The sequence below is a fragment of the Oryzomonas rubra genome (genome assembly GCF_008369015.1).
Lineage (GTDB): Bacteria > Desulfobacterota > Desulfuromonadia > Geobacterales > Pseudopelobacteraceae > Oryzomonas > Oryzomonas japonica.
Genome location: NZ_SRSD01000007.1, coordinates 173,015 through 230,685, shown reverse-complemented (window position 1 = coordinate 230,685; position 57,671 = coordinate 173,015). Strand labels below are relative to the sequence as shown.

The window sequence follows — 57,671 nt, the reverse complement described above, 5'->3', positions numbered from 1 at the left end:
GTTCAATGGTGAAGACCATCCCCTCGGCTGCAACTGCGTCGCTGCGGGGGGAGAGCACCGGTTTTTCGTGAATTTCCAGGCCGACGCCATGCCCCAACCCATGACCGAAGTAGTCGCCGTAGCCGCATTCCCGTATGTACTCCCGGGCCACGGCATCCAATTCCTTGCAGGAGATTCCGGGTTTGACCGCGGCGATGGCCATGTCGTGGGCGGTTCTGACGATTTCGTGGATAGTCCGTTGTCGCTCGCCCGGGTCGCCTATCGCCACGGTGACCGTCTCGTCGGAGTAGTAGCCGTCCTTGACGGCACCGAAGTCGATCGTGACCAGTTCGCCAGCTTGGAGCGCCTTCTCGGAGGCGACACCATGGGGCATGGAGCCGCGCACGCCCGAGGCAACGATAAAATCGAACGCCCTGCCGTCCGCTCCGCGCCGGCGCATCTCCATTTCCAATTCCAGGGCAATCTCCACCTCTTTGACCCCCGCTTTCAGGAGAGGCCTGATCGCCAAAAGGGCAGCAGATGAGAGGGCTGCCACATCGGAAAGCCGTTGCAGTTCATCGGCATCCTTGCAGAAGCGAATATCATCAAGGTCAGCTCCGAGAGCCACCAGTTCATGGCCGTCCAGAGCGGCGGAAAGCGTTTTGAAGAACGCTACGCTGGTGTAGGACGCCTCGAAGCCTATTCGAGAAAGACCTTGGTCCTTCACCAGGGTGGCGAGGCTTCCCAGCCTGGAGGCAACTTCCAGGACCTCCGCCCCTCCGACCTCACCGGATGCCTGGGTAGTGTACCGCGAATCGCAGAGAAACCAGCCCGCATCCCGTGTCAGCAGCAAAGCACCTTCCGTCCCTGTGAAACCGCACAGATAGCGGATGTTGTGCAGATTTGTGAACAGAATGCAGTCCAGCGAATAATCTTCGAAGAACCGGGCCAGATGCGAGCGCCTGTTTTTTAGCATAAATGAAACCACCATCACAAACAGTTTTTGAATATCCGGCAACAGTTTTGTCGACAGGGGAACGATGCGAAGAGCCAAGCGGACTAGGATTTTTTACCATAACTAAACAGAGCGCGCAAGCCAAGCAGATAACTGTCGCGGCCAAAGCCGCAAATCTGGCCCACCGCCAGCGCGGCGGTCAGACTCCGCTGGCGGAACTCTTCACGGCGGTGGATGTTGGAAAGATGGACTTCGACAAAAGGAATTCCTACCGCTGCCAGCGCGTCGCGGATGGCAACGCTGGTGTGGGTATAGGCCGCCGGATTGATGACAATACCGTCATACCGTCCCGCGCAATCCTGAATGGCGTCGATCAGGGCACCCTCCGAGTTTGACTGCATAAAGGCCACGGAGCACCCCAGTTCGGCGGCCAGTTGTTCAAGGGAGGTGTTTATCTCGTCCAGGGTTACTGAACCATAGACCTCCGGTTCTCGACGGCCGAGCAGATTGAGGTTGGGACCATGCAGGACAAGGAATTTCATGACTAAGCCAGTTCCCGTGCCAGGTCGTAGCCCTTGAGACGCAGCAGGTAGCGTCCCTTGCCAAAATTGCCGTCCCTGGTCATGATCAGGACCGTAAAGAGGTCCTCGTTCAGGACACGAAGCGCTACCCGTGTCTGGTTGGTGGTTATGGAAACCTCTTCCATGGCGCCGGCCTTGACGAGTTCGGCAGCGCGTTTTATTTCCTTGAGAACCGTCGCATACTCCACCGACAGGGATTGAAGATCGAAGCCGGACTGGGGAACCGTAATCTCGTCAATGGGGATACCGTCATAGGCCATGATCATCGCAGCCAAAGCGCCTTCGACATTATCAACGATATCTTTCAGGGTATCCCTTATCGACATGCTTTGATCCTCCTGATATTTTCAAGCCACCCCTCAAGAGTTTCAAGGGCATTGTCAGCCTCTCCCCGTGGCTGAAGGCCCGTATCGGCAACCGCTGACGCCGCGGGAGGCGGTTCGAACCGCACCTCGCCGGAATCGCCGTATTCTGCCTGTTCGCCATCGTCAGGGACTGCCGGGGCGGCATCGTCCCATGGCTCGGTCTGACTCGCCCCGGCGGCCGAAAGTTCGGCAACGCGTGCCAGTGCGACACGATTCGCAGGGTCGTCGGCAAGGATAGTCTGATAGATGGCGAGCGCCTTGGATATAAATCCCTGCTGCACGTAAAGCTCGGCAAGGGTCGTCGTGGAAAGTGGATCGTGGTGGGCGGCCGCGGCCTGTTCCGACTCCTCTGCGCCGTCTGCGGGCATCTCTTCAACCAGGTCGCTTTCGTCCAACTCCAGGACTTCCAGATCCTCGATGATTTCCTCTTCATCGTCAAAGGAGGTGAATTCAGTATCCGGATATTCCGGTTGGGCAACCGGCGTCACAACGGCTGACGAAGATCCGCGGGCAGCGTGGCCGATGGCCTCCAGCTCGATACGGCATTCCTCATCGTCAGGATTCAGGTCCAGTACGGTATTCAGCACCCTGATGGCGGCGCGTTCGTTTCCCGATCCGGCGTAGAGCCGTCCCAACAGTTTCAAGGAATCCTTGTCTTCGGGCATCGCGGCAACAACCTGTTCCAACGCCGACCGGCACTCGTCCGTCAACCCCTTGGCATGGCAGGCCAAGGCCAGAGCCCGCTGGCCGGCTATATGCCCCGGATGTTGTGCCACCCCTTTTCGGGCGACATGGAGCGCATCGTCCGTCAAGCCGACCTTGAGATAGATCTCTGCCAGTCGGGCAAAGCAGAAAGAATCCGGGTTTGCCGCAAGACGTTCCTCGTATGCCTTGATCTCCGTCCAGAATGACCCGCTGCCCTGCTGCATGATCACACCCCCAGCCCGCTTAACGCAAGTAATTCTTCCGGTGAAAGTTGGGCAACGGTATAGTTGCCAATCCCCTGATTGCAGATAAAATTGATGGTCCCCGCCCGGCTTTTCTTATCCTTGAGCAGGGCATCCAGCAGCCGTGTGCGCTCGACCGCCGGCGGCGCAACGGATAGCCCGAGACCGCCGAGCAGCGCCGCTATCCTGGCCACGTCATCATCCCCGCATTCCCCCCGCCGGACGCATATACGCGCCGCCAGCACCATGCCGATCGCCACAGCTTCGCCATGTACCAGGCTACGGTAACCGGCCAGGGTCTCCAGAGCGTGCCCCAGCGTATGGCCATAATTGAGCGCTTCGCGCGGGCCGGCCTCTTTTTCATCCAGTTCAACCACCCGGGCCTTCAATTCGCAGCAGCGGCGGATAATCGTCATCAGACACTCGCGCTCCATTGCCTGCAGCGCATCCACGTTCTGCTCCAGATACTCGAAAAAGGGCCCGTCAATGGCGACACCATACTTGACAACCTCGGCAAGGCCGGCGCGATATTCCCGTTGCGGCAGCGTTGCCAGGGTGTCCACATCGATCAGCACCAGTCGCGGCTGGTAAAAGGCGCCGATCAGGTTCTTTCCCTGAGGGTGGTCGATGGCCGTTTTGCCTCCGACACTGCTGTCCACCTGGGCCAAGAGCGTTGTCGGCACCTGAACGAACGGTATGCCGCGCATGAACGTCGCCGCGGCAAAGCCGGCCAGATCGCCCACCACGCCGCCGCCAAGGGCGACTATGAACGATCTCCGGTCCATTCCGGCCGCTATCAGGGCATCATAGACACTGCCCAGCGTAGCCGCATTCTTGAACTCCTCGCCATCGGGCATTTCAATCAGCGTGACCGGATAACCGGCATCGGCCAATGAACGGCGGACCGTATCGCCATACAGGGCATTCACCGTTGGGTTGGTGACAACCGCCGCCCGGCCGGTCAGCCCCAGAGAGGCGCAACTCCTCCCGAGCGCCGGCAATGAACCGCTTCCGATCTGGATGTCGTAACTGCTTTCTCCCAGGTTGACGGTCACTACGCTCACGCTGCCAAGCCCCTTAAATACCCTAGAATCACTGCCGCCACATCTTCCACGGATTTCCCATCCGTGTCAATTCTAATATCGGCGTCGCTATAAAATTGTTCCCGCTGTTCCATGAGCAGCTTCACACGCTTTGCAGGGTCGTCGCCGGCATACAGAGGCCGGTCCCGGGCGCCGGAAAGGCGCTCCATGATCAGGTCAAATGGGGCAGTCAGGTTGACCACCACCCCGGATGCCCGCATCAGGGCACGGTTTGCCTCGGCAATGACCGCACCGCCGCCGGTTGCGATCACCGCTCCCCCCCGGTGCAGGGCATGCTCAAGGCACGTGCTCTCCAGGGCGCGGAAGGCCGCCTCCCCGTCTTTGGCAAAAATTTCGTTGATGGAGCGGCCCGCCATGGCGACGACCTCCGCATCCAGATCAATGAAGGGGCACGTCAGCCTGGCGGCCAGCAGGCGTCCGACACAGCTTTTGCCGGCCCCCATAAAGCCGGTGAGGATCAGCGGCCGGTCAAGCATTGCGTACCTGAGTCCGGTATCCCTCATAGTTGCGCCGAATCTCTGCGACCGAATCGCCGCCGAATTTTTCCAGGAAGGCATTGGCGATCTCTATGGCCACGACCGCCTCGGCCACCACCAGGGCCGCCGGCACCGCGCAGGTGTCGGAGCGTTCCACTGCCGCCTCATACGGCTCATGGGTCTGCATGTCAACGGAGCGGAGCGGTTTATAGAGGGTGGGAATCGGCTTCATGGCCGCCCTGAGCACGATGACCTCGCCGTTGGACATCCCCCCCTCGATGCCGCCGGCGCGGTTGGTCTGGCGATAATAGGCGGTTGCCGCCCCCTGCCCGAGACGCCCCTCATCCCGGAACAGTTCGTCATGCACGCGGGAGCCTGGGCGGCGGGCGGCATCGAAGCCGATGCCCACCTCCACCCCCTTGATGGCCTGGACACTCATCAAAGCCATCGCCAAACGGGCATCCAGCTTGCGATCCCACTGGACATGGCTGCCGAGTCCGGGGGGTACGCCAATGACCTGCACCTCCACAACCCCTCCCAGGGTATCGCCGTCGGCCTGGCTGAAATCGATCAGGCGCTTCATCTCCAATTCCGCCTCGCGGTCGCAACAGAAGAGCTCCGACTGCGCGGCGATGCTCCATAATTCCTCAAACGGCCGTTCGGGCTGGTGTGCCGCGATTCCCCCGACCTCGGTCACGAATCCGCCGACCGTAACGCCGAACTCGCGCAGCAGCGCCTTCGCCACGGCGCCCACGGCGACGCGCACGGCCGTTTCACGGGCGCTGGAGCGTTCCAGGATGTTGCGCACATCATCGTGCCCATACTTCAGCGCCCCGGTCAGGTCGGCATGTCCGGGCCGGGGGCGGGTCACCGCGCCACCTTCTTGGCGATGCGCCGCCAGCGGCGACATCTTCTCCTGCCAGTTTTCCCAGTCGCGGTTGCGTACCACCAGCGTCACCGGGGAGCCCAGGGTTTCGCCCCAGCGCACACCCGACAGAATAGCAACCGTATCCGTCTCGATCTTCATCCGGTCACCGCGGCCGTAGCCTTGCTGGCGCCGCGCCAAGTCCCGGTCGATGCCGTCGGCGGCAAGCCGGGTGCCGGCCGGAAGGCCTTCGATAATCGCCGTCAATTGCGGCCCATGGGATTCCCCCGCAGTCAGGTAGCGGAACACACTCACAAAAAGCCTCCCGTGAATCTCTCGAAATTGTTCCTAAATTAGCATTTAACCCCGGCAGACGGCAAGGCAAAACCGTTATCTTCCCCGGTAGTAGCGTTCGTATCTCTCAAGGGCTGAAAGAGAGCTTCCACAAAGATCCTGATTATTTTGAGGGATACCTGTGAATGTCAATTCCGCGATGCGGGACGTCTGGGGCACAAACGGAGGGTGTAGTGGTTGAGGATGGTTTCAAAAGCGTGGCGCGACTAAAGCACTGTAAAACGGTATATGACAGATATGGCAAGAGGGGACATTGGAAAAATGCGCGTCGATAATGTGGCGGATGAGAAATGAGCGCCAGAAAAGCTCCCCCATGATCCGAATGGCCAGAACGGCGCCACTCCCCTACCGCATCGCGCGCAGCAGCCACTATTCGCTTAACCCCACGTCCCCTTTTCGACTTCCATCAAAGAAATTATGCTTTTTCAACAAATCATACAGCGTCGGCCGGCTGATCTCCAATTCCTCGGCCGCTTTCATGATGTTCCCCTGTTGACGTTCAATCGCCGCCGAGATGACCTCCCGCTCGGCCTTGTCCCGGGCATCCCTGAGAGACATGACATCTCGTGGCTCTTCGGGCTGGACCGGCAAATGGCTGCTGCAACCGAGATCAGCCGGCTCGATGGATGTGAAATCGCTCATAATGACGGCCCGTTGGATACGGTTTCTCAGTTCACGCACATTTCCGGGCCATTCATAGCTCTTGAGAAAGTTTATGGCGGCCGCGCCAAAGCGGCGTACCCTTTTTTTGTGTTCGTCATTGAACAGTCTCAGATAATAATGGGCAAGCAGGAGGATGTCGTCCCCCCGTTCCCGAAGCGGAGGCAAGGCAATCGTGATGACACCTATCCGGTAGTACAGATCTTCCCTGAACTTGCCTTCGTTGATGGCTTTGGCGATATCCACATTGGTGGCACAAATCGTTCGAGTATCCACCCGGATATCCTCTCTGCCGCCAACCCGCTGAATGGTCCCTTCCTGAAGAAAGCGAAGCAGCTTAACCTGGAGGTTGACCGGAAGTTCACCAATTTCATCCAGAAATAACGTTCCTTTATGGGCATATTGGAGCTTCCCCTGGACCGTGGCATGGGCACCGGTGAACGCTCCTTTCTCATGCCCGAAGAACTCTGACTCCAGAAGGTTTTCCGGAATCGCCCCACAGTTGATTGGGATGAATGGGCCATTCTTGCGAAGACTCGCTTCCTGAATTGCGCGCGCAACCAACTCCTTTCCCGTACCGCTTCCCCCTGTTATCAAAACAGGCACATCGGACGACGCAACCTTTCTAATCGTAGCGTACACCATCTGCATCTCAGCGCATTGGCCGATTATTCCGCCGGCAACCGTCGTTTTTTGCTCAAGAGAACGCTGCAGGGCGCGATTCTGTTCTTCGATGTTGGACAGGTGAAGGGCGCGCCCGATAATTACTTTGAGTTCACTGAGGACCGGCGGTTTGGGGTAAAAATCATAGGCCCCCATCTGGATGGCTTGCAAAGCGTTTTCCCGTTCGCTATTGCCGGTAAGCATGATTATTTTGGCGTTCGGATTATGGTCGAGCATCTCGGCCAAACAGCGAAAACCTTCCACAGAGGAATCCTCGTGCGGGGGAAGTCCCAGGTCGAGGATCACGACATTCGGCTGGTGCTTTTTGAAGGCGGCAAGGCCTTGAGAAGCATCACCGGCCAACAGTATTTCGTACTCCTCACCTAATCCCCACTTAAGCTGCTGGCGGATATCCGGGTTATCATCGACGATCAGGATGTTTTCCATACGTTATTCCTCTTTACACGGAATCAACAAAAGTTCCCGGTCTTATTTCTGTACCAGCAGGAAACCACACCGTAAAAACCGAGCCGCTACCTTCCAGGCTGCTGACCTCGATCCTTCCACCGTGGTTCTCAACTATTTTGCGACATTGATACAGGCCAATGCCAAGCCCCTGCTTCTTGGTTGTCTTAAATGGCTTGAACAATTTTGTGCGCATATAATGATCCGACATCCCGCACCCCTGATCGGCAATCCGGATAAAGGCCGCTCCCCCATTATTGCCTATCTCGGCATGTATCGGCTGTTCCGGATCTGACGCTTCCACAGCGTTAATAAGCAGATTCATGACGACCTTCTGAACTTCTTCGCCATCTGCTGTAACCATTTCGGTGGTTCCCGACACCGTGATTTTTTCGCCCGCCACCATGTGAGCGGTCCTGTCAACCAACTCCATAAGATCGACAGTCTGCAGGTTCAACAGGCTTTTGTCTCCCAGGTTCTTCAACCTGCCGATCAAAATCCGCATTTTTTCTGCCGTATTGTTCAATGATGTCAGCATATCCTTCTGAAAATCAGGGTTTTGCATGTACTTGGTCGCATTGTCGACGATAAGCGAAAGGGTTGCCACAAGGTTTTTCAGATCATGCACAACGAATGTGGCAACATTGCCGATAGCCTCCATCTCGCGCGCCTGCGCGATCTCGTCAGAAAGTCGCTGATGCAGTATGGCTTGGGAAGCCTGACGGGCAATGGTTTTCATCAAATCGTAGTCTTCGTAAATATATTCTTCATTTTCTTTGATTACCCGGCCCAAGGTGATGAACCCAATGAGTCGCTCAACGTCGAAGAGCGGTATGATAAAGGAAATGCAATTTCGCTCTAAAAAAGGATATTTTCCACCGTCACCATCCAGATTGCCATCCTTCACATTGATAACCCAGCCACGATTTTTCATGAACCCAACAAGTGAACTATCCGGGCTGATAACTCCGGGAATAGGATCCATTTCATAATATGCCGTTGCGCAGTATCCTGACGGTTCTTCTTCGTAAAGAAACAGGGCGCCCCCCCCGATCCCGAAGATGTCGCAGTAGGCTGCAAGTATCCGCTGTAGGAGTTCTTCGCCCGACCTGGAGGTGGAAAGCTGTTCGGTAAAGCGGAGCCACTGGGTCCTGTAGTCATATTTGTTCTGGTAAAAATTTTTGTGCAGTACGACTTTGACCTCCCGCTTGACCCTCTCGGAGAGAAGCAGGATCAGGAGGGCTATCCCGGCCAGAAATGCGAGGGTGATGGACATCGTGCGAGGGAAAGTGCCCCCCAAATATTTCATCCCTTCACCCAAAATGCCGAGCGCGACCAGATAGACCCCCACGGCACACAGGACAACGGATTTGAAGGCGACCTGTCGGGAAACCTGGATGCGGACATTACCACGACGGCACACGAGCGAATAGGCCATCAGTGCCGCAGCAGCCAAATACATGAGGGAGCGTAGCGGCAGGTAATTCATATTCAGTGATCGGTAAAGCAAAGCCTGGCTGAAATAGAATATCTGCACAGCCAGTATGGTGCCAAGCCCAATGAGTTCAAACTTGACCCTCCAGAGGGCATTGGGAGAGGCATTGGTGAGTGTGGTTTCAAAATTGACAAGTGCAACCACCAAACAGGTCATCACGCCGATATAAAAGAAAAAACCGGCATTGCCAAGAAAGAGAAGTCGTTCGCCCGGGAAATCAGGGGCGTAAAAAAATGCATTCAGGGGGTACATTTGGAATAGTGCCGAGAACAGAAATGCAGCAGCGATGGCCACCTTGGCCATGAGGCCGGTCTTCCGGGGACCAGGCTGACGGGCAAACGTGAGACTGCATAGGATCCAGAATAGGGGCAGGAGGGATTCGGCCATCAATGCACACTTTTTCCAGAAAAAGGCATCTGCCGGTACGGCAAGTGACAGCATGTCGAACAGTTCCAGCAGGGCGGTGGCGGTCAGAGCGGCAAAGAGAAACAGGCCGGCGCGGGAGCGGTCACTATAAAGAGCATACCCTCCGCCGGCCAGCAATGTAATGATTGCTGCTATGGAAATGATTACATCACTCATATGAACCATGTCTGTCCCATATCAAGGTCACCGGGATCACAGGGAGGGGGCAGCAGCCGTGTGCCGCCCTCCCCCCAACAATCATTCTACAGTCTCCAGACTCTAATTCCTGCTGCCGTCATTGTCCGGTGATCATACATTCCCTTTACATCGATGAGCACCGGGTTCTCGCCCATGAGCCGGCACAAGTCCCCTGCCGACCATTGCCGGTACTGTTTGTGGGCCACTGCCGCCACAACTGCGACGGCCGGCTTGAGATCTTCCGGGGCTGTCAACTGGAGGGCGTACTCATGGGTCGCTTCACCGGCATCGGCAAGTGGATCGCAGACCTGGATGCTGACCCCGTAATCCTGTAGTTCTCTGATGATGTCGATCACCTTGGAGTTGCGCAGGTCCGGGCAATCCTCTTTGAATGTGAGCCCTAAAACAGTTACCACGCTCCCCAAAACACTGTGGCCGGCGTGGATAATCTCTTTCACCGCCCGTTGGGCGATGAATTTCCCCATGCCATCGTTGATCCTGCGTCCCGACAGGATTACCTGGGGAATATAACCGATCTTTTCCGCCATGTGGGTCAGGTAGTATGGATCGACGCCGATACAGTGCCCGCCAACCAGTCCCGGCCTGAACTTCAAAAAGTTCCATTTGGTTCCGGCCGCCTCCAGGACATCGCTGGTGTCTATCCCCATGCGGTCGAAGATGAGCGCCAGTTCGTTCATCAAAGCTATATTAAGATCGCGCTGGGTATTTTCGATGACCTTGGCCGCTTCCGCAACCTTGATGGAGGTGGCCCGGTGAACCCCCGCCGTCACAACCGATCCGTACACATTTGCGACAGTCTCAAGCGTATCGGCATCCTGCCCTGAGACGATCTTCTTTATCTTCGTGAACGTGTGTTCCTTGTCTCCCGGATTGATGCGCTCGGGGCTGTAGCCCACAGTGAAATCAACCCCGCAGCGAAGTCCCGAAGCCCGCTCCAGAACCGGCACGCACTCATCCTCGGTCACGCCGGGATACACCGTCGATTCATAAACAACGATGTCGCCGCGCTTCAGCGCCTTTCCAACCGTTTCCGAAGCCTTGTAAAGCAGCGTGATATCCGGCTGGTTGGCGTCATCCACCGGCGTTGGCACGGCAACAATATGAAAATCTGCCGTGGCGAGATCCCCAATGGCATCGGTAAAGAGAATATCTGCCGTCTGCAGATCGTCGCGCGGAATTTCGCCGGTCCGGTCATAGCCCTGCCGGAGCTCCCGAATGCGGACCGGATTGATGTCGAAACCAACAGTCTTCCGTACCTTGCCGAAGGCCACCGCCACCGGCAGTCCAACGTAACCGAGGCCCACAACGGAAATGATGCGATCGCGTGTCATTTTTTTCGACATCCTTTTCTGAAAAGTAGAATAGCTCTTTGGGTTAAACCATAACCAAAGCCTGCCACCGAAAAGGCATCGGCATATTTTCCCCAAACGTCGAGAAAGATTGCACTGTCGGTTGGCATGTTGAAATTCCCTGAAATAATAACAGGATGAGATATCATGTCAACAATCCGCTGCACCTGATCACGGGGCTGCCCTTTTACACGCTTGTAGGCTTTCCCCGGACCGAGACGGACGCCCATAAATGAACCAAATATAATGAAGGCTCCCATGGAAAGCGGAATCAGGGAACGACCGTGGCTATACGTAGCCAGCGGCAGTAGTACTACGAGAGGAATGACAGCAAGCCAGCGTGGACGGTATAATACAGAACTCTTCGTTAATTTCAACAGATAGGATTCACAGAACAGTTGCCAAACGATGGAAAAATGATACTATTGAAACATATTATCTTTAAATTCACTTAATTAAGCGCTTAATCAATCAACTCTTTCCCTTTTTAAGTTATGAAAGAAGGGGTGGAAACATAAAAAGGTTCCAACATGAACGGCAAGAACCTATAGTCCCCGAAATGTGATTTACATACTGATCTCCGAGACCATAAGCGAGGTCCCTCAATGATCTGGAAAGCAAATCAACGGCAGAAACCGGACAACAACATAATCAAGAATATTCCTTTCTTCTCAGGGCTTTCCACAGCAGAGATCAGCCTGATCGAAAGCCTTATTGTCAAGAAACACTATGCGAAAAACCAGATAGTGCTTCTTGAAGAAGACACAGCAAATTATATGTATTTTGTTTATTCCGGCAAGGTGCGGGTCGTCAAGATCAATGAAGAGGGCAAAGAGCAGATCATCAGCATCCACAAGAAGAACGACTTTTTCGGCGAAATGGCCCTACTCGACGGCAAGACATCTCCAGCCACCGTTATTGCCTACGAAGATGCGGACATCGGGCTTCTTTCCAAATCAGACTTTGAGCGTTTCGTTCTCAATAACGATGCAACCCGCCACAGGATAATAGGTCTGCTGTGCGACCGGCTCCGCGATTCCTGGGCGATGATCAAGATATTGAGTTTCGACAATGCCGAACACAGGGTGCTGGCGGTGCTTGAAAGATTGCAGGATTTGTACGGGGTTATGGACGACAGGGGGACCATCATCAATGCAAAACTGACGCACCAGCAGATTGCCAGTTATGCGTCAGTCGCACGGGAGACGGTAACGAGGATTTTGAATAAGTTGGAAAAAGATTCGATCATTCAAACTTTAGAGAACAAATCAATATTATTGACAAAAACCTTTCGCATTAAGACAATGGCAGCAAATTAATATCTAAATTAATTATAATAATATATTTATTGAGACATTTAGCTTTTTTGCGATCAAACATCCTATTACTGAACCGTTTCTGAAACGGTTGTTGCCCCAGTAATGGACAATGAGACGCCCGATCCGTTTTTTATCTCTGTAACAGTTGAAGTGATTTGGGTGGCGTCAAATCCTGGAACAGCTTGGAATTGCACACTCATAATATTACCATCACTTATAGCATTGGAACTGACAACACCTAATGTCAATTTTTTATTTACGCTGTCATAATGTGCGTCAGCGATACCTGAAGAAGTTAACGCAGTAATATAAGAAGAATTTACAGGACCACTTGAATCAATATATCCTGTAAAGTCGTAACCTGATGCTTTAGTAAAATCTAATACTACTTTAATAGAATAGGCATTTGCTGGAATTCCGCTGATACTTGTTGTTAAAGTTGACTGTTGAGTAATCGTGACTGAAGCAATCAGACTGTTTGATATATTACCCGATGCATCCTTTGCCCAGGCGTAGGCGGTCTTGCTGCCAGCGGCAGTGAAAGTGAACGAGGTCGGGGCGGTGCTGCTCCACCCGGAAGCGCTGGCAGCAGGTGGAGTTGCACTCTCGGTGATCGTGTACCCGGCTACTCCGACATTATCGGTTGCCGTAAAACTTAAAACCGATACTGTCAGAGAGGTAGCTGAAGAAGGCATCGAAAAACCGGTAACCGTGGGAGCTGTTGTATCGGTTGTCCCGCCGCTTCCCCCGCCACTCCCCCCACCGCCACACCCCGAAATAACCATTATCGGAATTGTCATCAAAACAGACATTATTTTAAATACCCGCATAACGAATCTCCCTCATTCCCATAAAATTGAAGGTGACTTAATTCAAAGTCACCTTCAAAGAGCTATTATAAAGTTTTACAAGAAACTTCAGTTTTTACAAGATGGTTTTTCCAACTATCTTTGACATGATGACGACTACGTCACCGGTGTCAATCTTGCCATCAGGAACTGACTGGCCGTTGATCACAGGAGCAACGTCCAGGCTCGATATTTGGGTAGAGGTCGGTGTGACATTTCCCACGGCTATTTTAAGTGCCAATAAAGCGTCACTGACGGTAAAGGTTTTTGTCGTGGTCGGCAGAGTGATCGTAACGCTGGCGCTCTTGGCGGCCGAGACGTTGCCCGCGGCGTCCTTGGCCCAGGCGTAGGCGGTTTTGCTGCCGGCGGCCGAGAAGGTGAACGAGGTCGGAGCCGTACTGCTCCACCCGCTGGCGCTGGCCGACGGCGCGGTCGAGCTTTCCGTTACCAGATAGCCGGTCACCGCTACGTTGTCGCTGGCCGTAAAGGAAGATATGGCGACCGCCAACGAAGTGGCTGTCGTGGGGATACTGAAGGCTGAAACGGTCGGGGCGGTCGTATCCGGCAGGGTGATGGTCACGCTGCCGTTCTTGGCTGCCGAGACGTTGCCCGCCGCGTCCTTGGCCCAGGCATAGGCGGTTTTGCTGCCGGCAGCCGAGAAGGTGAACGAGGTCGGAGCCGTACTGCTCCACCCGCTGGCGCTGGCCGACGGCGCGGTCGAGCTTTCCGTTACCAGATAGCCGGCCACGCCAACGTTGTCGCTGGCCGTGAAGGAGGAGATCGCTACCGTCAACGAGGTGGCCGTCGCAGGTATACTGAAGGATGAAACCGTCGGGGCGGTCGTATCGGCAACCACGTTATTGACCGTTACGGAAACGTTCGATGATTGTCCGATGTTGCCGCTGGCATCATAAGCCTTGGCGGAAAGGGTATAGCTGCCGTTGGCAATGGAGGTGGTATTCCAACTGTAGCTGTACGGGGCGGTATTGGCGGCATACAGCAGGGCACCATTCTCATAAAATTCAACCCTGCTCACTCCCACGTTATCACTGGCAGTGGCAGCGATGGTTACTGTCCCGCTCACCACGGCACCCGCGGCCGGTGACGTCACCGATACCGTCGGGGCCGTCGTGTCGCTGCCCGCAACCGTTACCGAGACAACACCGGATTGCCCCACGTTGCCGGCGGCATCATAGGCCTTGGCCTGTAGCGTGTAGCTGCCGGGGGCAAGCCCCGCAGTATTCCAGGAATACACGTAGGGGGTCGCGGTGTCCGTGGCCTTAAGAACACCGTTCACGTAGAACTCCACCTTCGTTACCCCAACGTTATCGCTGGCGCTGGCATTGACCGAAACCGTGCCGCTTACCGTCGTACTTGCGGTCGGAGAGCTGAGGGACACGGTCGGAGGGGTCAATTCCGGGACAGTGGCGATATTCGAGTAGGAGCTTTCGACACCGGAGGCGTTATAGGCGGCCACGGCAAAGTAGTAGGCATGGGCTGGGTCCAGTCCTGTAATGGTGGCGGTGGTCAGGCTCTGGACATCGAGAGGGGCCGCGCCCTGGGTGGCACCGGTTCCCTGAAAGGGCTGGGTGGCGGAATCCGCCTGGTAATAGACCTTGTAGCCGGTAACGCTCGGATCCGTATCGGCATCCCACTGGAGAACTATACTGGAGGCAAAACAGGTAGCATGGACCGCTACGAGAAAAACCATCGTGAGCAGATTGACCAAAAGCAATCGTGACCCATCAATCCGGTTATTTCCTGTGTTCTTCCGTGTAGCAGTTCTCATTTTTTCTCCTGTTTTTGCCAATAAAAAAGCCGGGGCCAATATACCTTTTGGTATTTCGGCGACCCGGCTGTCTCGATGAGACCCTGTAGGCTTTCCGTCCCATCCTTGCGGATGGTTTAGTATTATCGTGTACCCTTCTTTATGTAGTCCCTTTATCGCAGAACGTCACAAATAAGTATGTGATTGGGGTCACAAAAACAAGGCGTTTACTCCGTGGGCACAGAACATTTCCCGTGCCCACATATCCACCTTTTAAACCATTTCTATTTCGTCACGGTTATAGACTGTGAGCCAGAATTATTGGCTGCGTCATAAGCCTTGACCAGAATCACATGGGATCCTCTGGAATACGAGGAGGTATTCCAGGTCCAATTTATGGTGCTGCTGCTCGATGTCACTTTCAGCACGTTGTCTATGTAAAGCTGCATATTGGTAACCGCTACGTTATCTGAAGCAGAAGCCTTTATTGTTACCTTTGATCCTACCTTTGACCCGCTGACGGGTGAGCTGATGGTTACCGTCGGCGGCGTGGTATCGGGCAGAGTGATGGCGACGCTGCTACTCTTGGCGGCCGAGACGTTGCCCGCGGCATCCATGGCCCAAGCGTAGGCGGTCGTGCTGCCCGCGGCCGAGAAGGTGAACGAGGTCGGCGCGCTGGCACTCCAGCCGGTGGCTGAGGCCGAAGGTGCTGTGGCGCTTTCGGTTACCAGGTACCCGGTCACGCCAACGTTGTCGCTGGCCGTGAAGGAGGAGATCGCTACCGTCAACGAGGTGGCCGTCGCAGGCATCGTGAAGGTGCCGACCGTCGGCGCGGTGGTATCGGGCAGGGTGATGGTGACACTGCTGCTCTTGGCGGCCGAGACGTTGCCCGCGACATCCATGGCCCAAGCGTAGGCGGTCTTGCTGCCCGCGGCCGAGAAGGTGAACGAGGTGGGGGCGTTGGCACTCCAGCCGGTGGCTGAGGCCGAAGGTGCAGTGGCGCTTTCGGTGACCAGATACCCGGTCACGCCCACGTTGTCGCTGGCCGTGAAGGAGGAAATCGCTACCGTCAACGAGGTGGCCGTCGTCGGCATCGTGAAGGTGCCGACCGTCGGCGGTGTGGTATCGGGCAGGGTGATGGCGACGCTGCTGCTCTTGGCGGCCGAGACGTTGCCGGCGGCATCCTTGGCCCAAGCGTAGGCGGTCTTGCTGCCCGCGGCCGAGAAGGTGAACGAGGTCGGCGCGCTGGCACTCCAGCCGGTGGCTGAGGCCGAAGGTGCAGTGGCGCTTTCGGTGACCAGATACCCGGTCACGCCCACGTTGTCGCTGGCCGTGAAGGAAGCGATCGCTACCGTCTGGGAGGTGGCCGTGGCCGGCATCGTGAAGGTGCCGACCGTCGGCGCGGTGGTATCGGACGATAGAGTATAGGTTACGACAAGTTGTGGCCTTTGGGTTGCGTCAACCGCTTCGCTGGAAGCAAATGTGCGGCTACTGTCCGAGGTGGCCAGGCTTGATGAATTCAGCAGCAGCCCCATGTTGTTGCCCGGATTGGCAACCCAGTCTTTGACAATGCTTGTCACATTCCAGCTCTTATAACCATTCGTTTGATCGATAAGAGGGGCATCAGCCGCAGGAGCGATATCGGACTGCGCCAAGGGGACACCGCCGTAAGGCACACTGCTGGCTGTCCAGGGGTTCGTACCGTCATAGGTGTATCCGGTGCTTTTGGCGATGACTGGTTGTTTATTAATTATCTCAGATACCGGTATTTGGTACGACGTATCTCCGCCGCTGCTAATCAAATTAAGATTGAGTGTGGCGCTCTGGATCTGGGCATTGGCCGGCAAGGCGGAGACATCCCACTTCATCAGGATGGCATTGGCTGGGGTATTTGCCGGCCATGTGTAGGTATTCAGCGCCACGTTTGCGGCGTTGACATCAGTGTTGATATTGAGAAACGTGTCCTCGACGGTATTGGGATAATTGGAACCGCTTGCATTACCGAAAACAGCGGTAAGGGTGCCGGCAGACGACGTTGCCGCATTGTTCACCGTAACAAGTATGTTGGCGGACTGGCCGACGTTACCGGCGGCGTCGTAGGCCTTGGCTGAGAGAGAGTAGGAGCCGTTGGCGACGGAGGCTGTGTTCCAGCTGAAACTGTAAGGTGCCGCACTGCTGCTGGATTGCAGTACATTGTTGGCGTAGAACTCCACCTTGCTTACGCCTACGTTGTCAGAGGCGCTGGCAGTGACTGATACCGTACCGCCAACGGTAACACCGGCGGCAGGCGCTGTTATTGAAACGGTCGGGGCGGTCGTATCCGGCAGGGTGATGGTCACGCTGCCGTTCTTGGCTGCCGAGACGTTGCCCGCCGCGTCCTTGGCCCAGGCATAGGCGGTTTTGCTGCCGGCAGCCGAGAAGGTGAACGAGGTCGGAGCCGTACTGCTCCACCCGCTGGCGCTGGCCGACGGCGCGGTCGAGCTTTCCGTTACCAGATAGCCGGCCACGCCAACGTTGTCGCTGGCCGTGAAGGAGGAGATCGCTACCGTCAACGAGGTGGCCGTCGCAGGTATACTGAAGGATGAAACCGTCGGGGCGGTCGTATCGGCAACCACGTTATTGACCGTTACGGAAACGTTCGATGATTGTCCGATGTTGCCGCTGGCATCATAAGCCTTGGCGGAAAGGGTATAGCTGCCGTTGGCAATGGAGGTGGTATTCCAACTGTAGCTGTACGGGGCGGTATTGGCGGCATACAGCAGGGCGCCATTCTCATAAAATTCAACACTGCTCACTCCCACATTATCACTGGCAGTGGCAGCGATGGTTACTGTCCCGCTCACTACGGCACCCGTGGCCGGTGACGTCACCGATACCGTCGGGGCCGTCGTGTCGCTGCCCGCAACCGTTACCGAGACAACACCGGATTGTCCCACGTTGCCGGCGGCATCATAGGCCTTGGCCTGCAGCGTGTAGTTGCCGGAGGCAAGCCCCGCGGTATTCCAGGAATACACATAGGGGGTCGCGGTGTCCGTGGCCTTAAGAACACCGTTCACGTAGAACTCCACCTTCGTTACCCCAACGTTATCGCTGGCGCTGGCATTGACCGAAACCGTGCCGCTTACCGTCGTACTTGTGATCGGAGAGCTGAGGGACACGGTCGGGGGGGTCAATTCGGGGATACTGGCGATATTCGAGTAAGAGCTTTCAACACCGGAGGCGTTATAGGCGGCCACGGCAAAGTAGTAGGCATGGGCTGGGTCCAGTCCTGTAATGGTGGCGGTGGTCAGGCTCTGGACATCGAGAGGGGCCGCACCCTGGGTGGCACCGGTACCCTGAAAGGGTTGGGTGGCGGAATCAGCCTGGTAATAGACCTTGTAGCCGGTAACGTTTGGATCCGTATCGGCATCCCACTGGAGAACTATACTGGAGGCAAAACAGGTAGCATGGGTCGCTACGAGTAAAACCATCGTGAGTAGATTGACCAAAAACAATCGGGACTCACCAATCCAGCCATTTCCTGTGTTCTTCCGTGTAGCAGTTCTCATTTTACGTTCTCCTGTTCTTGCCAATAAAAAAGCCGGGGCCAATATACCTTTTGGTATTTCGGCGACCCGGCTGTCTCAATGAGACCCTGTAGGCTTTCCGTCCCATCCTCGCGGATGGTTTAGTATTATCGTGTACCCTTCTTTATGTAGTTCCTTTATCGCAGAAAGCCCCAAGTAAAGGTGTGACCGGTCTCACAAAATCAAGGAAGTCTTCGGCGGATGTGTGACCGGGCTCACAAAAGAGATGAATAACATGTGGATTGGGAGAACAAGATTTGTTGCAAGGAGAGATTTTACGGCTCGCGGGGGAGCAGTCACGCAGTTATCTGACCCCGGCTGAGGTCCACTTCAAAGGAGTGCTTGAACAAACAAAGAGTAAAGAAGAGATGCGGGACAAAAACGATCCATTTCCCTATTTTAATGACCTGCACCATGAACTTCCCCCCCGTTTCATAGCACCAGCTATTTAACAGACAGGGGAACCCAAAACCAGAAAAAAACCACGCTGTGATTTCCCACAAACCGGCTGTCGTTACTTTCCCCCAAAAGAAAAGCCGGGTCCCGTATACCTGATGGTATATCGGCGACCCGGCTGTCTCTGGGAGACCTTGTAGGCTTTCCGACCCATTCTCGTGAATGGTTGAGTATTATCGTGTACCGCTAAAATTATATTAGTTTTGCACCTTTATACTCAAAACGGAGAAAGTGGCCAATGTTCTTCTGATCAGTTTTTGAAGGATCATTTGGCACTTTTGAGCCATACAATAGCTGTCAAAGTCTGAAGGCTTGCCAGCAATCTGTCAGTAAAAAAGCCAGTTCTCTAGGGCGTTACACTATTAACCTTAAGGTTCTGCACCGGTGTAACGGTGACACCGCCGCCACTTCCGAAAGTTATCTGTTTTCCAGGACTTGCGACATTATTAGCATCCACTACAAATAGATATGCCGTTGAGCCATTTGCAAATGAGCCTTGGTTAACTTGTATCTGCAATTGACTATCGTTCCATGTTGTTTGAGGAATTTGTATCTCACAGTGACTACTTGCAGCTTTAGTGGACGAATCACAAATTTCAACTCTCGCCCAGGTGGTATCAATATATACCTCCCCCCAATAAACACCACCGGTTACGGCCTGATCAACATCCCACCCGATACCATCTACATACCCAAGGTTGGCACTCATTCCACCAGAAGAAGTAAGTGTGACGTATCCGCCCCCGACAAGCCCTGTAGTGAATGCTGGAGTAGTGCTATCCACTATGGTCTCCATGCGCCCCCATGTGCTCTGTGCAGGCCAACTAGGCCAAAAATGAACATTTCCAGCCCCTGCGTTTGTTGTCCCGGATATATAGCTAGAGGTGTTCACATCATAAACGTAACACCCTACATTTGTTGTCCAAGATGCCTCATATATCCCTGGCCACGCTGAACTACTATTCATCCTCATGAATTTGTTGCTGGCAGTAACTGTAGAATCAGAATAATTTTTATATAACCAATAAGTTACATATGTATGGTTGCTATCGACATGGGTTGCCGAAGGGTATCCTAATGTCATTCCTGATGCATTAGAAGTTGCCCCACTACCTGCCTTGCCTGATAAGTAATTAGCAGTCCTGGGTCCTCTAAGCGGTGCAGATTTATTTATGGTCACCGGATTACCATGAGTAATGCCATTGTTAGAGAGCCAAGGGTAGCTGGGCCCAGCTGGAACAGTAGCCCCATTTGATAGACCACTATAGGAAGATTGATTATCAACAGTATCCCAAAAATAAGGCGCTACAGGGGATTTGGTTCCGAATGAGGTGCCGTTGACCGTCACTGATTGCCTATCGACCACGGTGCCGGCGACCGAAGTTATAGATGGGGTAGCAAAAACTGCAAACGGCACCATCACAACAAAAAAGATTGCAAGTTGTGTGATTTTTATTAAAATATTTTGTTTCATAATAAGGTTTCTCCTTCTTAAGCATCTATTTATTAACGAGTTAATTAAATTGTTTTGCCCTTTCTAACGTTCTTTTGCAAAAGCAAATTTCCCCTTAGTGAAAGACTTTTGAAGAAACTTCTTACCCTGGCGGGTTATTCTAAAAGCTGCATGTGTACACAACCCGCTATTTTATGCCACAATAATGCATTGGCTTTCCCCTTTGGGAATAATCCCCTAATCACTTTTATTATATGAATATACTATCGTCAAATCCATAAAATTTGTTTGTGACTCATATCACTTTTTTTTGAATTTTGATGTGGAAGCGCATTTTTTAAACAGGGTGGGCAATGAATCAAATCAATTCGTGAGATCCATTTTGGAAGGGGGGGGGTCAATACGCCAGGGGCTACATCTCAGTGCAGAAATCAAGACCAAGGTAGCTTTAGGAGGCCCCCTGTACGAACCGAGGATAAACAGAGAAAGCATCCCCCTCTTGGCAAGCTGACGACGGGTGAATGTCATTAGCAAGGACTAGATAAACTGAGGGTTGTGACCTAAGACCAGGAATCAAAACAAAACTTAAGAAACGCCTTTCACCACTCAGGTAGCCCAACAAAAACCTGAGCACCACATTTTATAAAGTTGTTTCTATGCCTTTTGCTAATTTTGATACGACAAATCGTCTTTTATTTGATTTTTCCAAAGGTATCTCTTCAACGAATTCTAGATTTATTTGTAAATCTGAGTCTCCTTTGTTTTTTATTTCCTTTATTAATCTTTCCGAGATTTCAGAGTTGAAATTAGATCGAGGAACAATTTGAACCGTTATCTCTCCAAGCTTATCCTGAATGATTCTAAATGTATCGATCGACTGATAATATTCAAATATGCCGGTAAAAAAATGAACAATCAACCTGTTACCATTAGGGGTAAGGACAACATCCGTGTCACGCCCTTCAATTTTTGTGAGCATCTCAAGCCCCCTACCGCAGCAACAAGTTTCGGCGGAGCTCTTCCGGCCGATATCTCCGACCTTATAACGTATAAGTGGCATGGCCCCCGCATCCAAACGAGTTAGCAAGACATTTCCTAACTCACCCGACTTAACGGGAAAACCGTCATCATCCACTATTTCAAGCGCAACATGGGGCATGAATATATGGTAGGCATTATCGTTCATGCCACACTGTGCTGCAATCTGGATGCCTTCACCACAACCGTAGGTATCCGTAACCCCACAGTGAAAAACTTTTTCTATTTTAGTTCGATAATGTTTGTAAAGATTGTCACCCCACGAGACAAGTCCCTTCATTTCACGGTTGAAGCCCTTTTGCTCCGCTCTTTCAGCGAGACAGAACAGGCTGCCTGCATAGCCCATTACATAGTTTATTCTTTTATCTTCAATCAATTGAAGATAGTTATCAAGTATTCTATCAGACAAATTAAATGCGGAAACATATTCGACCCGCATAAGAAGATCTTTCACCTTTTTAACAATCCCCCTGTGGAGAGTCATTCCCGTCTGGAGGAATGGATTTCCAATTTCCCAACCAGAATAATTTGCTCTCAAGAGCATCAAGGCTCGTGCTTGGCTCATAGTATTGGAATCCACTCTAACAGCAAAAGGGCTGCCTGACGAACCACTAGTACAAAATTCGCTCCACGAATGACCAGAATCTCTGACACATTTATCAGGGTAGTTATTTCGTAATTGGTCTTTAGAAACAATGGGCAGAAGAGTTAAATCTTCTGTTCTTGTAATGTTCCTAATATCAACACCAGACTCATCATACAACTCTTTATAAAACGGAACTTCATTGTAAGCGATCTGAATTGTTTCAAGCAGTCTCTGATCCTGATATTTTTTTAAATCCTGGCGTCCCCACCACTGACTTTGTTTATAGAAATCGTAGCATTTCATCGTCTTGTTTCTGGTGGCTATGTCAGCCGCAGGCATAAGTATTTTTTCACACAAAAATGGATATATTGACATTAATTATCGCTCCTTGCGATAAATTTAATAAATCTCGATTTTAATGCGTTGCAGATTATTTCAGAAAGAATACTGCGATCATATCTATGAATATTTTTTAGCATATGAAACAAAGTAAGTCTTCTATGATGGCTCAAAGCCTTCTTAGCTAACTCACCATAAGAAGTACTCGACATCTTATCCTTCAGCCTACGAGACTTGGCAAAATAACTGTCGCCAGTGACTGAATCCGGTGAGTTGCAATATCGCGGGAAGAAATCTTCAGCAATTTTTCCTGGAATCCATTCCCAACCCCTTATTCGACCGTCCTCGAAATCAACAGAAAGAAGGCCTGTTTTGGCTGTCAGTTTATTCCAAGTCATATCGCATATAAAGTTTCCAAGGCTGTATGCGATCAAGCCACCATTATACTCTTCAACCTCCCTAACCACATGAGGATGATGGCCTAAAACTATAGTTGCCCCCTTATCTATCATCGACCTCGCTATGCGTCTCTCATCACCACTAGGAATTTCGATAAATTCCTCACCCCAGTGTAGTGAAACACAAATTATATCGGCAATTGATTTAGCATTCTCAATTTCTCTATAACACTCATCTTCTTTGAATTCTTTGTAAGGCGGTTCGCAATTAAAACCTTGCCGAGGACGTGCCGACCAAGCCAGAAATACTATCGACTGATCGTCGATTTGAATTTTATTTTTAGCATCTTTGTCATCTTTCAATCCCGCAATCAATATATTATTACTAGAAAGAAGTTTCACTGTTTTGTCGAATTCTGCCCGTCCATACTGAAAGATATGATTGTTGGCAATATTTAAGATATTAAACCCTGCCGCCTTCAAAAATTCTCCATACTGCCGTATTCCTCTACAATTTATATGGCTAAAATCGGTGCCTGACAAACTTACCTCGCCAATATTGAACTCAAGATTGCCAAAGATGACGTCAGCCTTAATTCCAGTTGGAAAAAGTGTTTCTGCCTTTTCAAGTGGTATCCCCTGTTTGTATTTTGAGTAGAAACCGAAACCAACGGATTTGGGATGATCTCCCAGAGCGATATCACCTACGAAATAACATTTCAGTGTTTTCTTATATTTCACCATAATCCTATGTCAGCCCCAAGTATGAACGTATAGCCTCACCCTTTAATTTATGTTCTTTTATTATTAGTGATTTCCAATTGCGTATTTCTTCTTTCAGCGTTTCCTTATTTGCGTATGCTGTTTTTACGGCTTCAACCAAACATGCTTTTTCATGCCGTGTAAACACAGTTCCAGATTTAAAATACTCTTTAAGGCATTTACGATCAGACGTAACAAGCGGCTTTACAGCTGACATTGCTTCGTATGCACCGCATACTAGACAATTTTCATGATTTGTTAAGTCTAGCACAATACTACACTGAAAGAGTTTTTCGTAGAATTCGTGTTCCGGCACAAAGCCGAGAAAACGCACATGTGGATAATTACCAGGCTTGATATTTACTTTTTTATAATTCCCTGTAACGTATAACATAAAGCCATCCTCAATGAGGCTACTAGCAGCATCAAGGGCCAAATCATATGGCTCATCGATATCGAACGAACATATGAATAAGACCATCTTCTCGATCTCTTCTACGTGATTATTGTAACATTCCAAATTAGGAAGCGGGTCCTCACATACGAAGACATTCCCTCCTATTGAGTGAATATGATCAGCATGGGCCTTGTTTGTGACAATCACTGCATCCACTGATTTGTTGCACCTATCCAGTGCACGCTGAAAGACAGAACTGCCAATGAAGTCAATGACCCCCCCAAAATGGGCATCACTCACAAGCTTAAATTTGAAGATAGGGCGGATAAGAATGAGAAGATAATTTAAAAATATCGACGGGTTTTGGGCGAAAACAACAGCAGGATTATCGAAATATATAGTTCGAATAGTGTCATAGCTGCAATGTACATATCTTTTCAAACGGTTCCCCTTATGTGCGAATATGTACAGATCAGCGTCCATCAATGAGGCCATTGATTTATTTCTTATTTGATTCTCCCAAGTGATCCAAATAGCTTTTTTCATAATGAGTTACAGGTGATCCTAACGAATAAATTTGTCTTTCCATATTACATAATTCACCATTGGCCAAAGAACATCACCATGGTTAATATTGTTGTTTCTGTGCTCCATAATTATTCTTTCGAGCTTTGTCGTATTTATACAATTTATATCATCAGACATGTCCAGTAACATATCTAGATACTTTCCAAGTCCCCTCTTGTCTCTTAACCAATCATCAATGGGTACTCCAAATCCCACCTTTTTTTTATAGACAATCTGCTTGGGAATATGCCTAGCGGCAACCTTTTTAAAGATATATTTTGGGGTAAATTTTCTAATCTTGTAATGATAGGGAATGCTGTCAGAAAGTTTCACCATTTCATTGTCCAATATTGGAACCCGCGATTCTATCGATGCAGCCATGCTCATTTTATCCTGACGCATGAGAATAGGCTGCAAATAGGATTTCCGCTCAAACGAGAGTAGGTTGTCAAAAAGGCATAGATCCTGATCCCAAGACTTTTCGAGCAAATCAGTCCTTGCTGAGAGATTGATATTTTCTATATCCAGGAGATATTCAGCCTTATCCTTTTTCACAAAAGCAGCGTTCCAGAGAATAAGCTCCGGGTCACTGAGGCCGAGGTTATCCGCAATTTTTTTTGCTTTTCTTATTGGGATAGCATTTAAGAGGACTTTAAATGGTTTTGCCAAGGCACCACACTTGTTGTAAAGTTCACCAATCCGCGAAATCATATATCGGGGATAACCGGCAAACAATTCATCTGCTCCTTCACCCGTTAACATTACCTTAACATGCTCCCTTGCATATCTGCACAAAAGATACATTTGAACGGAGTTTGCATGGCAGAGGGGCTCATCGTGAAACCAGATAACCTTTGGTAAAACGTCTGAAAACGTCCTATTATCTATCTTAATCTCATGATATTCAAAACCCGACGTTTCTGCCAGAAGTTTTGCAAATGGTGTCTCATCGTATTTTGCTTCATGAAAACCGACTGTGAAGGTCTTCAGTCCTGGAATTAATTTACCTGCCAATGCACTCACCAGACTAGAATCAACCCCCCCGCTCAATTGCGTTCCGAGAGGGACATCAGTCATCATCTGCCTTTCAACAGCGCCATAAATATAATTTTCCAGCTTATCCAACAAATCTATTTCTTCATAATCTTGTTTAGGTGGCAATGTGCTACCAAAAGTGACAAATCTATAGCCCCCTGGTGAGAGTTCAATGTAGGTACCCGGGTCGAGGGATTTTATCCCGGCAAAGAAAGTTCTTCTATTTGCGAGATAACGAAAGCAAAGATATTCTCCTAAAATGTTATCTTCTTCAATGGCATTAACTTCATTCGCTGCAAGTATTCCTTTAATTTCTGAGCCAAAGATTATTACATCTGAATCTTTATAGAAATACATCGGCTTTATACCGACTCTATCACGAGCAATCATCAATAACTGTTTTTTCTGATCGTATAAACAGAATGAAAACATACCATTCAATTTTTCTACAAAACGTGAACCATATTCCTCATAAAGGTGGATAATGACCTCGCAATCACTCTTGGTTTTGAACAAATGACCTTTAGCTAGTAGAATAGAAGTTAAATCCTTATAATTATATATTTCACCGTTTGCCATAAGTACGATATCATTAGTTTCATTAAAAAGGGGTTGATGCCCTGAAGCGGTATCAATAATACTCAAACGCCTAAATCCAAGAGCTACTCTCTCATCCAGGAAAACACCTGAAGAATCTGGGCCACGATGATAGATTGCCTCCATCATTTTTGATAGATCGTTGGCATTAAAGGAATGTTTATGAAAAAAATATTTTCCAACAATACCGCACATTAAACTCTCCTTACATCAATCAAACTCAAAATTAGCGATTCTATTTTTTTGCTATGTATCGAAACATCAAAACGTCGGGCCGCTTCAATACTGTAATGTTTTGCTGCTGGTTTTGTTGGGCATGACATTTCTCGTTCAATTTCTGTCGCTAGGGTCTTGCTGTCTTTAATAGGTATCATTTCGCATGGAGACCCTTCAAGAACCTCTCGTAGACCAATACAATTTGTTCCTATAAGAGGCACCCCGGCAACCATAGCTTCCATGGCCAAAAGACCACATGCTTCCCATAAAGAAGGCATGACAACTAAATCTACACTTTTCAAAACTGGTGCAATATTAGGTGTAAAAGGTAAAAAAAAGACCACATCTCTCAAACCTTTTTCTTTAACAAATGACTTTTCTTCTCTTATAAAAGCTCCTTCACCAAAGGTAAGTACGACAGGTTTTCGATTTAAATTATTTTTATAGTAAATTAAACTCAATGCTTCAATAAGATAAACAAAACCTTTTTGCGACATAAATCTACCAAAAAAGCCTATCAGGAATGAATTTTCTGCAAGCTGTAGTTCAGACCTGATATCTATAGCCTCTTCTTTCATGAATCTGCTTATTTCTATTCCATTAATAATTGCTACTATTTTATTTTTGAATATTTTTGAAGTGAAGACATGGTGTAACAAATTTTGTTTAGCATCATTACTGACCGTATGTATTTTGTCAATTAGAGGTATAGCAATTGATATCAGAGCCTTCTTCGCATAGCCTTTAATTCCTTGAAATTGCTTACTGGTAAAGACATCATGAATAGTAAGTAAATGCGGAACATGGTGCAATAGTGACGGTATAATTGAGCATAGCCCTGCTGTTAATCCATGTGAATGTATGATATCAAAATCACTCTTTCCGAGAGTGTTGAGTATTAATTTAATAAAAACATAATTCGATGGGTTTTCATCTAATGGTAAAAATATAATATCGTGACGAGATAAATCGTTTAACAGGACAGAAACCTCCGGCAAATCAGGAGCTATGAGAGTAATCGTGTACTTGCTTGGGTCGAAGCAATTATATACATATCTCAAATATGTCCTGATACCACCTACCGGCCATCGAACAACAAGTAATATTTTAATCTTATTTTCTATCATATTGCTTGGCCATTATATTCTGGCATATCGATTAAAATGTTATTTAAAGCAATTGACATCCCAGCAAAAAGATACCATTCATAACTAGACAGGCCATAACTGGCAAAACTAAAAAGAATATTCATATAAAACCAAGTTTGTAAAGACAAACCGATTGATTTTAAATATTCATTTTTTATCGATAAATTTTCTACAATCAGCATACTTTTTCTGAAGTTAAAAATAATTGATTTTATCAAAGCGATGAAAATAAACAAGCCTACAAAACCAAGTTCCTGCGCAACTTCTGTGTACAAATTGTGTGATGGTTTATCCTCTCCACCAAAATTTGCATTAGCCTCACGGGATGTCCCTAATCCATGACCAAAAAAAGGTTTTCTTAACGCCACCAAAAAATCCTTTTTTATGCCTTCTATCCTGCCTTCCGAAGTCCCTGCGTTTTTTGTGTTGGAACTAAAAATAGATTCATATCTGTCTATTTGATTGGCATTCATAAAGTTAAGACTTATCAAACCACCTATAAAAATTAATATAATTATTATTAACTTGTTGTTACTCTTGTATAAGACACTTAAAAATATGACACATAAGCCAAGTATTCCAGATCGAGATGCCGTCAGCATTAAGGCATATATTGATAGAGGGATTACTATAATAGACACTAACCTGTATATGCTCGATGTCTGCGACAAATAATAATAAAAAGGAATGATTGTCAGTATTATAAAGGCAAGGCCATTCGGGTTCACCACATCGTGTGGAGCCCCCGATAACCTGTCCATAAGATCCCACCCCCCCGTACCCATACTTGCGAATGATCCCCAATAACCTTGTGTAAGGTGCAAATATACTGGTTCAACAACTCTAACTGTTTGGCACCCTACAAATATAATTATAAATAATTTAAATTTACGGTTATCCGTTATAAAATAAATGGTAAAATAATAAAAAACTATCGCTTTTAATAGGTTCTCAAGCCCTGTATGTATTACACTCCCTGGCCATTTAACCAGTGGTAATGTCACAATAATGTATCCAAGCAGCAAAATAATTGTTTTATGTGTTTTAGAAGACTTGATTTCTTTAACGAGTCTTACATCTTTTTTGCCGAAAAAAATTGCCAGTATGAGTACAAGAATCAACACCATGTCGATCCGCATGCTACCCAAAACAGGATAACGGTCAGAAAGATGAAGAAACCAGCTCATCGTAAAGAAAAGATATGTATAGAAACCAAAAATCATGTTAATCCAGTTTTACCCTACAGATGCTGAACATGTATTTACCATTTGTTTCCGTGGCGATAATTTTTTTGCGATTTATAAGTACTTTTGATTCATTGCCGAATAAACCGTGAAAATATGTAACAAGCTCATTTTCCTCATCTTGTCCAAAACCATCGCCGACGACCAGGTTTATGGTGATAATATTCACTGTTTCTTGAATAATTTGCATCTGCTCAATACCGGGTATTTTTGTTAATGTATTTTCAATCAAAGACACCCCGGCGATTCGAGTCCCATCTCTTTTTATCAGAAAATCAGCTATTCGCCCTGTCACGTGTTCCATAAGAGGCAACCCTCGGCCACAACTGCATTCCCTGTCACTCGGAATCCCCACATCCTCAACTTGGTAGCGAATGAAAGGCATGGCACGGTTCATAAGATCGGTTACCACGATCTTCCCGGGTTCTCCGGGGGCAGCCAGCGTACCGTCATCTTTTATGAACTCTATGAACAAATGTTCGATGTTTAGGTGCATCCCTTCATGTTTTTCACACTCCGAAGCAATCAGACTCACTTCCTCACAACCATAGCGGTCAGTCACCTTGATACCGAAAACATCTTCTATCGTCCTGCGCTCATGGGGCATAAGCATCATAGATGTCGACAGGATGCCCTTTGGACTGATGCCGGTTAAATCCAATTTTCGGACATACTCAGCAAGTAAAAAAATCGAATGGGCGTGCCCATAGAGAAGCGTGGGCCTTACCCGTTTCCATTCTGTGGCAAACACCCTGACAGACTTTTCAGTAACACTCATTGTGTCAAGGTAGATAACAGGCGACAGAAACCAATCTCTGAGCCTACTTTTAAGATCATGGGGAAATTCCGGGTTCCCCCATGCCGCACCGACCGGCTCCCCCGGCTCCCATCCGGTCCAACGGTCATGTCGGCGTGCGCATGCGTTACGGAATTCACTGCATGCTTCAGTCATGTATATCTCAAGCGCCTTGCCAGTTGATCCTCCCGTTTTGAATTTCATAAGAGAGTCACAGTCATACCCACTGCTTATCATTTTTCCTATATTGCTACGGATATCTTCTTTCCTGATCATTGGTATTTTCATAAAATCGGCAGGGGTACGGATCATGTCAGGGGTTATCCCCGCCCGCTCTAAACGCTCGCGGTGAAAGCTATTGTGATCCCAAACATAATCGAGCAGATCCATAAGTTTTCGCCATTGAATCTGGCGCAATTCCGATTCAGGCAGGTATTGACTATGCTCCAATTCCTTCCAATATCGCAGGCGCGGAGTTCCGCTCCTCAGGGCATCGAGAGGCTCGCACAGGTTCCTGCGTAACGGCGCAAACACTCTATGCTTCAGCATTACCCTTCTCCGATCAAGTCGCTACCGGGAACCTGTTTGGGAACCAGGGAGCGATAGTAACTCTCCCACTGGGGTATTATCTTACCCCAGGTAAAATTCTGTCGTACTTTTTCCAAAGAGTTAGCTCCCAATTTGTTTCGAAGCTGAGGCGCTTCAATCAGCTTGACAAGCGATTTTGCGAGAGCTTCGGGATCTCCTGTCGGAACACATTCTCCGTTCGTTTCATCAACCAACTCGCCATTCCCTCCTGCGCCTGTAACGACAACAGGCAAACCGCAGGCCATGTATTCCAGGATGGCATTGGAAAGGCCCTCCTTGTCGGAACAGAGAACAGCAATATCAATACAGTGCAGATAATCGTTCACGTTGTCCAGCGCTCCTGCAAAATGAACCTGTTCGGCGATACCGAGATCCGAGGCAAGTTGAACCAGTTCTGGTCTCAACCGGCCTTCCCCCAGCACAACAGCCCTCACTCTTTCGCCGCTGCCGTTGTCTTTGATATATGCCAGTGCCCGCAAAAAAATATCAATCCTCTTCACCGGCTTCAGGTTTGCGACAATGCCGAGCCAAATAACTGACTGATACTGCTGAATTATTGATGGAATATTCCGGGAAAAAACCGGCACATCAATACCGTTGCCGATCACCTGAATTTTTTCAGGCGAAGCTTTTTCCTGCTCGATTAAATTGGTCTTGATGGCCATAGCATTCGTAGCAATGCCGTCAATAAAGCCAAATATAAGTGGCATTATGCTTTTGTAAATCCAATGATAGCCCGGCTCGTCGCTACCTAGCCCCAAATCCCTTCGGCTTACAATTAACGAATGTTTATTTTGACTTAATACCTTTCCCAGGAAACCGACGAATATCGAATCCTCGAAAAAGGTTTGGACCACGTCGAACCGCCTTGAGTTCAGGACTCGCAGATAACGCCACATGACTGCCGGAAAGCCAGGCTTCAGAAAACCCCTATATCCAAGGGAGAGCACTTCACATGGCAAGCGGTTCCGTAGCATCCATGGAGATTCATGAAGACAAACGAGTGTTATCTCGAATACATCCCGATCAAGCCGCTCGATGATATTGAGCAACTGTTTCTCTGTTCCGGCCTTGTCGGAACTGATGGTATCGATTAGATATGCAATGCGTATTTTAAGAGCCATAGGCCTATTCAGAAGTTCATATATTTCTGTCACACTTCACAAACTTCCACCGTATTCACGACATATTCACCGGATCCCTTTGTGGAGACTATTTCTCCGGGAATCCCCACGATCACTCCGTAATCGGGTGTCGGCTTGGTCACCACGCAGTTGGCTCCGACAGCGGCGTGATTGCCGATGGTTATCCCCCCAATGATCTTGCTGCCAGGCCCGAAATATACGTTGTTCATGATTACCGGGGTTCCGGGATATTTGCCACCATAGGTCGTGCCGATGGTCACTTCCTGGTTGATATTGCAGTTGCAACCTATTTTTGCTTCGCAATTCACAATGATCCCACCAAAATGGCCGATGTAAAGCCCTGGCCCGATGTCGGTGTTGTAGGGGATGCTGATCCCGTATTTGAACTGATAATGATTGAGCAAGAGCCGTGCCATAGCATAAATAGGTAAGAACCAAATGCCCTTCGACTTCAGATACCGGGCGGTTCTCATGAAAAAAGAATATCTGAAACCGGGGATAGTTGCATAACACTTCAAGAAGGGACCCAAGTTGCGTTGGCCGCAATACCGGTAAAGATCGGAAGTAACGATAAAAATAAATTGTTTCCAGTTCATGAAACACCTCTCCCGCAGGCCGTCAGGAGATTTTTCACCAAGCCTTTGTATGCAGCCACTTCGGCCGGGTTTTGGCCGATAGCATCTATGAAGTACCAACTGGATTTTTTCCGGTCAATGGAACGATAGTATTCACCACGGTTGCAATACGTAACCGCGTATGCCTTCCGTATGGTCCAGGTCGAAAGGAGTCCCGGATATGCTCCCAGGAAATTCACCATGATCCTGTCGGAACATCGCTGCCTTTCCTCCTGGTTTTTGGACATCTGCCCCGAATGCCCCATGCGGTAATAAAACAGGCGGTCATCCACATAGTCGAATTCGTAAGCCGTAGATATCCTGAGCCATAGATCCCAGTCAATGCCCATTTTCAGGCTTTCGTTAAACCCACCGAATCTTTCAAAACACGCTTTCCTGACAATGGAGGAAGAAAACTGCACAAAATTGTCGAACAAGAGCCACTTGGTAACCGCCCCGCGTCGCGGTTGAAGATAGGTGCCTGTCATTTCATAGTCAAAGCTATCGTTGTTCTCGTCAATATATCGTGCCCGGCAATAGACAACTCCCGTACGTTCATTGTCGAAGCAGACCATCTGTTTTTCGAGTTTTTCCACGCACCATCGGTCGTCGGCATCGAGAAAAGCCACAAATTCACCGCGAGACAGCCTCACCCCCACATTTTTCGCAACAGCCTGCCCTTTGTTCTCTTGCTTAACGTAACTGATCAGAGGATTTTGTACGTATGTCCTCATGACTTCTTCTGTGTTATCGCTTGAACCGTCATCGATCACAATTATTTCGATGTCTTTAAAGGTCTGACCAAGCACTGATCTCAAACAATCGTCAAGATATTTGCCATAGTTGTAGCATGTTATGACAACGCTAACCTTGGGCATGTCGTCCTCTTATGAGGTTATAAATCCTGTTGATTGGTCTGCAGTTGTCCTTTATATCAACAGCCTCAAAATACAATTTATAGAGAATGGTGCTTGCGATAACTCCGGGAATATCATTCCAATAGAAGCGCGCTTTATTCAAACCTGATTTTGTATGCCATCCCATGGAGCATGCCTGATTAAAATTATAGTTTATATTTCTTGTACATGGAAGATCAATAACTTCACTAATTAGAAAAAGAGTATGTACAGTAAACCACGTTGAAAACATATTTGCACTTTGCGGTGGAGCATAAGTATATTCCATACCCATATGATAAAATTCTGTGTTTCTTTTATAGTAAAATCCCCCCTCAAAAGTAAGCTTCCTTATCAAGTTGCAGGCGGACTTTCTTAATGCTGTTTCTATTTTATTGTGTTTGTAGTTTGTAATTTTATACATATTAACAAGGATATCAACACAGTCAACATCCTCGCAGCTCCCACCTCCAAAATAATTAGAAAAGCCTCCATCAATGTGTTGTATTGATAATACTGAATCAATAATCTTTTCTCTATATTTTATATTATGATTCAAATAATAATATAATATCAATTGGTGATAGGCACCATAAATAGCCGGAGCTATATCCGCACATCCTTCTGTACCCCATAAACCGGTATTGCTGTCTATTTTTGTATCAAGCCAATTCAACAGATAATCAACTACTGGTCTGGCTTCAGCAATATTATACTCTTCATATAAATAAATTAAAAACTGCCCTACAAATAACAGATTGTTTCCTTCGAGCCAGGCACTTGTCCAATCAATCCCACACAACCACGTATCCAAATACTCAATATCTAAATATTTTTCAGCAAATTTTAACGAATATTTAGGCTTTATTCCGAGTATTTTGAGTGCCGGCAAAACATGTGCCGTGAGGTGCATTGAGAGATGGTCCCTTGAGTGGGCCTCACTGAGTAGTTTCCCCTGTGAAATTTCAGGACCAACAAAATATCCCGTTTCAGGATCTTGATGCGACAAGATATATTCAGCCCACTCAGCTTTCTCTTTTTCAGAAATTTCGCTGAATTCGCCGATAAAATGCATGATCATCAACGCAAAGCATGATGCGTAAAGCGTCTCTTTTCCGTCAACGCTACTTTTATACCTTCCAGCGCCCTCAATATGTGTGCATTGCAAATATTTATTAATTGAGCTAAGTAAATATTCTGATGTAATCATTTTGCCCTGACCATGTTTTTAATTATAGCCACAACCTTACGAGGTAACAGCGATAATACGACCTTTTCGACTATTTTCCGTGTCATTATACCTCTTAAAATACCTTCTACAACAAATCTTCTCATTTCTAAATAGTTCTTATCATAATATGTAGTGAGTACTGCGTGTTCATACAACTCAACGATTCGTTTGCGAATATCAACATCCTGTAAATTATTTTCCTTTGCAACCTTACCGTTAATCACGAGATTAGCCGCGTTATCAACAGCAGTGATGAGTCCCCTCGCCCTTTTACTATTATCTAATGTTGTATTTGTATTATGTCTTCGATAGTAATATTTTAGCTTGGGCAAAGAAGCAACTTTAGATATGGCTGATATTTTCAGACAGAGATCATAATCCTCTGCTACCTTCAACTCCTGAGATTCATTAAACAAATCGACATCCAATATTTTACTTCTCTTCACAAGCAACGATGAAGTACACATCAGGTTATTTTTGAACATCTCCGCAAATATCCATCCTTCCGGCATTTCATACCTGGGTTGATATTCTGGAGGATATTCGTTACCGTTTTGATCCACCCAAATTTTTGATCCATATACCAGATCAACTTCTTTATCTATTTCTGCCTTCTCAATTAATTGTTGGAGATGACCATTAATCCAATAATCATCACTGTCAAGAAAAGCAATCCATTCGCCACGCGCCAATATAATTCCCTTATTCCTGGCACATGCAGGCCGTCCACTGTTATCCTGGTATTGATATCTGATAGTAGGCTTATATTTTTCGACAAACTCACTTACAATTTCGCCGGTATTATCAACAGAACCATCATCAATAACTATCAATTCGAGATGTTGATAGGTCTGTGACAACACACTCTTAATCGCTTCAGCAATAAATTCTGATGCGTTATATGCCGGCATGACAACTGACACCAATGGTTGATATGACATTGGGAGGTTTTCGTCTACCATTTAATCAGCCCTCCCTTTAAGAATATAATCAGCATTATTAGACATTCAATTCCGTCAAAGGATATGGCAGCCCATTGTAAACCAATGTCACTAAAAAAAAACTCGAATGAGCCCTCATAATCTTTAAGAGCTCCATTTAGTCAAAAGACGCTTGACCTTTATCACCGGTTCAAAAACCGGTTGCGGCAGGCTGCACAGCAGATAATATACTATGTTCTGCGCATCAAAGGGACGTATCTTCAGCGCCTTTGACAAACAAGACTTAGCCTTTTTTCTATCTTTCACGTCATAATAATAGATAAACGCATATTTTCTATAAATGTCGCTCAGGTTGAGTTTAGCCGCATTGCGAACACTATTCTTATCGAGTCCAATCAAATCACCGCTACGGGCAATTTCGAAATTAATAATAGTGACATGCCCATTCAGCATTTCGTCATATCTCTTGGAGAGACTGCCAGAGCTTAGGCGGTAGCACACAAGCTTTTCCGCGCAGAATATAATTCTGAACTTTCGTGCGATTCTGAGCCATAGTTCATAGTCCTCACAGAGGATATTCGGATTGAATAAACCGACCTCAACCAAGCAGGATTTACGAAGCAAGGTCACAGAAGGAGTGTTGATACGATTCCTTCTCAGAAATTCAAGATATACATCTCCACTGGGCATGCTGGAGGGACGCTCGTTGACGATATCCTTGCCGTGTTCATCAATTAGGGATGGATATGAATAGACCAGAGCGCAATTGGGATCCCCTTCGATTGTACGGACAAGGCTCTCCAGGTTTCCAGGCAGCCATTGATCATCATCATCGATGAAGGCCACATATGAACCATTTGCTGCGTTTAGACCCAGGTTTCTGGCAGCGCCACACCCAGCATTGTCTTGTCTTAAATAGATAACCCTGTCAGAGACCGGGGCGAGTACAGAGCAAATGTCCTGGCTGGACCCATCATCCACGACAATGATTTCGAAACGTGGATACGTCTGATCAAGCACTGACTGAACTGATTCCAGCAGGTATCGTGCACCGTTGTAGGTTGGAATGACAACACTTACCAATTCCATATTGTGTCTCCGCGAAAAAGCGATAAACCTATACTTGTTGCCGGGCAATCTTAGTTAAATCAGAAGGTCTTATAGGCTCAAAACTATTCAGACGTCACAACGTAACTACTTCGAAACTTTCACAAGTATTATTTTCGAAATATGTGTAAATGCTCTGAACAAATTCATGGAACCGCACTAAATGTTCAGGGGCCAAATAGAACGCCTTGATTCTAACGTTGTGGCCCAAGATAATATTACAATTTTGCAGTGCGGAACAAAAGAAAGATGCGAGAATTTTTGGCATATTCCCCTTGACAGTGATTTCATATTCAATCGGCCCATTAAAGCATTTGATCTCAAACCCCAGATATCCTTTGATTTTATCTATCATTTCAATCGACTCGCGCGGATGGGGAATATAAAACAAATTTTCACCGGCAAAATATGCCTTTATTTTTTTTAAATATTCCAAATATAATTCTTCTTTTATATAACCATCTTCAACCAAACATTGCCCCAGAAAAAAAACTTCATCAGAAGGCATGGCACGTGTAACCATTTCTCGCAAATACGTATACTCGTTTCTAATCAAACAATCACCTTTTCCTACTTCAATGCCATATGCAGTAAAAAAATTAATATTATTAGCATCTTTATCATCCCACCTAATGCAGGACTGTCGCCACATCTGCCGTAGGCCCCAAAAACTTGAGTCTGATTCTTTCGGGCATGCTTTTCTTAGAAGATAGTTCTTTCGTTCATCGTTGATCTTTATGACATCCGTACCATCGTCAAGGATATAAAGGGTCTCGTGTGGGAGAGTATTTGCAAAGTGCCGCATGTATTGTTTCCACCCTGCAAGATAATTACCTAGAAAAATATTCTTGACCCTGCCAAAGGAAGTCACAATATTGTCTAATTTTTTTCTATTCAGGTACTGTTGACAATCACAACGGAAGCCCCGGATTTTATTTGATATGCTCTTGCCGAGGAGTCTTGACTCGAAATCCATGGTTTTATTATCTAGAGTAAAAAAGCAAAGGCTGTCCCAGTCATCCGCACCAATTAATCTTTTGAATAGTTCTTGAGAAAAACCAACTCCCAAGCGTACAACGAGGTGATTATTCACAAGCGCAAAATATTTTTTTGCTTCCATTGCATTTAGTAACTGCAAAGGCGATTCGATTAGGAAAACATTCCCATAAGGATTTCTCATAATAATTTTTCTCCAACGTCGCCCCTAAAGGTCCAATCGTTCATTATGACCTTCAAGTCCCCGTACGCGCCGCGGCCTGAAACCACGCTGATGACCCCAGCAGTTCATCGTAAGAACCCTGGTTGACAATATGACCATGCTCCATGTGATAGATGATATCACAATCCTTTACCGTGGTCAGACGGTGGGCGATCATGATGATGGTTTTTTCTCCCGAAAGGGTACGAAGGGCATCCATCACCGCCTCCTCGGTAATACCGTCCAGGGCGCTGGTGGCCTCGTCCATGATCAACACGACAGGGTCGCGATAGAGGGCGCGGGCAATGCCGATACGCTGACGCTGGCCGCCGCTCAGGCGTACTCCCCGCTCCCCGATGACCGTCTCGAAGCCGTTGGGCAGCTCTTGTTCGATAAAGTCATTCAGGTTGGCAACGCGGGCGGCACGAATCACGGCCTCCATGTCGATGTCCTCCTCAGGGACGCCAAAGGCGATATTACGGGTGATGGTGTCGTCGCAAAGGTAGATGTGCTGGGGCACGTAGCCCAGGTTGCGTTGCCAGTTGGCGACAATATCGCCGCTGACCTCGCTACCGTCCACCAGCAATTGACCATGGGTCGGGCTCAACAGACCGAGGATGATATCCACGGTGGTTGTCTTGCCGGAGCCCGTGGCGCCGACCAGACCGATAGAGGTGTTGGGGGAGATCGTCAGGCTGATCCCTTTGACGGCAGGTTCTTGAGCTCCGGCATAACGAAAGGATATACTCTTGAGCACGAGTTTTTGTGTGAACGGCAAGGGCTTCAGGCTCTGAGCATCGACAACGGCAACATCAGGATCGGTTGACAGAGGACTTTCGCACATATCCTGATGCAAGATATCCAGGGTGGGCAGGCTTACGCGCACTGCCGAAATGCTGGCAAAGATCTGCTGCAGGGCCGGCATCAGCCGGTATCCGGCAAAAGCATAGATGGACAGAAGCGGGACTATCTTGCCCACATCTTTCTCGGATTCCAGGGAATAGATGACGATCAGCAGAATGCCGCCAAAAGCGATGGTTTCCAGAGCATACCGCGGAAGCTGGGAGATAACGCCAACCGTGGCATTCTGCCGCGCATGACGCAGGGCATGGACCGCGAACCTGTCCAGAAATACCCGTTCCCTTCCCAGAATCTTCAGGTCCTTGATGCCGCTCAGTGCCTCGCTGGCCGCCTTGAACTTCATGGTGTTGGCTTCAACCTGTTCCCGGCCGATGCGGACCAGGCGGCGGCGTACCACAAGGTAGATCGCGCCATAGGACCCACCGAGAACGACGATAATGGCAACGGCAACAAAGGGATCGACGACCATCAGAAAAGCCATAATAAAGATGCAGAGCAAGGAACTTGACAGGAGCTGCATGCCAGGGCTGAGAATCCCGGCGATAACGGTCCGTGCCTCGGAGAGCACATTCTTGCCCATTTCAGCGGTGTTTCTGTTGAGGAAAAACTCATAGGGCCGTGCCAGGTACGCCGCGAGAAGCCGGCGCGCCAGGTTGTAATTGAGCCTGTTGTCGTACCGGAGCGTCAGCCAGGTGGTCAGGGCTTTGAACAGGTTGCTGAAGACCATGAGGCCAAGCACCACTATTCCCAGAAAAAACAGAAAACTCTGCAGGCTGCTGAATTGGAAGAAATCATAGGCATGTTTCAGCCACCGGTTGGTCCGGATCACGCCCGGATTTGCAACCACCGCCATGAAGGGAAGGATCGAGGCGATGCCGGCCATCTCGACGAAGGCCATACTGACCAGGGCAACGAACTGAACATAGAGTTGGATCTTTTCTCTTTTGGAAAGCAGATCGAACATTTTTCTGATGGTTAAGAACATGAAATAAGGTCTCCGGGACATAATCGCTGAAAATTCGGTACTTCTTTACCACAGGCCACGGCAGGCAACGGAAAAATTACCTCAGAGGTCTGTTGGAAGTCGGCTTCACGCAAAGGGCTCGAGCTCTATCACTATGCCTGTTCATAGAGCTGCCCGTGGAAAATCACCTGATTTCCAAGAGCCCTTTTGCGGCCCAGCGGGACAGATAGTCTGAGACGCAGGCTTCCTCCAGGCCGACCCTATCGGCCAAACTCTTTGTCGTAACCGGCCGCTGCAACGTTGGTATCAGGTCCATGAGCAGCCTCATCTTCTTTCTCTCGTCGCTTGGAGCATCACCAAACGCCGCTTGACCGAGATCAATGTAGAGATCGTAGCGAGGGTTGGAAAGACAGATATTCCCCTCAAACTTCTTATAAACAAGTGACGATGCCTCCAAGAGTTCCACCGTTTTTTCCAGCACGCCGACCGCCTCCTCAAGACATGCCTCGCTCATGAGGGAACAGTTGTCCCGTGAAGAATGGTATTCGGGGTACGGCATGCGCGACAGGGAGCAGGACGGGATGCCGTAGGCCTCCCAGATATACTCGTCATTGATGATAATACTCTCAAAAACCCCACGGCGATACGGTATCCCCAGTCCTCCCATGACCGCGGCCATCGCCTGTTCGAGATTCGAGTTGGCGCCCCGCGATTCCTGGAGGGCAAGGCCCGTTTGCGAACCGAGCATCCACAGACAGGCACATTCCAGAATCCTCTCACGCTCGTTCTTATCCTGCTTGCCGAGATAATATTCCGTACCCATGATCCCCTGGGCGAGAACCAGTTTATAGGTAAACTTGGTGCTCTTCCCGGCAAGGCGCCGGAAAAGCTCTATCCCGGCAACAACGCCGGCCAAGCCGTCATTGGCGACCCCGGGGTGGTCGAGGTTTGCGCAGAATGTAAAGGTCTCGCTGAGTTCCCCCTTTTGGGTGAATTCCAGCATCTTCAAAGCTCCTTGCGATTCCTCGGTTTCAATAACGACCTCGTATTCGCCTTCCTGAAGTCCGTCATAGAAGGTCTTGGGGACACAGAAGCCCCACTCCCTCTGCCAACTCCTGAAGAGTTGCCTGAAGTGGAACGTAATCGAATCGTCATACCGGTGATCGTAGTGAAGATGCTGTTTCAGCTCCTGAAGGTCGACTTTCCCATGAAACCTTTGCGACAAGGAGATGACGGCCAGTGCATGCCACTTCCCGTCGTAGATGACCTTACCATCCTTGAGGATCTTTGCTTCCTTGACGTCCCATTTGGGCGGTATTACCCACCCGTTGTATTCCTCGTCAGCGCGGTATTCAATAACCTTGAACGGAAGAATTTTCTGCAAATATTCAATGGTCTTGTCATAATCGCTTGAACAGATGACCCTGTTCAGCGGGGTCAGGTCGTGCAATATCTCCATCATCAGACTCACGTTTCTTCTCCCGGTTCCGCGACAATTACCATGGCAACCTGTCAGACCATGATTTTTCTGGTCCACTCATTGGGCTGGGCATCGCTTCTCTTCGGCAGGTCATTGGTATCAATCCGCGAAAGAGCCAAAGGATTCTCGCGCTCCATATCCGCGATCCCGACGCTTACCGATAAACCGATCCTGCATCCTCTCATGTCCAGAATTGAAAGCAGGGAATCATTGTAGCCACCATACGGATAGCACATTACCCAGTTTTCGAGGTCACACCCGATACCGCCCAGGAATTTGAGCGAGAGATCGATCTCCCGTTCCTGTTCCTCCTTTGAAAGCGAGTCCAGCCAGTAGTGGTCATAGCCGTGGCTTCCGATGAACATGCCGTTTCTCCGCATGCACTCGAGTTGCTCCACGTCCATGTATAATTCCCTGGCAAAGGCAGCCTCGTCACCGGTAACAAACTCGGCGAACAGCTTGTCCACCATCCTTGCCCTGAGTTCTTCCGGAAGGCCTTTCTGCAGTATCCTCTTGATGAAAACGACATCCGCCGTATCGTAGCGGCCCGCCACCGCCAGTTTTTCATAGTAGGATTCAGGCCGGTCGAGAGAGTATCCGGATTGGTTCTCTCTGATATCGGAGAAGATTGTTTGGATGATTCGTGTCGTGTCGTTTACCGATGCGAGAACAAAATGGATCTTGTTCACATCGAGCACGAGATGCTTGGTGATCGCCTTGGCCGGTGGAAAAAAACACCCCTGTATTCCGTATCTGTCGAGAACAGGAAATACGTTGGTGAAATGATCGATATAGCCATCATCAAAGGTTAACAGAAGCGCCTTCGGCGGCAATTCGTACCCCTTTGTATGAGCCGCATGAATAAGCTCCTCCATCGTTATGGGGGTATAGTGTGCACGCATGTAGCCGACCTGGCCGACAAAATCCTGCAGCTCCAACCCCTTGATCTCCGGGTATCGGGAATGTTTCAGATCCCGTACGAAGTGATACATGACAATGGTGATTTTTCTGGGCATACGTACCTAGCTCAATAAAATTCTTGTTTGCGTTGAACCTGCTTCAAACGACGTGGCACTACGCCGGTTGTTCATGGCACACTCACATCACCACACGCTCAGCCCTCCATCGACCACGATATTCTGCCCCGTCACATAGCTCGATGCATCCGAAGCCAGATAGATCAGGGCGCCGACCATTTCTTCGCCCTGCGCCATGCGGCCTAGGGGGACACGTGCGGAGTAGCGCTCCTTGAAGGTTTCATTCTGTCCGCTCTCGACACCGGCGGGAACGAGGGTATTGACCCTGATCCCCTTATCGGCCCAATAGGCCGCCAGGTATTTCGTCAATCCGACGACCGCAGCCTTGGAGGCGGCATAGACCCCCGGATTGCTGATCTGTCGCCCCAGATAGAAGGAACCCTCGTAAATTCTCTTGTCAGAGGCAAGGATGCCATAGATGGAAGACGTCTGGATGATGCTTCCGCCGGTCCCCTGGAGTACCATCCTGCCTCCCACCGCCTGGGCGACCAGAAACATGCCGTCGATGTTGACCGCCATGACCTTGCGCCACTCCTCAAGGGAATAATCTTCGAACGGCGCGAAAAAAGCCTCATGATCAGACGACTTGGAAGCAGCGTTATTGTGCAGGATATGCACGTTGCCGAACCGCTCCACCACCCTCTGCACCATGGCGCTTACGGATCCCGGATCCGATACGTCGCAGGGGACGCCTTCCGCCTCGATCCCGAATTCTTCAGCCAGTTCCCGGGCGAATTCCGCCGTTTTATCGCCATCTAGGTCAACAACGGCAACATTGGCGTTGAACTCGGCCAGCCCCTGGCAGAAACGGCGGCCAAGAATGCCCAGCCCACCAGTCACGATCGCGGTCTTACCCGTTAGATCAAACATGTTCCTATAGGTGGATTTCATGCAAAAAGACCTTCCTCCCCTGGGATCGGGACATCCTGCCCGCCATGAGAAGCCGCATGGCTCCGAGCGTTTCCTCCGGGTCAATGGCGGGCCTGCCATCCTTGATGGATTGGCAGAAGTGCCATAGCATCCTGCTGAACATGGAAAAATTATCGGTGATCTCATGGGAGGAGATCTTCCTGGTTCCGAAAAAATCGACGCGGAAGCATTTCGCCACATCCCCAAGGGCGTCGAGTTGCAGGAGCGACCCGTCATCCATCTGGACAGCAACCGAGGTATGGGGCGCATCGAGTGCGACCACCGAAACGGCCCGGGAACGGACGACATTGGAGATGGCATCCACGAGATGAATCCCGTATTTCTCCCATGAATTGAGGATGGTCCCGCGAATCAGGCGGATATCCCCATACTCGTTCAGCGCGGCCCGAGGCTCGTCGAGCTCTTTGGCGTATCGCATGCCCGCACAGGACATGAGCTTCCCGTTCCTCAGATATTCTCCCAAGGTCGCCAGTTCGGAGATGGAGAGACTCAGGGGCTTGTCGACGAAGACGTGCATTCCCGCCTTCAGAAAAGGGATTGCCAGGTCGAAGTGATTTTCGTAGTCGTCGCGGGCGATGATCACCGCATCCACATTGCCGATCATATCCTCGGGGCGGGAGACCGCATGGGGAATCAGGCAGGCTTCGCACAGCCTTTTTGTTACGTGCGGGTCCTGGCTCCAGCAATGGGTCACCCCAACCCCATCGATGCCGAATTCGGATGGATCGCGGCGCCGTACGTAGTCGTAGATCACGGGCCATCCGGAAGCGGCCAGCCCGGCATCCGAATAACCGTTTATGATCGATGAAAACGAAAACGGGTGACCATTGCCCTCACTAAACCCTATCATGCCGAGCCGGATCGTCACAAAACCCTCCTGTACCGTTCATCGGCCTTTCCCTCCAGCCATCTGATTCCCTCCAGTTCCGGGAAAAGGGGAATCTCGTATCCCAGCCAGAAAAAGCGGCCGGAGGGGCCGTTTTCATCCAGTGACAACAGGTAGTCAACAGTCGGGTGGCAGACGGAAGGGGGCATGGGGGCGTCAAGCGCCATGTTGCTGCGAACCGGCCCTGGGCTCATTAGGTTGATCTTGATATTGTAATCGCTGCACTCCTTTGCCGCCGTCACCGTGAAAGCGTTCAATGCCCCTTTTGACGAGCTATACGCGCCGTATCCCGGAAAACAGTTCAAAGGCGCACCGGAGGTTACATTGATCACTCTGCCGAAGTTATTGGCCTTCATTGCCGGAATGGTCTTCTTTAGGATATATAAAGGGGCAAAAAAGTTCACCCGAAAGGAACGCATGACATCATCCATGTCCAGGGAGTCGAACGTTCCGCCTCTATTCACCCCAGCGTTATTGATAACATACGGTATGTACGGATAGCTCTCCAGGATATGCTCAAGGCCGCCTTCCAACTCCTCCGGCTTCGCCAGGTCCATGCAGTAGGTCGTTACGTTTTTGTTGTGCCGGAAGGCTTCTTGAATAACCTTTTCCTGCCTGCCAACAGCCAGCACATGGTACTTCTGCGAAAGATGTTCCGTTAGCGACAAGCCGACACCACTGCTTACGCCGGTGATAAGGACCGAATCATTCATCTACCCCCCCTGGCAAGTAGGGATCCCGCAAGAAAAGCATCATTCCTGCCGGCATAATGACCGCCGGAAGCAGAACCGGAAAAACTGTTTATGAGGGGTGGGAATGGAAACAGATGTCCATTTCCTTCGCTGAAACCGATAGTCCCAAGTCTGGTTACCATGCACCCCATCCTCCATCTACGCAGATATTCTGACCAGTTATATAGCTTCCGGCGTCGGAGCAGAGCAATGCGACAGCACCCTTCAATTCATATGGGTAACCGATGCGATTCATCGGATTCTTTGAACCGAGCCGCGCCATAAATTCCGTATGTTGCTGGGTTGCCTCATGCGGAAAAGCGCCGGGGCTTAGGGCATTAACTCTAATTTGGTGCGGAGAGAGAAAGCTGGCCAGATATTTGGTAAACTGAATTACTCCTGCTTTGGCGGCGCCATAACTTGGCGGATTCGTAAACTGCTCGCCGTCGTAAATCCTGTAATCCGGACTGATATGTCCATACATCGAGGCAATGTTGAGGATAACACCTTTCGTTTTCACAAGATCAGGAAATGCTATTTTGGTAATCCGGAAATTTGAATTCAAGCTCATATTGATGTCATAATCCCAATCCTTATCGTTGATTGATTCCCAACTGTTCTTGTTGCCCGACCATGCGTTGTTGATCAGGATGTCAATCGCATCAAAATGCTTGTGGATTTCCTCGAAGCACCTGACGATGGATTGTTTGTCAAGCAAGTCGAGCTCAATCGCGAGCATCTTGATGCCATTGCCGACGTTCTCGGCTATTTCCTCGCACCGCTCCTGACATTTTTTCAGGTCACGGCTGGCGATAACTACGTTTGCGCCTAATTCCGCCAGAGTATAGCTCATCTCGCTCCCCAGATACCCGGCCCCACCGGTGACAAGGGCGACCCTGCCCTTTAGTGACAAGAGATCATTAATATTTTTCCTCATTATTGTCTCCTGTTTTCATTTTTCTTGATGATTGCCTCAACGATCTCTAAATCAAGTTCATCATCAATATCGACCGACCTCTCTGCCGGCATAATGACCGCCGCCGAGTTGCCGAAGAGGATGCCGGGGACATCCGCCGTCAGTCTGTCGGCCCGGAACGCATACACGGCGCCGTTCAACTGGTAGGCCCTGGGGAGCTTTTGCCGGGGCAGCCACGGGTTGACGCCGGGGATGAACACATCCGGTTGGCCGTTCTCGATCCTCCATGCCCGGCACGGGTTCAATTCGGCCTCCTTGAAGGTGGCAACAGAATCGATGGCGCTGTCTTGCAACAATGCGAGACACTGCCGTATATCGTCGGCGCTCCGCAAGGGTGAGGTGGGTTCCAGCAACATGACTATGTCGGCGCTCTCGCCTTCGTTTCGCAAAGCTTCGATGAGATATCTCAAGGTGTCGATAACCAGGGCATCGTCCGCGGCAAGCCGGGAGGGCCGGGAGTAGACTTCGGCCCCGCTCTCTCCGGCTACCCTGCCTATCTCGTCGTCGTCGGTGGACACGATGATCCTGTCGATTTCGCCCACCTGCTTCGCAACCTCAACGGTCCAGGACAGCAGAGGCTTTCCCGCCAGCGGCGTTATATTTTTCCGCGGTATCGACTTGCTGCCGCCACGGGCGGGTATGACCGCCAGCACCCTGTTCCCCTGTATCATCTCTTCACGGCTCCCATCGCTGCATTGTCCGCAGCATCAGAAATTCAGGTGCAAGGTATCCAACGCCTTCTTGTATTCGGCCCATTCCCCGACATCAATCCACGACTTTTCGCTGACCGGGTAGATGCCGACCTTACCTCCGGACTCCTTTACCTTCTCGATAAGATGGGTAAAATGGAAAAATTCATTTTCCGGGATGAAGCTCAATGTTTCCGGTTTAACCACATACAAACCGGTATTGACCAGGAAGTTGTATTCGGGTTTTTCACGTATCCTGCTCAGGATACCGCCGTTTTCCACCTCGCAGACACCGTACGGTATGTTGTAGTTCTTGAGGGAAGCCACCAGGGTGATGTCGTTGTCGTTGGTCAGGTGGTGCTTCACCACATCCGAGTAATCGGCCTTGATGATGACGTCGCAGTTCGTCACGATCAGGGGAGTGTCGATCTTGCCGCTCAGATACCGCAGGCTGCCGGCAGTCCCCAATGGCTTGTCCTCGTATATGTACTCGATGGTGTAGGCAGGGCCTAGTTCCTCGAAATAGGATTTGATTATCTTCGACTTGTAATTGACGGAGATGTAGAATTTGTCGACCCCGCAGACAACGAATGAATCGATTATGGTCTCAATGACGGTCTTGTCGCCGAGTGGGATCAGCGGCTTCGGCAGTATCTTGGTAAAAGGATCAAGCCGTGTCCCCTTCCCACCGGCCATGATGACGACCGGCAGGCGGATCGGCGTGAGTTGCCTGCCGGCCTGCACCTCTCCGAAGACATTCTCCCAGAGTAGGACCTCGATGATCTCCCTTTTCCCGTTGACGACCGGAATGCACCCTATCCTCTTCTCCAACATCGTGGTCTTGATCTGTTCCAGATCGTAACCGGCAGTTGTAAGGCACGGCATCGTGTTGCAGATGCTCTCCACCGTGCCGTCCAGGCTTCCTTCCGCCAGAATCCAGCGCCGGATGTCGCCGTCCGTCAGGGTGCCGATCAGACGCTCTTCGCCGTCAACGACAAACAGGGTTCTTCGTTCGGTTTCTTCAAGCTGCAGCAAAGCATCCTTGATCCGTGAACCGTTCCTGATCATGAGCGTGGTAATCATAAAAAGACCTTTCAGGCCAAATCCCGGAACTCTTTCCGGATAAGATCTTCCGAGAGTTCTATGGTCTTCAGCTTTTCCTTGATCCGCAACGATGTCTTTCCATCCCGGAACCGGTCATAGGGATTGCCCATAGTCTCCAGGCCGGCCCTGAAATCGTGGGAGAGCGCCCGGCCAATACCTTCTCCGATCGATTCGGTCGAGGTATCGGCATCGATCACATTGGCCGCCCGCATCCGCCCCCTCTGGCGTTTGCCGATGTTGACGACCGGCAGCCCGAAGGATGGTGCCTCAATCAAACCACTCGAAGAATTTCCCAGCATCAGGTCGAGGTTTTTCAGGCAGCTCAAGTACTTAAGCTGGCCAAGGCTGTCAAAAAGCTTGAACCTGTGCGGGTTTGCCCTGCAGAACTCCTCAACCCTGGCGTTGATGATGCTGCCGCCCGTATCGGCGTTTGCCTTGGTGAAGACCGCCTTGATGCCCGAGGCTTCGATCGCTGCGAGCAGATTGTCGATCTGTTCCCGAGCCGTGCCCTGCTCGATAGTAACCGGATGATAGGTGACAATGGCAACGATCCCTTCCAGCTTGAACCGGAGCGCACTTTCCAGCTCATTGCGGTCCAACAGGGGCAGCCGGTACAAGGCGTCAAGCCCCGGCGCGCCAAAATTGAAGGTAACGTCGGGGTCTTCCCCCATCTGCAGGATCCGTTTGCGGTAGGTTTCAGTAGCCGCAAAATGGATACTTGCCATCTTGGTCACGGAATGCCTGAACACCTCGTCAATGGCCCCCTGGCTGGTTTCACCGCCATGAATGTGGGCCAACGGGATGCGAAATACCACTGCTGCAAGGGCAATCGGGACGATCTCGAACCTGTCCCCCAGAAGCACAACGATATCCGGCCCGATCTCCTTCAGGGCATCGGCAAAGGAGATCATCGCCACTCCCATGGATTTGACGATCCCACTCTCGCTGTCGGAGGAGAGCAACATCTCAATCCGCTTGTCGATGCGAAATCCGTCCTTCTCGATGACATCGGCAGTCATGCCGAATGCGGCCGCAAGATGCATGCCCGTAGCAATTACGCTCAACGCCAGATCGGGATCTCCCTCAATCTCCTTCATGAGCCAATAGAGCAGCCCGTAATCGGCCCGGCTGGTGGTGACGACGCAGATTTTGCGTTTTTTTACGCCAAGTAATGCCATTTCAGCACGTCATCCTTTGCAATCGTCTTGTTGACTCTCAACCCGACCAGCTTCTCCATGTCTTTCGGCTGCACACCGTACCCCGGCCTTTTGACCGTCAGCTTATCGATAGAGATGATCTCGCCTTCCGCAATCGTTTCCGCAGCCACAACGCTCTTTCGGGCAATATCGATGTTCTTCAACTCGCAGGGGGCCGGCCTCTTGATGCCGTCACCCATGGCCTGCTCAACGTTCCTGATCGCCTGAACCATGCGCATGAAATCCGCCGGATTGAGCGACGCCTTGTGGTCAGGCCCTTCCATGGCATTGTCCAGGGTAAAATGTTTCTCGATAACCCTGGCGCCGAGTGAAACCGCCGCCAGGGGGATCTCGATGCCCGGGGTATGGTCCGAGTAGCCCACCGCCGCCTTGAAGGCCTCCCGCAGGGTGAGCATGGCGTTCAGGTTGATCTCCCCATAGGGTGCGGGGTACTCGGTGACGCAATGGAGCAGGGTGACGCAAGGATTTCCGCACGCCTGGAATATCCCGAGGGCCTCTTCAACCTCGCCCAGGGTGGACATACCGGTGGACAGGATCACCGGCTTCCCCTTTCGGGCGATATGTTCCAGCAAAGGATGGTTGGTGATCTCACCCGACGGGACCTTGAAGGTGGACATGCCGAGCGAATCCAAGAGGTCCGCGCTCTCCTCATCGAAGGGGCTCGACATGAACTCGATGCCGCACCGGTGGCAGTGGGCGAATAACTCCCTGAAATCCCCCTCTTTGAGTTCGAGCCGCTTCAGCATCTCGAACTGGGAATCCCCTCCCGTTGCGTCGCGCTTCTGGTAGTCCGCCTTTGCCGCGCTCCTGGTAACCAGTTTCTCGGCCTTGAAGGTCTGGAACTTGACGGCATCGGCGCCGCACAGCCTCGCGGCATCCACAAGCTCTTTGGCGATTTCCGGCGAGCCGTTGTGATTCACGCCGGCTTCGGCAATGATATAGGTCCTCTGTTCACGCATCATCTGATCCTCTTCGCGGGGTTGCCCACATACGTCCCCGGGATCGTTATATCCTTTACCACCGTGGAGCCGGCGCCGATCAGGCAATTGGGACAGATGCCCACGCCCTGGATGACGTTCGCCCCGGTTCCGATCAGGCAGTTGTCCCCCACGCCTACCCCACCGCTGAGCGTGACACCGGGCGCGATATGGACGTTGTCCCCGATCCGGCAGTCATGCTCGACCGTGCTGTTCGTGTTGAGGATGCAGGCACGCCCGATCTGTGAGCCGCTGTTGACCACCACCCCGTCCAGGACGGCTGTTCCGGCCCCGAGTCGGACCTCCTCGTTGACAACGGCATGGGGAGACACTACCGGAGGAAACTCGTAACCGAGCGCAAGGAGTTCGTTCTGAAGTCTGATCCTCCGGTCTGAAGCGTCAATTTTTCCTATGCCTATAATTGCCCGGCAAGCGGCATCTTTCCGTATCATCTCCGCGAGGATGCTGTCATCACCGAGATACGGGGCCCCGAGAATCAGCCCCTTGTCCTGCCGGTCCGTATAACCGGCAATGTCATAGCCGGATTTTTTCAGGACGCAGATCAGGACCTTTGCATGTCCCCCTCCGCCGATGACGACCACCCTATCCATGGCGCAACCGCTCGGCCACAAACGCCACCTCGCCCGCCGTGATACCCGTGCTGCAGGGAATATTCAACGTTATCTCCAGCATCCGGCACGCCTTTTCGATATGATACTGCTGGCAATCGCGGTAGGGGACCTGGAGGTGATTCAGGTGCCAGACGGGTCTCGTCTGGACCCCCTCCCCCTTCAGGTATGCCATCACTTCCTCCCGGTCTTTTCCGTAGCGGGTGCGGTCGATCTGCAACGCGTACATCCAGTGGTTGTTCCGCGCATACGGGGGGGCGTCCGCAAGCGTCAGGCCGTCGATGTGGTCTATCGTATCCCGGTATCTCAGGAAGTTTTCCCGTTTCGACTCCAGAAATCCGGGCAGGAGTTCCAGCTGTGCCACCCCGATCGCGGCCTGGACGTTGGTCAGACGGAAGTTGTAACCGACCTCGTTATGAACATACCTGACCTCATCGTCCTTCGCCTGGGTGGTCAGATATCTCGCCCTTTCGGCATATTCCGGAATGCTGGTAACGATCATCCCCCCGCCGCCGGTAGTGATGATCTTGTTGCCGTTGAAGGAAAAACAGCCCACATCCCCGATGGTTCCCGTATGCTTCCCCGCCAACACAGGATCGAGATAACGGGTGCCCAGGCTCTCGGTCGCATCCTCGATGATGCTGATGTTGCGGTCGCGACAGGCCGCGGCGAGTTCATGCATCCTGACCGCATTGCCGAATATGTGGACGGGGATTATGGCGCCAATCCTTCTTCCGGTTCGCTTGTTGAAGGTAACGCCACGCTGGATTTCCGTTTCGTCCCGCAGAAAATCAATAGTTTTTTCCACGTCAATGTTGTAGAAATCGTCGCAATCCATGAAGACCGGGGCGGCCCCCAGGTAGTTCACGGCATTCACCGGGGCAATGAACGTGAGGGTCGGGACGATAACCTCATCGCCGGGGAGCACGCCAACAACCCTGAGCGCCACCTGGAGTGCCGCGGTCCCGTTGACGCAGGCAACGGCGTGGGGGGAGCCGACGAAGGAGCTAAACTCCTCCTCGAACCGTTCAACGTACTTGCCGGCCGTGGAAACCCACCCCGTATCCAGGCACTCCTTGACATAGTTCCATTCATTGCCCTTCAGGGACGGTACTGAGAGCGGTATCATTTTAGAAGTATCCATGCGCCCCCTATAAGATCGTTCAGATGTTGTAGATATGCGGCTTGTACAGCTTGAGGTTTTCCGGAAGGGCGAACCACTCGATTGTCCGGGCAAGCCCCCTCCGCAGCCCTTCGAGGCCGGCATAGTTCTGTTCATGCTTGAGCAGCCGCCTCGCCTTGGCGGTATCGGCCCAGAGCCTTTCCACCTCGCTCTTTTCGGGCCTGAGCCGTTCCTGATCGGTGACGATCTCTATGTCAGCCCCCATGATATCGGCAATCATCCGGGCCGTGTCCCCCATGGAAATCTCATAGTTGCTGCCGATATTGATCACCTCACCCACGGCTGCATCGCATTGGGCGACCGCCATGAATCCGGCAACCGTGTCGGCCACGTAGTTGAGGTCACGCGTCGGATGGAGGGCACCGAGCCTGATGGTGCGAGCCCCGGACGCAATCTGGGTAATGACCGTCGGCACAAAGGCCCGCGCGGATTGTCTCGGTCCGTAGGTGTTGAAAGGACGGATTATGGCAACCGGCGTTTCAAAGGAATGATAAAAGGACAAGGCGAGTTGGTCGGCGCCGATCTTGGAAGCGGAGTACGGCGACTGGCCCTGGAGAGGATGTTCTTCGGTTATGGGCACAAAACGGGCCGTGCCGTAAACCTCGCTGGTCGATGTATGCACCACCTTTGCCACACCCAACTCGCGAGCGGCCTGAAGGATATTGAGGGTTCCCTTGATATTGGTGTCGATATAGGTATCCGGCGAATGATAGGAATAGGGGATAGCTATGAGCGCAGCCAGGTGAAGAACGATATCGCACCCCGTCATGGCCTGTTTTACCCCGTGGGGGTCACGGATATCGCCGCTGAAAACGTCCAGCGACGTCAACAATTCCGGGGCGAGGCTATCCAGCCATCCCCAGGAGTTGAACGAGTTGTAACAGACAAAGGCGCGAACGTCGCAGCCGGAGCGTACGAGTTCCTCGGTGAGGTGAGAGCCGATAAACCCGTCGGCACCGGTCACAAGGATTTTTTTGTTTCTCAGGTCCATTGATGCTCTCTTTTCCGTGTCAAGCGTGGCGGCGGACCTGCCCCCGACGTGCCTTACCGGGGCTCCGTGTCCTTATCCTTAATATGCCCGGCTATGACATCGGGCAACCTCTTTGCCTCGCGGCATCGCTTCCCGGCAACAGCTCGTATGGTTGCCCGCAACGATTCTCCCTGTTTGAGGTACTCCCGCGCCAATTCAAGTATTTCGTCGACCTCCCCGCTGGAGGGGAAAACAGGGAACTCGCGCACATATTCATACTCAAGAAGCTTCTGTAGGCTGAGCATCTTGTGAGCGCTGGACCCGAGAAAGATGCACGGCGTTCCGCCCAGTGAGGCGAGGATGGTGGGATGGTATCTGCCGGAGATGAAGAGGCGGGCATTTGCCAGGATCGCGCCCCCCATGAATACCGAGGTATTGACCGGGACAAACCCCACCCCGGCTTCGGCTGCAACCGTCCGGAGAAAGACATCCCCCCCGCAGTTTTCCGTGAGATATACCGGATACCCCAGTCCCTGAACCTTTTCCAGAAGGCGCGCGAAATGGGGTACTGCTGCTGTTTTGTCTTTCGCGGCCAGTGCGCTTCCGCCGATGCAGATATAGGGTTTGGAAAAATCCAGCCGTCCCAGATTGCGCCTGCTCTCCGGAAAGGGCATGATGAAGTCACCGTTTGCCGGGATTTCCGAGGCGCTTTTTTCGATGTACGGATACCAGCTGAAAAGGGAATCGGGAACAAGGCTGCAATCGGCGTCCGGCATCTCGCTTTTCACATACTCCAAGGACTGGTAATCACGCACGATGACCCCGTTACAACGTGACAGCGTCCTTCGGGCGAATTCAAGGGTCGCATGATTCCGCCCGGTGGTAGGGCAGTCGGAAACGAGTCCATTGGCAAAAACCACCTTTTTGTGCAGATGCAGACCCAACTCGGCCATACCCAGCAGAAACAGCACTTCCCTTCGCGGCGGGGTGGTAAACACAAAATCGCCTTCCCCATGGATAACGAGGAGGTCTGCGTTGTACGCCTTCTCATAGAGCTCGCCGATCTCTCTGTGGGTGTCCTTGTAACGGAGGATATTGGCAACGGTTTCAGCAGGATCATGGGCAATAAAATCCTTGGCCCCGAACAACTCTTCCAACCGCATGTAGTAATCGTACACCCGTCTTTTATGCCGGCTCGCACGCAGCATATTAAAGAACCAGCCATACTCAGAGGGGAGGAATGTATTAACGTATCCGAAACCGGCAGAGTCGAGCAGGAACGTGCTGCCGGGGATGGTATCGCTGATCCGGTATCGCTCCGACAATATCTGCAGCAGGGCAATGCTCCCGCCTCGCCCCCCCCAGTTTTGGTATGAACTGTTATCGCCTACCAGTAGAACGTTTGTCATGGGGTGCTTTCCGCGGGATACGCCGCCCGTCGTCAGTCAACAAGCCTCGTATAAATTTTAGCGTAGTTCTCCGCCATTGCACGCGAGGAATACGTGCTGACGACTATTTTTTTACATCTGTCAGCCATTTCTGCCGCCAAAGCCTCATCCATCATGACTCTGCCAATGCCTTCCGACAGGTCAACGGCACGGGGAGCAGGCACCAATATCCCCGCCTTGCCATGCTGCAAGACCTCGGGGACCCCCCCGACACTGGTCGCAACAACCGGCACCCCCGCCTGCATCGCCTCAAGCAGGACGAGCGGCAGCCCTTCGGTGAGGGAGGACAATACAAAGACTCTGAAAAACGGCAGATAGCTTCTGGCGTTCTCCCGGTAGCCGGGCATGAGTACCCGGTTTTCCAAACCGAGTTCCCGCACCTTCTGCTCCAGTTCCCTCCGCAGGTCGCCATCCCCCAGGATCACCAAACGGATGTCCTGACGCTTTTGGGCCAGGATTGCAACCGCCTCGATCAGCCGGTCAAACCCTTTTTCCCTTGAGAATCGCCCGATGGCGCCAAGGGTATACCCCCCCCGGCAGAAATCCCGTACCTCACGATCTAGTCCCTTGCCATCAACGGGGTCGCTCGCCAAAGGAATGCCGTTCATGACCACTTCCATGCGGAGCCTTGGGCGATTCCTTAATTTGGGATGGCTTTTCATGGCCTCGTTGACCAGCACGATACGGTCGATAAAATTCAGGGCAAGCGAATCAAACCATTCGTAGAGCATCATGCGGTTGATCTCGCCTGTTCCTGTCCAGCCATGTATCGTCGCGATCATGGGGATTTTGCGAATTCTCCGCGGGATAAGCCCAAGGAGGATATTCCCCTTGTAACCATGGGAATGGAGGAGAGTTGCTTTTTCCCTGCGGGCAAAACGGAGAATTTCAAGAGCACCCAACACATTGGGCCCCGGCATCATGCGGAAAACCTGCACCCGCAAGCCACGCCGACGGGCCTCTTCTTCAAGCGGCTTGCCGGCAATAGCATGCTCCCCCATACTGGCCAGGACCGGTTCAAATCCCATCGCAACCTGTTCGCTCATCAGGTTGAGGAGCATAATCTCGGCTCCGTACAATCCGCCGCTATCAATGACATGCACTATCCTCATCTCATCCCTTGCGCGGCGTCCAGACCACCTGCTTTTTCCCGAGAAGGAATTTGCCGAAAGCGTGTGCAGCTGCCAGGTTAAGCAGGACAAAATATCTGCTGAACGTCAGGAGTCTTCCCCATACTCCGGCACTCTTTGTTCGGGGTGCTGCTAAAGCGCCCACATACCCTGCATGCTGCAGCACCAACATCACCGTATACCCTTCTCCATTCCCCAATAACAGCCAGTTCGTGACATAGGCAACAAGCAGAAACCAAAAGCAGAGATAACGCAGTACCTTGTGGGACCAGAGTTGCCAGGCAAAAAGAGGGTTAATCCCCGGCCACAACAACTGCCGCATGTCGAATAGAGCCCAGAACGCACGCAGGGATACCCTGACCCGCATCCGGTACTCGTCGTCCGTATCCTTCAGGGTAGGTTCCCACAGGACGGCCTCGGGCTCATACACGACCCGATACCCCTGTTCGATGACCTTGAGCGGTTGGACGAAATCCGGCAGTTGATCGGCGTTCATCGGCCTGTAGAGCGTCGCGCGTACGGCATCTATCCCACCATCCACCCCGACCACCGAACCGAGGCGGGTCTCGATGGAACGAAGGGCATTCTCATACTTCATATAGGCGCTGCACCCCTCGCCGATAGGGGTGCCGTCAGGATTGGCGTAGATCATCTTGCCGGTAACATACCCCACTTCTTCATCAGCAAAATTCGCCAGCAGCTTGCGTAACGCATCAGGAGCATAGAGGGAGTTGGCATCGGAAAAGATGATGATATCTCCCTTTGCCAGGGGGACGGCCATATTGAGAGCGCCGGTCTTGCCGGCACGGGGTTCCTGCCTCAGGAGGCGGACATCGTGGTCGGCGAAGCCTTGCACGATAGCGTCGGTCCGGTCGGTTGACCCGTCCGAAATAACGATGATCTCCAGCTTATTGTGGGGGTATTCCAATCCAAGCTTATTTTCGATGGTGGTTGCGATTCCCTCCGCCTCGTTGTAGGCCGATATCAGAATCGTGACGGTCGGTTCGAACGTTTTTTTCTTGACCGTTTGGTGAAGGCAAGCCGCCAGACCGGCAGCAAGCAAGGGATAGCCGGCATAGATATAAAAAACAAGTACCACTGACAAGAAAAAAAAGGTTTCAATCATCGGCTGCTTCGCGTTTATGACCGAGTAATATAGCTGTAAAAAACGGGGTAAAAATCTTCAATAAAATCGAACACCCGCTTCCGTACCGTCGCAATGTTTTCTTCCCCCAATGGTGAATTGATCCGTACGAAGGCGTTATCTTCACTCCGGCCTGAGAATTTATCCAAAACCATGGCAACTTTTTGCGCCTGAGTGCTGTGAACAGCCTTCCCGTTTGCCTGAAACCAATAAACGACGAGTTCCCGGTCCCCCTGATGCTCAGCTATCATATACGAGTATTGGATCGTCAGCTTCTGCTTGTTTTTCAGAACATACTCTCCGTTTCCGCGATTTCCGATCTGCCACCCCTGCCCCTGAAAGCAGACCAAAGGATCATGGGCCGCTCCGACCTTCTTTACCGTGCGGTAATACCCGATGTATAGATTGACGAGCCCTTTGTCGCGACGGTAGGAGTGATAGAGATAGTCGTCAAGTTTGAGTGCCTCGACGATAGGCGCGTCCATCGAAAAATTACTGATAAGTTGCCAGGTGCCGACCGGGGAAATCCCCTGTTGCAGCGGTTCCTTCGCTATAGTGGCTGCCCCCGCCTTGAAATGGTCCTTGATAACGAACGTGGTACCGGCCAATAATATGATAAGAATTGCCAGCCGTACCGACCTCACCGCTCGCATAGTGCCAACCCCTTTCCCGCCGCCAGAAACAGGCCCAAGGCAATCCCGAACATAGCAAGCCCCAAACACGTATGGAGCGTCCCTTCCGACAGGTCGATGGAGAGGAAATAGAGGGCTGAGATCAAGACGAAAACACGGAGGATATTGACTGCGAGCGCAATGGGAATAGCGAGGAGTAACAGCGCTCCCCGCAGAATATTGGATCGCAAGGTAAAATACGCCAACACCGTTCCAAGGGTCAGCATGGTCATAATCGATCGAAGGCCACTGCATGCCTGCACAACCTGGAACGTCCCTTGGGGAAGTTGGATTATGTTTCCATCATGAAAAATCGGAATACCGCTGAATGATGCAAGTCCGACGCTGGCCTTGGTGACGAGCAATTGGAGCGGAATGGTCAGTCTCGCTATAATCTGGGCCGGGACAGGTATCATGAAGGCGAGGAACACGAGAGGGAGAAAACAGGCTCTGAAGACACCATAACCAAACAGAAAAATGACGGCACCCCAGAGAAATACGATCATGGAAAGCGACGCGATGGTTTGCATTTCTCCTATTTTTGAAACGGCATAGAGAAACAAGGCACCTATTGCCAGAAGCAATCCCGACCATGAACCGATAGCCTGTTTTTCAAGAAAAACCTCTCGCTTTTGCCAGAGCATATAAGCAGCCACAGGCGCTATTATAAAACCATATGAATAGTCGTCGGAATAGGACCAGGCATGAACCAGGTTGGTGATGACGGGAAAGTAGGCGCAGGCGAAAGCCACGCCGAAAACAGCCCAGAAGAGGTACTGTAGTTGGACGTTACGCTCCGTGGATAACAATTGCTTTACAAACGGCATCGGACAGTCCCCTTTAAGAGCGCATTGAACAATCGTCAAAATACATCTGCTTCAGTGAGGTGAACCTGAAGTCCGCCAGCAGGTGGTGAAATCGTTGTGCCGTCTTGTGAAGATTAAGGTAGTGACGAAACGTGCTTTTGACGCCGGCGCCTCTCATTCGGGGTTGTTCCGGATCGAGCTCCCAGGGGTGCAGATAAAAAACGAACGATTTATTTTCTTTGGAATTAATACGTTGCAACCCCCACTTTGTGAATACATAGGGGAAAAAGCGGAAATATCCGCCCCCGGCAATGGGAATGTTTTTTCCGCAAATGTTTAAGGTTGTAATTGGAATTTCGAATATTCGCGGTGCAGCCACGATTTCAGCCCCTCCGATTTCGGGTGATTCCGTCTCCGGGTCCCAGTCCCCATCGGTTTTACGAAATACATTACAAGCGTAGCGGGGCCAGTCAGGAATTCCATAAAAATCATGGCGAATGGGGAATACACTTGAATCGTAAAGATACCCTGCCTCAACCAGCTCGTCGAAGGCCCAGAAAGAGTTGCGTGCGATTGAATAACTGGGAGCGCGATACCCTATGACCGCTGTTCCAAGCAAGTCTTCAAGCACCGCCTTACTTTTGCGGATGTCGTCGCGGAATTCCTGTCTGGTTTGCTGGGTAACCCGTTGGTGGCCATACCCA

At 50.6% G+C, this 57,671-nt stretch carries 50 protein-coding genes and 2 riboswitches (2 of these 52 running past the window's edge); of the genes, 1 reads left to right on the top strand and 49 read right to left on the bottom strand.

Going from position 1 to position 57,671, the window contains the following annotated elements; genetic code table 11:
* The 11 genes from ET418_RS12780 to ET418_RS12730 form a co-directional block, all read right to left on the bottom strand.
* Nucleotides 1-955: the 5' portion of a M24 family metallopeptidase gene (locus ET418_RS12780; protein ID WP_149308070.1), read on the bottom strand. It extends 113 nt beyond the left edge of the window; only the first 955 of its 1,068 coding nucleotides appear in the window; it begins with the start codon at nucleotides 953-955; its stop codon lies off the left edge, out of view.
* An 83-nt stretch (nucleotides 956-1,038) separates the two neighbouring features.
* Nucleotides 1,039-1,476, bottom strand: a complete 438-nt coding sequence (gene aroQ / locus ET418_RS12775) for a type II 3-dehydroquinate dehydratase (protein WP_149308068.1) — start codon at nucleotides 1,474-1,476, stop codon at nucleotides 1,039-1,041.
* Nucleotides 1,477-1,478: 2 nt separating this feature from the next.
* Nucleotides 1,479-1,841, bottom strand: coding sequence for a roadblock/LC7 domain-containing protein (locus ET418_RS12770; protein ID WP_149308066.1), 363 nt, complete (start codon nucleotides 1,839-1,841; stop codon nucleotides 1,479-1,481).
* Entirely contained in the window at nucleotides 1,832-2,809 is a 978-nt protein-coding gene (locus tag ET418_RS12765; protein WP_149308064.1) for a tetratricopeptide repeat protein, read from the bottom strand. Before ET418_RS12765 ends, ET418_RS12770 begins: the two co-directional genes overlap by 10 nt.
* A gap of 2 nt (nucleotides 2,810-2,811) precedes the next feature.
* A complete protein-coding gene (gene aroB, locus ET418_RS12760) occupies nucleotides 2,812-3,891 on the bottom strand; it encodes a 3-dehydroquinate synthase (RefSeq protein ID WP_149308062.1) in 1,080 nt (359 codons plus the stop codon).
* Nucleotides 3,888-4,406, bottom strand: a complete 519-nt coding sequence (locus tag ET418_RS12755; protein WP_246153056.1) for a shikimate kinase — start codon at nucleotides 4,404-4,406, stop codon at nucleotides 3,888-3,890. Before ET418_RS12755 ends, aroB begins: the two co-directional genes overlap by 4 nt.
* Nucleotides 4,399-5,580 carry a chorismate synthase gene (aroC, locus tag ET418_RS12750; RefSeq protein WP_149308133.1) on the bottom strand — a complete coding sequence of 394 codons (1,182 nt, stop codon included), beginning with the start codon at nucleotides 5,578-5,580 and terminating at the stop codon, nucleotides 4,399-4,401. The genes ET418_RS12755 and aroC overlap by 8 nt, the downstream gene beginning before the upstream one ends.
* Nucleotides 5,581-5,994: 414 nt before the next feature.
* A complete protein-coding gene (gene prsR, locus ET418_RS12745) occupies nucleotides 5,995-7,395 on the bottom strand; it encodes a PEP-CTERM-box response regulator transcription factor (protein ID WP_149308058.1) in 1,401 nt (466 codons plus the stop codon).
* Nucleotides 7,396-7,408: 13 nt separating this feature from the next.
* Entirely contained in the window at nucleotides 7,409-9,490 is a 2,082-nt protein-coding gene (gene prsK / locus ET418_RS12740) for an XrtA/PEP-CTERM system histidine kinase PrsK (protein ID WP_188055523.1), read from the bottom strand.
* 86 nt (nucleotides 9,491-9,576) lie between these two features.
* Nucleotides 9,577-10,863, bottom strand: a complete 1,287-nt coding sequence (locus ET418_RS12735; RefSeq protein ID WP_149308054.1) for a nucleotide sugar dehydrogenase — start codon at nucleotides 10,861-10,863, stop codon at nucleotides 9,577-9,579.
* Nucleotides 10,860-11,258, bottom strand: a complete 399-nt coding sequence (locus ET418_RS12730; protein ID WP_149308052.1) for a hypothetical protein — start codon at nucleotides 11,256-11,258, stop codon at nucleotides 10,860-10,862. The genes ET418_RS12735 and ET418_RS12730 overlap by 4 nt, the downstream gene beginning before the upstream one ends.
* Before the next feature lie 228 nt (nucleotides 11,259-11,486).
* On the opposite strand from ET418_RS12730, the gene ET418_RS12725 reads away from it, so the two are divergent.
* Nucleotides 11,487-12,200, top strand: a complete 714-nt coding sequence (locus ET418_RS12725) for a Crp/Fnr family transcriptional regulator (RefSeq protein ID WP_149308050.1) — start codon at nucleotides 11,487-11,489, stop codon at nucleotides 12,198-12,200.
* 65 nt (nucleotides 12,201-12,265) lie between these two features.
* Here ET418_RS12725 and ET418_RS12720 read toward each other — a convergent pair whose 3' ends face one another.
* The 38 genes from ET418_RS12720 to ET418_RS12535 form a co-directional block, all read right to left on the bottom strand.
* Entirely contained in the window at nucleotides 12,266-13,030 is a 765-nt protein-coding gene (locus ET418_RS12720) for a hypothetical protein (protein WP_149308048.1), read from the bottom strand.
* Nucleotides 13,031-13,124: 94 nt separating this feature from the next.
* Nucleotides 13,125-14,837, bottom strand: a complete 1,713-nt coding sequence (locus ET418_RS12715) for an Ig-like domain-containing protein (RefSeq protein ID WP_246153055.1) — start codon at nucleotides 14,835-14,837, stop codon at nucleotides 13,125-13,127.
* 54 nt (nucleotides 14,838-14,891) lie between these two features.
* A riboswitch (cyclic di-GMP riboswitch) is annotated at nucleotides 14,892-14,968 on the bottom strand.
* 132 nt (nucleotides 14,969-15,100) lie between these two features.
* Nucleotides 15,101-18,364 (bottom strand): Ig-like domain-containing protein, encoded by a 3,264-nt coding sequence (locus ET418_RS12710; RefSeq protein WP_149308046.1) that lies wholly within the window; start codon nucleotides 18,362-18,364, stop codon nucleotides 15,101-15,103.
* A gap of 57 nt (nucleotides 18,365-18,421) precedes the next feature.
* Nucleotides 18,422-18,498: riboswitch (cyclic di-GMP riboswitch) on the bottom strand.
* Nucleotides 18,499-19,184: 686 nt separating this feature from the next.
* Entirely contained in the window at nucleotides 19,185-20,312 is a 1,128-nt protein-coding gene (locus ET418_RS12705) for a hypothetical protein (RefSeq protein ID WP_149308044.1), read from the bottom strand.
* A gap of 619 nt (nucleotides 20,313-20,931) precedes the next feature.
* On the bottom strand, nucleotides 20,932-22,290 hold the full coding sequence (locus ET418_RS12700) for a phenylacetate--CoA ligase family protein (RefSeq protein WP_149308042.1): 1,359 nt from the start codon (nucleotides 22,288-22,290) through the stop codon (nucleotides 20,932-20,934).
* Nucleotides 22,290-23,396 (bottom strand): CapA family protein, encoded by a 1,107-nt coding sequence (locus ET418_RS12695; protein ID WP_149308040.1) that lies wholly within the window; start codon nucleotides 23,394-23,396, stop codon nucleotides 22,290-22,292. Before ET418_RS12695 ends, ET418_RS12700 begins: the two co-directional genes overlap by 1 nt.
* Before the next feature lie 4 nt (nucleotides 23,397-23,400).
* Nucleotides 23,401-24,357, bottom strand: coding sequence for a glycosyltransferase (locus ET418_RS12690; RefSeq protein ID WP_149308038.1), 957 nt, complete (start codon nucleotides 24,355-24,357; stop codon nucleotides 23,401-23,403).
* An 18-nt stretch (nucleotides 24,358-24,375) separates the two neighbouring features.
* Nucleotides 24,376-26,205 (bottom strand): asparagine synthase (glutamine-hydrolyzing), encoded by a 1,830-nt coding sequence (asnB, locus tag ET418_RS12685; RefSeq protein WP_149308036.1) that lies wholly within the window; start codon nucleotides 26,203-26,205, stop codon nucleotides 24,376-24,378.
* The gene (locus ET418_RS12680; RefSeq protein ID WP_149308034.1) at nucleotides 26,205-27,353 is read right to left on the bottom strand and encodes a glycosyltransferase family 4 protein; all 1,149 of its coding nucleotides are present in this window, start codon (nucleotides 27,351-27,353) and stop codon (nucleotides 26,205-26,207) included. Before ET418_RS12680 ends, asnB begins: the two co-directional genes overlap by 1 nt.
* On the bottom strand, nucleotides 27,350-28,501 hold the full coding sequence (locus ET418_RS12675) for an O-antigen ligase family protein (RefSeq protein ID WP_188055521.1): 1,152 nt from the start codon (nucleotides 28,499-28,501) through the stop codon (nucleotides 27,350-27,352). Before ET418_RS12675 ends, ET418_RS12680 begins: the two co-directional genes overlap by 4 nt.
* Nucleotides 28,502-28,598: 97 nt before the next feature.
* Nucleotides 28,599-29,963 (bottom strand): phenylacetate--CoA ligase family protein, encoded by a 1,365-nt coding sequence (locus ET418_RS12670; RefSeq protein ID WP_149308031.1) that lies wholly within the window; start codon nucleotides 29,961-29,963, stop codon nucleotides 28,599-28,601.
* The gene (locus ET418_RS12665; protein WP_149308029.1) at nucleotides 29,963-31,126 is read right to left on the bottom strand and encodes a glycosyltransferase; all 1,164 of its coding nucleotides are present in this window, start codon (nucleotides 31,124-31,126) and stop codon (nucleotides 29,963-29,965) included. The genes ET418_RS12670 and ET418_RS12665 overlap by 1 nt, the downstream gene beginning before the upstream one ends.
* Before the next feature lie 29 nt (nucleotides 31,127-31,155).
* Nucleotides 31,156-31,743, bottom strand: coding sequence for a serine O-acetyltransferase (locus tag ET418_RS12660; RefSeq protein WP_149308027.1), 588 nt, complete (start codon nucleotides 31,741-31,743; stop codon nucleotides 31,156-31,158).
* Nucleotides 31,740-32,639, bottom strand: a complete 900-nt coding sequence (locus tag ET418_RS12655; protein WP_149308025.1) for a glycosyltransferase family 2 protein — start codon at nucleotides 32,637-32,639, stop codon at nucleotides 31,740-31,742. The genes ET418_RS12660 and ET418_RS12655 overlap by 4 nt, the downstream gene beginning before the upstream one ends.
* A complete protein-coding gene (locus ET418_RS12650; RefSeq protein ID WP_149308023.1) occupies nucleotides 32,626-33,867 on the bottom strand; it encodes a prenyltransferase/squalene oxidase repeat-containing protein in 1,242 nt (413 codons plus the stop codon). Before ET418_RS12650 ends, ET418_RS12655 begins: the two co-directional genes overlap by 14 nt.
* On the bottom strand, nucleotides 33,864-34,850 hold the full coding sequence (locus ET418_RS12645; RefSeq protein ID WP_149308021.1) for a glycosyltransferase family 2 protein: 987 nt from the start codon (nucleotides 34,848-34,850) through the stop codon (nucleotides 33,864-33,866). The genes ET418_RS12650 and ET418_RS12645 overlap by 4 nt, the downstream gene beginning before the upstream one ends.
* 123 nt (nucleotides 34,851-34,973) lie before the next feature.
* Nucleotides 34,974-35,918 carry a glycosyltransferase family 2 protein gene (locus ET418_RS12640; protein ID WP_149308019.1) on the bottom strand — a complete coding sequence of 315 codons (945 nt, stop codon included), beginning with the start codon at nucleotides 35,916-35,918 and terminating at the stop codon, nucleotides 34,974-34,976.
* A 94-nt stretch (nucleotides 35,919-36,012) separates the two neighbouring features.
* On the bottom strand, nucleotides 36,013-37,116 hold the full coding sequence (locus ET418_RS12635; RefSeq protein ID WP_149308017.1) for a polysialyltransferase family glycosyltransferase: 1,104 nt from the start codon (nucleotides 37,114-37,116) through the stop codon (nucleotides 36,013-36,015).
* Nucleotides 37,117-37,168: 52 nt separating this feature from the next.
* Nucleotides 37,169-38,980, bottom strand: a complete 1,812-nt coding sequence (locus tag ET418_RS12630; RefSeq protein WP_149308015.1) for an ABC transporter ATP-binding protein — start codon at nucleotides 38,978-38,980, stop codon at nucleotides 37,169-37,171.
* A gap of 163 nt (nucleotides 38,981-39,143) precedes the next feature.
* Nucleotides 39,144-40,421: a DUF4910 domain-containing protein gene (locus ET418_RS12625; RefSeq protein ID WP_246153063.1), complete on the bottom strand. Its 1,278-nt coding sequence runs from the start codon at nucleotides 40,419-40,421 to the stop codon at nucleotides 39,144-39,146.
* Nucleotides 40,422-40,471: 50 nt separating this feature from the next.
* A complete protein-coding gene (locus tag ET418_RS12620) occupies nucleotides 40,472-41,455 on the bottom strand; it encodes a polysaccharide deacetylase family protein (RefSeq protein ID WP_149308011.1) in 984 nt (327 codons plus the stop codon).
* A gap of 87 nt (nucleotides 41,456-41,542) precedes the next feature.
* The gene (locus ET418_RS12615; protein WP_149308009.1) at nucleotides 41,543-42,367 is read right to left on the bottom strand and encodes an SDR family oxidoreductase; all 825 of its coding nucleotides are present in this window, start codon (nucleotides 42,365-42,367) and stop codon (nucleotides 41,543-41,545) included.
* Nucleotides 42,351-43,274, bottom strand: coding sequence for a Gfo/Idh/MocA family oxidoreductase (locus tag ET418_RS12610; protein WP_149308007.1), 924 nt, complete (start codon nucleotides 43,272-43,274; stop codon nucleotides 42,351-42,353). The genes ET418_RS12615 and ET418_RS12610 overlap by 17 nt, the downstream gene beginning before the upstream one ends.
* Nucleotides 43,271-44,005 (bottom strand): SDR family NAD(P)-dependent oxidoreductase, encoded by a 735-nt coding sequence (locus tag ET418_RS12605; protein WP_149308005.1) that lies wholly within the window; start codon nucleotides 44,003-44,005, stop codon nucleotides 43,271-43,273. Before ET418_RS12605 ends, ET418_RS12610 begins: the two co-directional genes overlap by 4 nt.
* 154 nt (nucleotides 44,006-44,159) lie before the next feature.
* Nucleotides 44,160-44,960 carry an SDR family NAD(P)-dependent oxidoreductase gene (locus ET418_RS12600; RefSeq protein ID WP_149308003.1) on the bottom strand — a complete coding sequence of 267 codons (801 nt, stop codon included), beginning with the start codon at nucleotides 44,958-44,960 and terminating at the stop codon, nucleotides 44,160-44,162.
* The gene (locus tag ET418_RS12595) at nucleotides 44,960-45,670 is read right to left on the bottom strand and encodes an acylneuraminate cytidylyltransferase family protein (RefSeq protein WP_149308001.1); all 711 of its coding nucleotides are present in this window, start codon (nucleotides 45,668-45,670) and stop codon (nucleotides 44,960-44,962) included. The genes ET418_RS12600 and ET418_RS12595 overlap by 1 nt, the downstream gene beginning before the upstream one ends.
* A 36-nt stretch (nucleotides 45,671-45,706) precedes the next feature.
* Nucleotides 45,707-46,771, bottom strand: a complete 1,065-nt coding sequence (locus ET418_RS12590; protein WP_149307999.1) for a nucleotidyltransferase family protein — start codon at nucleotides 46,769-46,771, stop codon at nucleotides 45,707-45,709.
* An 11-nt stretch (nucleotides 46,772-46,782) separates the two neighbouring features.
* Complete coding sequence (gene neuC / locus ET418_RS12585) at nucleotides 46,783-47,970, bottom strand: UDP-N-acetylglucosamine 2-epimerase (RefSeq protein ID WP_149307997.1); 1,188 nt, start codon at nucleotides 47,968-47,970, stop codon at nucleotides 46,783-46,785.
* Nucleotides 47,952-48,971 carry an N-acetylneuraminate synthase gene (neuB, locus tag ET418_RS12580; RefSeq protein ID WP_246153054.1) on the bottom strand — a complete coding sequence of 340 codons (1,020 nt, stop codon included), beginning with the start codon at nucleotides 48,969-48,971 and terminating at the stop codon, nucleotides 47,952-47,954. Before neuB ends, neuC begins: the two co-directional genes overlap by 19 nt.
* The gene (locus ET418_RS12575; RefSeq protein WP_149307995.1) at nucleotides 48,968-49,597 is read right to left on the bottom strand and encodes an acetyltransferase; all 630 of its coding nucleotides are present in this window, start codon (nucleotides 49,595-49,597) and stop codon (nucleotides 48,968-48,970) included. The genes neuB and ET418_RS12575 overlap by 4 nt, the downstream gene beginning before the upstream one ends.
* Nucleotides 49,590-50,759, bottom strand: coding sequence for a LegC family aminotransferase (locus ET418_RS12570; RefSeq protein WP_246153053.1), 1,170 nt, complete (start codon nucleotides 50,757-50,759; stop codon nucleotides 49,590-49,592). Before ET418_RS12570 ends, ET418_RS12575 begins: the two co-directional genes overlap by 8 nt.
* Before the next feature lie 19 nt (nucleotides 50,760-50,778).
* A complete protein-coding gene (locus ET418_RS12565) occupies nucleotides 50,779-51,789 on the bottom strand; it encodes an NAD-dependent 4,6-dehydratase LegB (protein WP_149307993.1) in 1,011 nt (336 codons plus the stop codon).
* A gap of 53 nt (nucleotides 51,790-51,842) precedes the next feature.
* The gene (locus tag ET418_RS12560; RefSeq protein WP_149307991.1) at nucleotides 51,843-53,177 is read right to left on the bottom strand and encodes a polysaccharide pyruvyl transferase family protein; all 1,335 of its coding nucleotides are present in this window, start codon (nucleotides 53,175-53,177) and stop codon (nucleotides 51,843-51,845) included.
* Nucleotides 53,178-53,209: 32 nt separating this feature from the next.
* On the bottom strand, nucleotides 53,210-54,328 hold the full coding sequence (locus ET418_RS12555; protein WP_149307989.1) for a glycosyltransferase: 1,119 nt from the start codon (nucleotides 54,326-54,328) through the stop codon (nucleotides 53,210-53,212).
* 1 nt (nucleotide 54,329) lies between these two features.
* Nucleotides 54,330-55,472 (bottom strand): glycosyltransferase family 2 protein, encoded by a 1,143-nt coding sequence (locus ET418_RS12550; RefSeq protein ID WP_149307987.1) that lies wholly within the window; start codon nucleotides 55,470-55,472, stop codon nucleotides 54,330-54,332.
* A gap of 14 nt (nucleotides 55,473-55,486) precedes the next feature.
* Nucleotides 55,487-56,143 carry an exosortase C-terminal domain/associated protein EpsI gene (locus ET418_RS12545; RefSeq protein WP_149307985.1) on the bottom strand — a complete coding sequence of 219 codons (657 nt, stop codon included), beginning with the start codon at nucleotides 56,141-56,143 and terminating at the stop codon, nucleotides 55,487-55,489.
* Complete coding sequence (gene xrt / locus ET418_RS12540; protein WP_149307982.1) at nucleotides 56,131-56,988, bottom strand: exosortase; 858 nt, start codon at nucleotides 56,986-56,988, stop codon at nucleotides 56,131-56,133. The genes ET418_RS12545 and xrt overlap by 13 nt, the downstream gene beginning before the upstream one ends.
* A gap of 13 nt (nucleotides 56,989-57,001) precedes the next feature.
* On the bottom strand, nucleotides 57,002-57,671 hold the 3' portion of the coding sequence (locus ET418_RS12535; protein ID WP_275937957.1) for an XrtA system polysaccharide deacetylase. 245 nt of this gene lie beyond the right edge of the window; 670 of the gene's 915 nt are visible here — the last part of the coding sequence; its start codon lies beyond the right edge, outside the window — the gene reads right to left on this strand; the stop codon is at nucleotides 57,002-57,004.

What these genes read in the sequence shown, in the direction of transcription:
- neuB (WP_246153054.1), bottom strand. Translation starts at nt 48,971, where the DNA reads ATGATGCGTGAACAGAGGACCTATATCATTGCCGAAGCCGGCGTGAAT.
- ET418_RS12660 (WP_149308027.1), bottom strand. Translation starts at nt 31,743, where the DNA reads ATGAACTGGAAACAATTTATTTTTATCGTTACTTCCGATCTTTACCGG.
- ET418_RS12670 (WP_149308031.1), bottom strand. Translation starts at nt 29,963, where the DNA reads ATGCTGAAGCATAGAGTGTTTGCGCCGTTACGCAGGAACCTGTGCGAG.
- ET418_RS12625 (WP_246153063.1), bottom strand. Translation starts at nt 40,421, where the DNA reads ATGATGGAGATATTGCACGACCTGACCCCGCTGAACAGGGTCATCTGT.
- ET418_RS12615 (WP_149308009.1), bottom strand. Translation starts at nt 42,367, where the DNA reads ATGAAATCCACCTATAGGAACATGTTTGATCTAACGGGTAAGACCGCG.
- prsR (WP_149308058.1), bottom strand. Translation starts at nt 7,395, where the DNA reads ATGGAAAACATCCTGATCGTCGATGATAACCCGGATATCCGCCAGCAG.
- ET418_RS12635 (WP_149308017.1), bottom strand. Translation starts at nt 37,116, where the DNA reads ATGAGAAATCCTTATGGGAATGTTTTCCTAATCGAATCGCCTTTGCAG.
- ET418_RS12735 (WP_149308054.1), bottom strand. Translation starts at nt 10,863, where the DNA reads ATGACACGCGATCGCATCATTTCCGTTGTGGGCCTCGGTTACGTTGGA.
- ET418_RS12650 (WP_149308023.1), bottom strand. Translation starts at nt 33,867, where the DNA reads ATGATTACATCAGAATATTTACTTAGCTCAATTAATAAATATTTGCAA.
- ET418_RS12770 (WP_149308066.1), bottom strand. Translation starts at nt 1,841, where the DNA reads ATGTCGATAAGGGATACCCTGAAAGATATCGTTGATAATGTCGAAGGC.
- ET418_RS12680 (WP_149308034.1), bottom strand. Translation starts at nt 27,353, where the DNA reads ATGATAGAAAATAAGATTAAAATATTACTTGTTGTTCGATGGCCGGTA.
- ET418_RS12590 (WP_149307999.1), bottom strand. Translation starts at nt 46,771, where the DNA reads ATGATTACCACGCTCATGATCAGGAACGGTTCACGGATCAAGGATGCT.
- ET418_RS12645 (WP_149308021.1), bottom strand. Translation starts at nt 34,850, where the DNA reads ATGGTAGACGAAAACCTCCCAATGTCATATCAACCATTGGTGTCAGTT.
- ET418_RS12600 (WP_149308003.1), bottom strand. Translation starts at nt 44,960, where the DNA reads ATGAGGAAAAATATTAATGATCTCTTGTCACTAAAGGGCAGGGTCGCC.
- ET418_RS12755 (WP_246153056.1), bottom strand. Translation starts at nt 4,406, where the DNA reads ATGCTTGACCGGCCGCTGATCCTCACCGGCTTTATGGGGGCCGGCAAA.
- aroQ (WP_149308068.1), bottom strand. Translation starts at nt 1,476, where the DNA reads ATGAAATTCCTTGTCCTGCATGGTCCCAACCTCAATCTGCTCGGCCGT.
- ET418_RS12720 (WP_149308048.1), bottom strand. Translation starts at nt 13,030, where the DNA reads ATGCGGGTATTTAAAATAATGTCTGTTTTGATGACAATTCCGATAATG.
- ET418_RS12595 (WP_149308001.1), bottom strand. Translation starts at nt 45,670, where the DNA reads ATGATACAGGGGAACAGGGTGCTGGCGGTCATACCCGCCCGTGGCGGC.
- ET418_RS12630 (WP_149308015.1), bottom strand. Translation starts at nt 38,980, where the DNA reads ATGTTCTTAACCATCAGAAAAATGTTCGATCTGCTTTCCAAAAGAGAA.
- ET418_RS12550 (WP_149307987.1), bottom strand. Translation starts at nt 55,472, where the DNA reads ATGATTGAAACCTTTTTTTTCTTGTCAGTGGTACTTGTTTTTTATATC.
- neuC (WP_149307997.1), bottom strand. Translation starts at nt 47,970, where the DNA reads ATGGCATTACTTGGCGTAAAAAAACGCAAAATCTGCGTCGTCACCACC.
- ET418_RS12665 (WP_149308029.1), bottom strand. Translation starts at nt 31,126, where the DNA reads ATGGCTCTTAAAATACGCATTGCATATCTAATCGATACCATCAGTTCC.
- ET418_RS12555 (WP_149307989.1), bottom strand. Translation starts at nt 54,328, where the DNA reads ATGAGGATAGTGCATGTCATTGATAGCGGCGGATTGTACGGAGCCGAG.
- ET418_RS12710 (WP_149308046.1), bottom strand. Translation starts at nt 18,364, where the DNA reads ATGAGAACTGCTACACGGAAGAACACAGGAAATGGCTGGATTGGTGAG.
- ET418_RS12715 (WP_246153055.1), bottom strand. Translation starts at nt 14,837, where the DNA reads ATGAGAACTGCTACACGGAAGAACACAGGAAATAACCGGATTGATGGG.
- ET418_RS12545 (WP_149307985.1), bottom strand. Translation starts at nt 56,143, where the DNA reads ATGCGAGCGGTGAGGTCGGTACGGCTGGCAATTCTTATCATATTATTG.
- ET418_RS12620 (WP_149308011.1), bottom strand. Translation starts at nt 41,455, where the DNA reads ATGCCCAGAAAAATCACCATTGTCATGTATCACTTCGTACGGGATCTG.
- prsK (WP_188055523.1), bottom strand. Translation starts at nt 9,490, where the DNA reads ATGAGTGATGTAATCATTTCCATAGCAGCAATCATTACATTGCTGGCC.
- xrt (WP_149307982.1), bottom strand. Translation starts at nt 56,988, where the DNA reads ATGCCGTTTGTAAAGCAATTGTTATCCACGGAGCGTAACGTCCAACTA.
- ET418_RS12700 (WP_149308042.1), bottom strand. Translation starts at nt 22,290, where the DNA reads ATGTCAATATATCCATTTTTGTGTGAAAAAATACTTATGCCTGCGGCT.
- ET418_RS12565 (WP_149307993.1), bottom strand. Translation starts at nt 51,789, where the DNA reads ATGGACCTGAGAAACAAAAAAATCCTTGTGACCGGTGCCGACGGGTTT.
- ET418_RS12725 (WP_149308050.1), top strand. Translation starts at nt 11,487, where the DNA reads ATGATCTGGAAAGCAAATCAACGGCAGAAACCGGACAACAACATAATC.
- asnB (WP_149308036.1), bottom strand. Translation starts at nt 26,205, where the DNA reads ATGTGCGGTATTGTTGGAAAATATTTTTTTCATAAACATTCCTTTAAT.
- ET418_RS12705 (WP_149308044.1), bottom strand. Translation starts at nt 20,312, where the DNA reads ATGAAACAAAATATTTTAATAAAAATCACACAACTTGCAATCTTTTTT.
- ET418_RS12570 (WP_246153053.1), bottom strand. Translation starts at nt 50,759, where the DNA reads ATGGATACTTCTAAAATGATACCGCTCTCAGTACCGTCCCTGAAGGGC.
- ET418_RS12605 (WP_149308005.1), bottom strand. Translation starts at nt 44,005, where the DNA reads ATGAATGATTCGGTCCTTATCACCGGCGTAAGCAGTGGTGTCGGCTTG.
- ET418_RS12695 (WP_149308040.1), bottom strand. Translation starts at nt 23,396, where the DNA reads ATGGTGAAATATAAGAAAACACTGAAATGTTATTTCGTAGGTGATATC.
- ET418_RS12655 (WP_149308025.1), bottom strand. Translation starts at nt 32,639, where the DNA reads ATGCCCAAGGTTAGCGTTGTCATAACATGCTACAACTATGGCAAATAT.
- ET418_RS12765 (WP_149308064.1), bottom strand. Translation starts at nt 2,809, where the DNA reads ATGCAGCAGGGCAGCGGGTCATTCTGGACGGAGATCAAGGCATACGAG.
- ET418_RS12560 (WP_149307991.1), bottom strand. Translation starts at nt 53,177, where the DNA reads ATGACAAACGTTCTACTGGTAGGCGATAACAGTTCATACCAAAACTGG.
- ET418_RS12675 (WP_188055521.1), bottom strand. Translation starts at nt 28,501, where the DNA reads ATGGTGTTGATTCTTGTACTCATACTGGCAATTTTTTTCGGCAAAAAA.
- ET418_RS12690 (WP_149308038.1), bottom strand. Translation starts at nt 24,357, where the DNA reads ATGAAAAAAGCTATTTGGATCACTTGGGAGAATCAAATAAGAAATAAA.
- ET418_RS12640 (WP_149308019.1), bottom strand. Translation starts at nt 35,918, where the DNA reads ATGGAATTGGTAAGTGTTGTCATTCCAACCTACAACGGTGCACGATAC.
- ET418_RS12575 (WP_149307995.1), bottom strand. Translation starts at nt 49,597, where the DNA reads ATGGATAGGGTGGTCGTCATCGGCGGAGGGGGACATGCAAAGGTCCTG.